This window comes from Acidimangrovimonas pyrenivorans, from assembly GCF_042643245.1.
Lineage (GTDB): Bacteria > Pseudomonadota > Alphaproteobacteria > Rhodobacterales > Rhodobacteraceae > Acidimangrovimonas > Acidimangrovimonas pyrenivorans.
Genome location: NZ_JBHRSK010000012.1, coordinates 1 through 55,643 on the forward strand (window position 1 = coordinate 1; position 55,643 = coordinate 55,643).

At 68.6% G+C, this 55,643-nt stretch carries 52 protein-coding genes (1 of these 52 running past the window's edge); 29 read left to right on the forward strand and 23 right to left on the reverse strand.

What is annotated here, in order from left to right:
• Positions 1-658 precede the first annotated feature (658 nt).
• Positions 659-1,891: a DEAD/DEAH box helicase gene (locus ACFOES_RS14745; protein WP_377834073.1), complete on the forward strand. Its 1,233-nt coding sequence runs from the start codon at positions 659-661 to the stop codon at positions 1,889-1,891.
• Positions 1,892-1,943: 52 nt separating this feature from the next.
• Here the strand turns inward: ACFOES_RS14745 and ACFOES_RS14750 are convergent, their stop codons facing one another.
• The 3 genes from ACFOES_RS14750 to ACFOES_RS14760 form a co-directional block, all read right to left on the reverse strand.
• On the reverse strand, positions 1,944-2,744 hold the full coding sequence (locus tag ACFOES_RS14750; protein ID WP_377834074.1) for an aldolase: 801 nt from the start codon (positions 2,742-2,744) through the stop codon (positions 1,944-1,946).
• 183 nt (positions 2,745-2,927) lie between these two features.
• Positions 2,928-3,446 carry a peptidoglycan-binding domain-containing protein gene (locus ACFOES_RS14755; RefSeq protein WP_377834075.1) on the reverse strand — a complete coding sequence of 173 codons (519 nt, stop codon included), beginning with the start codon at positions 3,444-3,446 and terminating at the stop codon, positions 2,928-2,930.
• 163 nt (positions 3,447-3,609) lie between these two features.
• Complete coding sequence (locus ACFOES_RS14760; protein WP_377834076.1) at positions 3,610-4,299, reverse strand: cyclic nucleotide-binding domain-containing protein; 690 nt, start codon at positions 4,297-4,299, stop codon at positions 3,610-3,612.
• 250 nt (positions 4,300-4,549) lie between these two features.
• Here ACFOES_RS14760 and ACFOES_RS14765 point away from each other — a divergent pair, with 250 nt between their 5' ends.
• From ACFOES_RS14765 to ACFOES_RS14800, 8 genes are all read left to right on the forward strand, one after another.
• Complete coding sequence (locus ACFOES_RS14765; protein ID WP_377834077.1) at positions 4,550-5,920, forward strand: MFS transporter; 1,371 nt, start codon at positions 4,550-4,552, stop codon at positions 5,918-5,920.
• 60 nt (positions 5,921-5,980) lie between these two features.
• Entirely contained in the window at positions 5,981-7,375 is a 1,395-nt protein-coding gene (locus tag ACFOES_RS14770; RefSeq protein WP_377834078.1) for a NarK family nitrate/nitrite MFS transporter, read from the forward strand.
• A gap of 57 nt (positions 7,376-7,432) precedes the next feature.
• Positions 7,433-11,161, forward strand: a complete 3,729-nt coding sequence (locus tag ACFOES_RS14775) for a nitrate reductase subunit alpha (protein WP_377834079.1) — start codon at positions 7,433-7,435, stop codon at positions 11,159-11,161.
• The gene (gene narH, locus ACFOES_RS14780; protein WP_377834080.1) at positions 11,158-12,681 is read left to right on the forward strand and encodes a nitrate reductase subunit beta; all 1,524 of its coding nucleotides are present in this window, start codon (positions 11,158-11,160) and stop codon (positions 12,679-12,681) included. The genes ACFOES_RS14775 and narH overlap by 4 nt, the downstream gene beginning before the upstream one ends.
• Positions 12,681-13,385, forward strand: a complete 705-nt coding sequence (narJ, locus tag ACFOES_RS14785; protein WP_377834081.1) for a nitrate reductase molybdenum cofactor assembly chaperone — start codon at positions 12,681-12,683, stop codon at positions 13,383-13,385. Before narH ends, narJ begins: the two co-directional genes overlap by 1 nt.
• Before the next feature lie 11 nt (positions 13,386-13,396).
• On the forward strand, positions 13,397-14,173 hold the full coding sequence (narI, locus tag ACFOES_RS14790; RefSeq protein WP_377834082.1) for a respiratory nitrate reductase subunit gamma: 777 nt from the start codon (positions 13,397-13,399) through the stop codon (positions 14,171-14,173).
• Positions 14,174-14,177: 4 nt separating this feature from the next.
• Complete coding sequence (locus ACFOES_RS14795; protein ID WP_377834083.1) at positions 14,178-14,975, forward strand: peptidylprolyl isomerase; 798 nt, start codon at positions 14,178-14,180, stop codon at positions 14,973-14,975.
• Between the two features lie 64 nt (positions 14,976-15,039).
• On the forward strand, positions 15,040-15,561 hold the full coding sequence (locus tag ACFOES_RS14800; RefSeq protein ID WP_377834084.1) for a DUF2478 domain-containing protein: 522 nt from the start codon (positions 15,040-15,042) through the stop codon (positions 15,559-15,561).
• 22 nt (positions 15,562-15,583) lie between these two features.
• Here the strand turns inward: ACFOES_RS14800 and ACFOES_RS14805 are convergent, their stop codons facing one another.
• Together ACFOES_RS14805 and ACFOES_RS14810 are read right to left on the reverse strand one after the other, a co-directional pair.
• Entirely contained in the window at positions 15,584-16,603 is a 1,020-nt protein-coding gene (locus ACFOES_RS14805) for an alpha/beta fold hydrolase (RefSeq protein ID WP_377834085.1), read from the reverse strand.
• A 184-nt stretch (positions 16,604-16,787) separates the two neighbouring features.
• Complete coding sequence (locus ACFOES_RS14810) at positions 16,788-17,405, reverse strand: cysteine hydrolase family protein (protein WP_377834086.1); 618 nt, start codon at positions 17,403-17,405, stop codon at positions 16,788-16,790.
• Between the two features lie 97 nt (positions 17,406-17,502).
• Between ACFOES_RS14810 and ACFOES_RS14815 the strand changes: the two genes are divergently transcribed.
• Complete coding sequence (locus ACFOES_RS14815; protein WP_377834087.1) at positions 17,503-18,375, forward strand: LysR family transcriptional regulator; 873 nt, start codon at positions 17,503-17,505, stop codon at positions 18,373-18,375.
• 123 nt (positions 18,376-18,498) lie between these two features.
• On the opposite strand, the gene gyrB is transcribed toward ACFOES_RS14815, so the two are convergent.
• The 8 genes from gyrB to ACFOES_RS14855 all read right to left on the reverse strand — a co-directional run bounded on the left by gyrB (position 18,499) and on the right by ACFOES_RS14855 (position 27,734).
• Positions 18,499-20,916 (reverse strand): DNA topoisomerase (ATP-hydrolyzing) subunit B, encoded by a 2,418-nt coding sequence (gene gyrB / locus ACFOES_RS14820; protein ID WP_377834088.1) that lies wholly within the window; start codon positions 20,914-20,916, stop codon positions 18,499-18,501.
• An 80-nt stretch (positions 20,917-20,996) separates the two neighbouring features.
• On the reverse strand, positions 20,997-21,614 hold the full coding sequence (locus ACFOES_RS14825; protein WP_377834089.1) for a LysE family translocator: 618 nt from the start codon (positions 21,612-21,614) through the stop codon (positions 20,997-20,999).
• Positions 21,611-22,045, reverse strand: coding sequence for a VOC family protein (locus tag ACFOES_RS14830; RefSeq protein WP_377834090.1), 435 nt, complete (start codon positions 22,043-22,045; stop codon positions 21,611-21,613). Before ACFOES_RS14830 ends, ACFOES_RS14825 begins: the two co-directional genes overlap by 4 nt.
• Positions 22,042-23,154 (reverse strand): DNA replication/repair protein RecF, encoded by a 1,113-nt coding sequence (gene recF / locus ACFOES_RS14835; protein WP_377834091.1) that lies wholly within the window; start codon positions 23,152-23,154, stop codon positions 22,042-22,044. Before recF ends, ACFOES_RS14830 begins: the two co-directional genes overlap by 4 nt.
• 70 nt (positions 23,155-23,224) lie before the next feature.
• Positions 23,225-24,343: a DNA polymerase III subunit beta gene (dnaN, locus tag ACFOES_RS14840; protein ID WP_377834092.1), complete on the reverse strand. Its 1,119-nt coding sequence runs from the start codon at positions 24,341-24,343 to the stop codon at positions 23,225-23,227.
• 112 nt (positions 24,344-24,455) lie between these two features.
• Positions 24,456-25,865, reverse strand: coding sequence for a chromosomal replication initiator protein DnaA (gene dnaA, locus ACFOES_RS14845; protein ID WP_377834093.1), 1,410 nt, complete (start codon positions 25,863-25,865; stop codon positions 24,456-24,458).
• Between the two features lie 640 nt (positions 25,866-26,505).
• Positions 26,506-26,772, reverse strand: coding sequence for a 30S ribosomal protein S20 (gene rpsT / locus ACFOES_RS14850; RefSeq protein WP_377834094.1), 267 nt, complete (start codon positions 26,770-26,772; stop codon positions 26,506-26,508).
• A 191-nt stretch (positions 26,773-26,963) separates the two neighbouring features.
• Positions 26,964-27,734 (reverse strand): sulfite exporter TauE/SafE family protein, encoded by a 771-nt coding sequence (locus tag ACFOES_RS14855; protein WP_377834095.1) that lies wholly within the window; start codon positions 27,732-27,734, stop codon positions 26,964-26,966.
• 169 nt (positions 27,735-27,903) lie between these two features.
• Between ACFOES_RS14855 and ACFOES_RS14860 the strand changes: the two genes are divergently transcribed.
• From ACFOES_RS14860 to ACFOES_RS14870, 3 genes are all read left to right on the forward strand, one after another.
• Positions 27,904-29,574 carry an acyl-CoA dehydrogenase family protein gene (locus tag ACFOES_RS14860; RefSeq protein WP_377834096.1) on the forward strand — a complete coding sequence of 557 codons (1,671 nt, stop codon included), beginning with the start codon at positions 27,904-27,906 and terminating at the stop codon, positions 29,572-29,574.
• 156 nt (positions 29,575-29,730) lie between these two features.
• Entirely contained in the window at positions 29,731-30,669 is a 939-nt protein-coding gene (locus ACFOES_RS14865; RefSeq protein ID WP_377834097.1) for a carbon-nitrogen hydrolase family protein, read from the forward strand.
• Positions 30,670-30,750: 81 nt separating this feature from the next.
• The gene (locus ACFOES_RS14870; protein ID WP_377834098.1) at positions 30,751-31,782 is read left to right on the forward strand and encodes an NAD-dependent epimerase/dehydratase family protein; all 1,032 of its coding nucleotides are present in this window, start codon (positions 30,751-30,753) and stop codon (positions 31,780-31,782) included.
• A 3-nt stretch (positions 31,783-31,785) separates the two neighbouring features.
• Here the strand turns inward: ACFOES_RS14870 and recO are convergent, their stop codons facing one another.
• Positions 31,786-32,508, reverse strand: coding sequence for a DNA repair protein RecO (gene recO / locus ACFOES_RS14875; RefSeq protein WP_377834099.1), 723 nt, complete (start codon positions 32,506-32,508; stop codon positions 31,786-31,788).
• A gap of 174 nt (positions 32,509-32,682) precedes the next feature.
• Between recO and ispH the strand changes: the two genes are divergently transcribed.
• The 5 genes from ispH (at position 32,683) to rnhA (ending at position 36,169) form a co-directional block, all read left to right on the forward strand.
• Positions 32,683-33,633 (forward strand): 4-hydroxy-3-methylbut-2-enyl diphosphate reductase, encoded by a 951-nt coding sequence (ispH, locus tag ACFOES_RS14880; protein WP_377834100.1) that lies wholly within the window; start codon positions 32,683-32,685, stop codon positions 33,631-33,633.
• Positions 33,630-34,700 (forward strand): AbrB family transcriptional regulator, encoded by a 1,071-nt coding sequence (locus ACFOES_RS14885; protein WP_377834101.1) that lies wholly within the window; start codon positions 33,630-33,632, stop codon positions 34,698-34,700. The genes ispH and ACFOES_RS14885 overlap by 4 nt, the downstream gene beginning before the upstream one ends.
• A 56-nt stretch (positions 34,701-34,756) precedes the next feature.
• Positions 34,757-35,197, forward strand: coding sequence for a LysE family translocator (locus tag ACFOES_RS14890; protein ID WP_377834102.1), 441 nt, complete (start codon positions 34,757-34,759; stop codon positions 35,195-35,197).
• Positions 35,194-35,646, forward strand: a complete 453-nt coding sequence (locus ACFOES_RS14895) for a DUF3429 domain-containing protein (RefSeq protein ID WP_377834103.1) — start codon at positions 35,194-35,196, stop codon at positions 35,644-35,646. Before ACFOES_RS14890 ends, ACFOES_RS14895 begins: the two co-directional genes overlap by 4 nt.
• A 73-nt stretch (positions 35,647-35,719) precedes the next feature.
• A complete protein-coding gene (gene rnhA / locus ACFOES_RS14900; RefSeq protein ID WP_377834104.1) occupies positions 35,720-36,169 on the forward strand; it encodes a ribonuclease HI in 450 nt (149 codons plus the stop codon).
• Between the two features lie 244 nt (positions 36,170-36,413).
• Here rnhA and ACFOES_RS14905 read toward each other — a convergent pair whose 3' ends face one another.
• Complete coding sequence (locus tag ACFOES_RS14905; protein ID WP_377834105.1) at positions 36,414-37,529, reverse strand: site-specific DNA-methyltransferase; 1,116 nt, start codon at positions 37,527-37,529, stop codon at positions 36,414-36,416.
• Positions 37,530-37,619: 90 nt separating this feature from the next.
• The gene (locus ACFOES_RS14910) at positions 37,620-38,255 is read right to left on the reverse strand and encodes a ribonuclease HII (protein ID WP_377834106.1); all 636 of its coding nucleotides are present in this window, start codon (positions 38,253-38,255) and stop codon (positions 37,620-37,622) included.
• A gap of 100 nt (positions 38,256-38,355) precedes the next feature.
• On the opposite strand from ACFOES_RS14910, the gene ACFOES_RS14915 reads away from it, so the two are divergent.
• The gene (locus ACFOES_RS14915) at positions 38,356-39,219 is read left to right on the forward strand and encodes an SDR family oxidoreductase (protein ID WP_377834107.1); all 864 of its coding nucleotides are present in this window, start codon (positions 38,356-38,358) and stop codon (positions 39,217-39,219) included.
• A gap of 9 nt (positions 39,220-39,228) precedes the next feature.
• Here ACFOES_RS14915 and ACFOES_RS14920 read toward each other — a convergent pair whose 3' ends face one another.
• On the reverse strand, positions 39,229-40,002 hold the full coding sequence (locus tag ACFOES_RS14920) for a potassium channel family protein (RefSeq protein ID WP_377834108.1): 774 nt from the start codon (positions 40,000-40,002) through the stop codon (positions 39,229-39,231).
• A gap of 127 nt (positions 40,003-40,129) precedes the next feature.
• Between ACFOES_RS14920 and ACFOES_RS14925 the strand changes: the two genes are divergently transcribed.
• Together ACFOES_RS14925 and ACFOES_RS14930 are read left to right on the forward strand one after the other, a co-directional pair.
• Positions 40,130-41,767 carry an MFS transporter gene (locus ACFOES_RS14925; RefSeq protein ID WP_377834109.1) on the forward strand — a complete coding sequence of 546 codons (1,638 nt, stop codon included), beginning with the start codon at positions 40,130-40,132 and terminating at the stop codon, positions 41,765-41,767.
• 121 nt (positions 41,768-41,888) lie between these two features.
• A complete protein-coding gene (locus ACFOES_RS14930) occupies positions 41,889-42,188 on the forward strand; it encodes a hypothetical protein (RefSeq protein ID WP_377834110.1) in 300 nt (99 codons plus the stop codon).
• Positions 42,189-42,320: 132 nt separating this feature from the next.
• On the opposite strand, the gene leuB is transcribed toward ACFOES_RS14930, so the two are convergent.
• Positions 42,321-43,430: a 3-isopropylmalate dehydrogenase gene (gene leuB, locus ACFOES_RS14935; RefSeq protein WP_377834111.1), complete on the reverse strand. Its 1,110-nt coding sequence runs from the start codon at positions 43,428-43,430 to the stop codon at positions 42,321-42,323.
• Between the two features lie 53 nt (positions 43,431-43,483).
• Positions 43,484-44,404, reverse strand: a complete 921-nt coding sequence (locus tag ACFOES_RS14940; protein WP_377834112.1) for a LysR family transcriptional regulator — start codon at positions 44,402-44,404, stop codon at positions 43,484-43,486.
• Positions 44,405-44,507: 103 nt separating this feature from the next.
• On the opposite strand from ACFOES_RS14940, the gene ACFOES_RS14945 reads away from it, so the two are divergent.
• Entirely contained in the window at positions 44,508-45,425 is a 918-nt protein-coding gene (locus ACFOES_RS14945) for an NAD-dependent epimerase/dehydratase family protein (protein ID WP_377834113.1), read from the forward strand.
• On the opposite strand, the gene ACFOES_RS14950 is transcribed toward ACFOES_RS14945, so the two are convergent.
• The 4 genes from ACFOES_RS14950 to leuC all read right to left on the reverse strand — a co-directional run bounded on the left by ACFOES_RS14950 (position 45,384) and on the right by leuC (position 49,570).
• On the reverse strand, positions 45,384-46,373 hold the full coding sequence (locus tag ACFOES_RS14950; protein WP_377834114.1) for an endonuclease/exonuclease/phosphatase family protein: 990 nt from the start codon (positions 46,371-46,373) through the stop codon (positions 45,384-45,386). The genes ACFOES_RS14945 and ACFOES_RS14950 overlap by 42 nt on opposite strands.
• 74 nt (positions 46,374-46,447) lie before the next feature.
• Complete coding sequence (locus ACFOES_RS14955) at positions 46,448-47,239, reverse strand: hypothetical protein (RefSeq protein ID WP_377834115.1); 792 nt, start codon at positions 47,237-47,239, stop codon at positions 46,448-46,450.
• 301 nt (positions 47,240-47,540) lie between these two features.
• Complete coding sequence (gene leuD, locus ACFOES_RS14960; protein ID WP_377834116.1) at positions 47,541-48,146, reverse strand: 3-isopropylmalate dehydratase small subunit; 606 nt, start codon at positions 48,144-48,146, stop codon at positions 47,541-47,543.
• A gap of 2 nt (positions 48,147-48,148) precedes the next feature.
• Complete coding sequence (gene leuC / locus ACFOES_RS14965; RefSeq protein ID WP_377834117.1) at positions 48,149-49,570, reverse strand: 3-isopropylmalate dehydratase large subunit; 1,422 nt, start codon at positions 49,568-49,570, stop codon at positions 48,149-48,151.
• A gap of 378 nt (positions 49,571-49,948) precedes the next feature.
• On the opposite strand from leuC, the gene ACFOES_RS14970 reads away from it, so the two are divergent.
• The 7 genes from ACFOES_RS14970 to ACFOES_RS15000 form a co-directional block, all read left to right on the forward strand.
• A complete protein-coding gene (locus ACFOES_RS14970; RefSeq protein ID WP_377834118.1) occupies positions 49,949-51,325 on the forward strand; it encodes a mechanosensitive ion channel family protein in 1,377 nt (458 codons plus the stop codon).
• The gene (locus tag ACFOES_RS14975) at positions 51,322-51,900 is read left to right on the forward strand and encodes a hypothetical protein (protein ID WP_377834119.1); all 579 of its coding nucleotides are present in this window, start codon (positions 51,322-51,324) and stop codon (positions 51,898-51,900) included. Before ACFOES_RS14970 ends, ACFOES_RS14975 begins: the two co-directional genes overlap by 4 nt.
• A 187-nt stretch (positions 51,901-52,087) precedes the next feature.
• Complete coding sequence (gene rsfS, locus ACFOES_RS14980; protein ID WP_377834120.1) at positions 52,088-52,453, forward strand: ribosome silencing factor; 366 nt, start codon at positions 52,088-52,090, stop codon at positions 52,451-52,453.
• Between the two features lie 51 nt (positions 52,454-52,504).
• Entirely contained in the window at positions 52,505-52,975 is a 471-nt protein-coding gene (rlmH, locus tag ACFOES_RS14985) for a 23S rRNA (pseudouridine(1915)-N(3))-methyltransferase RlmH (RefSeq protein ID WP_377834121.1), read from the forward strand.
• A 4-nt stretch (positions 52,976-52,979) separates the two neighbouring features.
• Positions 52,980-53,672 (forward strand): DUF2161 domain-containing phosphodiesterase, encoded by a 693-nt coding sequence (locus ACFOES_RS14990; protein ID WP_377834122.1) that lies wholly within the window; start codon positions 52,980-52,982, stop codon positions 53,670-53,672.
• A 259-nt stretch (positions 53,673-53,931) separates the two neighbouring features.
• Positions 53,932-55,452 (forward strand): 2,3-bisphosphoglycerate-independent phosphoglycerate mutase, encoded by a 1,521-nt coding sequence (gene gpmI / locus ACFOES_RS14995; RefSeq protein ID WP_377834123.1) that lies wholly within the window; start codon positions 53,932-53,934, stop codon positions 55,450-55,452.
• On the forward strand, positions 55,449-55,643 hold the start of the coding sequence (locus ACFOES_RS15000; RefSeq protein ID WP_377834124.1) for a murein hydrolase activator EnvC family protein. Its footprint extends 981 nt past the window's final position; only the first 195 of its 1,176 coding nucleotides appear in the window; its start codon is at positions 55,449-55,451; its stop codon lies beyond the right edge, outside the window. Before gpmI ends, ACFOES_RS15000 begins: the two co-directional genes overlap by 4 nt.

Below are 55,643 nucleotides of genomic sequence, written 5' to 3' on the forward strand. Positions count from 1 at the left end.
GCGCCCGCAGCAAGGCCCGGGGGTGCGCGACGCCGGTCACGGAACACTCGCAGGATGCGCGAGGGGCAGACGTGCGAACCCATGGTCTAGGCGGTTCACGGGATTTCCCCTGAGCAACATTCGGTGGTCCTTCCGTTTTCCGTTCAGGCGCGTCTTCGGCGCGCCGGGCGATAATGCGCGAAAACCTTTCCGGATTGAAAGGGTTTATATCCGGATGCGGGGTGGAGTCGCGGCGTGGCGGCTGCCGCGATGCCCGGGGGCACATCGCATTGCCTGCCGACCGGGCCCCGGGCGGGCAGACACCGGGCCGGGGCCCCTCGCCGTCAGGGCGCCGAAACGGCCGCGGTCGCAGGGCGCCGCCGTGGCTGCTGCCTCGGGCGCCCCTGCGCCAGGTGGTTGACTTTTCGCCTGCCGGGGCCCATGTCAGGCCCGAGATATCCTCTGCCGCGTGAGCAGCCCCGGGCATCGCCCCGATGACATGGACTATCTCGCTTGACAGGTTCCTCCCCACGCAAGGGGCCGCCGCGGCGACGGCCAGAGGGCAATCCGGCCCCCGGTCAGTGTGCCGCGCCCCCAGATCGCGACCGCCGGCTCGTTCGGAGCGGCGGCGCATAATTCGTGGCACCGGCCGACCGCCGTTGCCCTGTAGGACGACGATATGAGCTTCGAACAGATGGGGCTGCGCTCCAGCCTCCTGGCCAACTTGGCCAAAGCCGGGATCACCGATCCCACCCCGATCCAGAAAGACGCCATCCCCCATGCCATGGCCGGGCGCGACGTGATGGGCCTGGCCCAGACCGGCACCGGCAAGACGGCGGCCTTCGGCCTGCCGATCGCCGACGCCCTGCTGCGCATCGGCACCCCGGCCGAGCCGAAGACGGTGCGTGGCCTGATCCTGGCCCCGACGCGCGAGCTGGCCGGCCAGATCCGCGACAACCTCGCCACCTACCTGAAAGGCACGCATCTGCGCATCGGCCTCGTGGTCGGCGGTGCCGGCATCACCGGCCAGATCAACCGGCTGCAGCGCGGCACCGACCTGCTGATCGCGACGCCGGGCCGGCTGATCGACCTGCTCGACCGCCGCGCCGTGCGGCTCGACCAGACGCAATACCTGGTGCTGGACGAGGCCGACCAGATGCTCGACCTCGGCTTCATCCACGCCCTGCGCCGGATCGCCAAACTGCTGCCGAAGGAGCGCCAGACGCTGCTGTTCTCGGCGACGATGCCGAAGCAGATGGCCGAGCTGTCGACCGCCTACCTGACCGATCCGGTCCGGGTCGAGGTCTCGCCGCCCGGCAAGCCCGCCGACAAGATCGAGCAATCCGTGCATTTCGTCGAGCAGTCGGAGAAGGCGCGGCTGCTGAGTGGGCTGCTCGACGGTCACCGCAGCGAGCTGGCGCTGGTCTTCACCCGTACCAAGCACGGCGCCAACCGGCTGTGCAAGGCGCTGGAAAGCCAGGGCTTCGCCGCCGCCGCGATCCACGGCAACAAGTCGCAGGGCCAGCGGACGCGGGCGCTGCAGGCGTTCCGTGACGAGGAGCTGAAAATCCTCGTCGCCACCGATGTCGCCGCCCGCGGGCTGGACATTCCGCAGGTGCGCCACGTCTACAATTTCGATCTGCCCAACGTGCCGGACAACTACGTCCACCGCATCGGCCGCACCGCGCGGGCCGGGCGCGAGGGCTCGGCCGTGGCCTTCTGCGCGCCGCAGGAGCATGGCGAGCTGCTGGCGATCGAGAAGGTGATGGGGCGGCGGATTCCGGTGGCCGGCGGCACGCCGCCCAAGGGCGCTCCGGCACCCGAGGGCAAGGCGAAGGCCAAGCCGTCGGGCCAGCAGCGGTCGCGCCGGCGGAACCGGGGCCGGCGCCCGGCGAAGCGCCTCGCCGCGTAAGAGTTTCAGGGGCGGGGCGCCGGTCAGCCGGCGCCGCGCCTCGCCCGGAGGCTCAGAGCCGGTATTGCGGTTCCTCGGCATCCATCTGCCGGCGGATCGACTGCAGGTGCAGGCGGGCGGATTCGGCGTCGCCCTCGCGCATCTGCTCATAGGTCGCCTGGGCGATCTCGGGCGCGACCGGCAGAACCTTGCGCCCGGTCGCCATCGCCAGCACCTGCACCTCGGCCGCACGCTCGAGATAATAGAGGTCGTCCCAGGCCTCGGCGATGGTCGGGGCCAGCACCATGACGCCGTGATGCTTCATGAAGATGATGTCGGCATCGCCGACCGCCTCGGCGATGCGCGCGCCCTCGGCATGGTCGAGGGCGAGGCCGTTATAGGCGCTGTCGACCAGGGTGCGGCCGTAGAATTTCAGCGCCGTCTGCCCGGCCCAGACCAGCGGTTCGCCCTCGGTCATCGACAGCGCGGTGGCATAGGGCATGTGGGTGTGGAAGGCGACCTTGGCCCGCGGCACCCGCTTGTGGACCTCGGCATGGATGTAGAAGGCCGTCGCCTCGGGCGTGCCGTCGCCGTCGACGACATTGCCGTGAAAGTCGCAGATCAGCAGCTTGGAGGCCGTGATCTCGCGGAAGGCGTAGCCGTAGGGATTGACGATGAACAGATCGTCATGCCCGGGCACGACGGCCGAGAAGTGGTTGCAGATGCCCTCTTCGAAGCCGTTGCGGGCGGCCATGCGGAAGCAGGCGGCAAGGTCTTCCCGGGCGCTGCGGATCGCGTCGGTGGCAAGATCGGGGCGGTTGGGGCGCTCCGGCGCCGTCGCGGGCGTGGCGGCGTTCGGCAGGGCGTGGGCCATGGTCGTTCCTTCCGTTGGTCAAGCGGGCCCCGAGCTGCGCGGGCAGCGCCCGGGCCGCGGCGCGACCTTGCACGCCTTTCGGCCCGAACACAAACCTGCCCGCGATTCACCCCCGGCACAGCCTTTCGGCATCGCCCGCCCGGCCGACCATGGCCTCACGCCGCCCGCCCCCCGGCGCGGCGCTCAGTTGCGCCGCAGGATGCCCGAGAAGACCCGGTTCGAGCCTTCGACGGTGGTCAACCGGGCCACGTCGTCATGGCCGCGGGCATAGTCGAACACGGCCTGCCGGGTGCGCGGCCCCCAGACGCCGTCGAGCGTGCCGGCATAGTAGCCGCGCTGCATCAGCTCGTACTGGATCGACACCCGCAGCTGCCGGTCCTGGCTGTTGAAGGCGCGGTGGGTCGGCGAGATCGGCGTCGGCCGCGGCGCCGGGACATAGCGGACGTGGTGACGCTCGCGCCGCTCGTAGTAGTGGCGCTCGTAATGCGGCTGGCTGACCACGATCGGCTGCTGGACCTGGCGCCGCCGCTGGTCCTTGGCGATCTCGTGCACGACGACGCCGGTCGCGACGCCGATCAGGATGCCCTTGGCGATGTCGCCGTTCTGGGCCTGCGCCGGCTGCGCGGCAAGGCCGGCGGCCATCGACAGGGCGACGGTGGCGCCGATGAGCATTCGGGTCTGCGGGACAAGGCTGCGGATCATCTGGGAACTCCTTCGGAATCGATTGGGCGACTGCGGCGGGCAATCGCGACGCAACCGATCTGGGGCCGGGGCCGCCTGACAGGCAATATCAGGGCCGTGTTATCCGATAACAAGCGCCCTAGTCTGCGTGCAAAATTGCGTTATTCCAATTGCTTGGAAGATTTCACCCGGTGGGATCGTCGATCAGGTGGGACGGCTTGGCAAAGCGGTCCAGATCACCCGCTGACTCGATCGTCACCTGTGCGCCGTCGATCCTGACGCCATAGGGTTGCAGCGCCCGGATCGCCCGCGACAGGTTCTCGGGCGTCATGTTGAGATAGGAGGCCAGCCGCCGCTTCTCGATCCCCAGATCGAAGGTGGTCCGGCCATGGGCATGGCGCAGGATGTAATTCGCCAGCCGCTCGATCGAGCTGCGCAGCTTGAGCTCCTTGGCGTGGCGGACGACGCCGCGATAGCACTGCGCCAGCTCGGTCACCACGGCGCGGGCGAAGGCGTTGTCGTATTCGAACACCTTGCGCACGTCGCCCGAGGGCAGCAGCACGACGCGCGACCGTTCCAGCGTCCGGGCCGACATCAGGTAGGGCGCGTCCTTGATCGTCGCGGCGAGGATGAAGGTCGAGATCGGCCGCACCGTCGCCATCACCGTCTCGTTCCGGTTCCAGGAGGCGAACAGCTCGACGCTGCCCTCGATCACGATATGGAGGAAATCCGAGCGGTCGCCCTCGGTGATCAGCTCGATCTGCGGCGGGAAGGTCTGGACATAGGCGCCGCGGATCAGTGTCTCGAAATTGCCCTGCTCCATGTCGGCGAACAGCGGCAGTTGCCGAATCTCCGGGATGTCGTCGGCTCTCATCGTGGGCCTCCCCTCATCGCTTGACATTTATCAAGCGAGGGCGGGCGGATTGTCAATCGGGCCGGCGACTTTCTTCGATGCTGCGGCTGCAAAATGCTTCGCCCCAACCCGACATTTTTCTCTAAGCTACTTATTTCATTGCCATTTTAGATTTTCTTGATCTGGGTCAACTCTTCCTCAACCCGGCTCCCCCCAGTCTTGAGGCAACCAAACGGGAACGCACATAATCCTCAAGTCCGGAGGCACGGCAATGCACACCCTCGACGGCGTCACGCGATCAGACCAGGCAAGGGCGCTCGGCCTGAGCACTTTCGCCTTTACCGTCTGTTTCGCTGTCTGGACCATCTTCTCGATCATCGGCGTCAGGATCAAAGGCGAGCTTGGCCTCAACGATACCGAGTTCGGCCTGCTGGTCGCCACCCCGGTCCTGACCGGTTCGGTCAGCCGGATCTTCCTCGGTGTCTGGACCGAACAGTTCGGCGGCCGGGTCATCTTCCCGCTGCAGATGATGATCACCGCGATCTGCGTCTGGCTGCTGACCTCGGTCCATACCTACGAGATCTTCCTGATTGCCGCGCTCGGCCTCGGGCTGGCTGGCGGCTCGTTCATCGTCGGCATCGCCTATACCTCGCGCTGGTTCGACAAGGAGCACCAGGGCACCGCGCTGGGCATCTTCGGCGCCGGCAATGTCGGCGCCGCGGTGACCAACTTCGCCGCGCCCTTCCTTGTCGTCGCGCTGGGCTGGGAGGGCACCGCCAAGGTCTATGCCGTGGTGCTGGCGGCCACCGCGATCCTGTTCGCCGTCTTCGCCAAGACCGACCCCGAGCAGAGCGCCCGGCGGCAGAGCGGCAAGCGCGCCGTCTCGACGCTGGAACAGCTGGCGCCGCTGAAGAAGATGCAGGTCTGGCGCTTCGCGACCTATTACTTCTTCGTCTTCGGCGGCTTCGTCGCGCTGGCCTCGTTCCTGCCGCGCTACTATGTCGGCGCCTACGGGCTGCCGCTGACCACCGCCGGGGTCTTCGCCGGGCTCTACTCGCTGCCGGCCTCGGTGTTCCGGGCCCTGGGCGGCTGGATGTCGGACCGCTGGGGCGCCCGCGCCATCATGTACCTGACCTTCCTGGTCTCGCTGGCGGTGCTGTTCATCCTGAGCTACCCGCAGACCAGCTATACCGTCGCCGGCATCCACGCCCCGATCAGCTTCCAGTTCGGCCTCTCGGTCGGCGTCTTCGTCGCCCTGACGGTGCTGCTGGGCTTCATGATGAGCCTCGGCAAGGCGGCGGTCTACAAGCACATCCCGGTCTACTACCCGCACCATGTCGGCGCCGTCGGCGGCCTTGTGGGGATGATCGGTGGGCTGGGCGGCTTCGTGCTGCCGATCTGCTTCGGCATCCTGCTCGACACCACCGGCATCTGGACCGCGCCCTTCATGCTGATGTTCGCCATCGTCGCGCTCTCGACGGTGTGGATGCACGTCGCCATCCGCCGCATGGAGCGCCGCCGCCACCCCGCCCTGGCCGCGGAGAAGTTCCTCTCCGACGTGCCGGACGCGCCGCTGACCCGGCCGGAAGCCGGCGCCGCCCCGCGGCCCGAGGCCCCGCGCGGCGCCCACCTGGCCGAGTAATCCAACAGCGCCGGGCCGCGCAGGCCCGGCCCCCACAGCCACGCCACAGGAGACAGTCTCATGGCGACGACCAACACCAATATCGGGCAGCACGGCCATACCCTGACCGACTGGCGCCCCGAAGATGCGAAATTCTGGGCAAGCCGCGGCCATGCCATCGCCACCCGCAACCTCTGGATCTCGATCCCCGCCCTGCTTCTGGCCTTCAGCGTCTGGATGGTATGGTCGGTCGTGGTCGCCAAGATGCCCGCCATCGGCTTCAACTTCTCGGTCGGCGAACGCTTCTGGCTCGCCGCGCTGCCGGGCCTGTCGGGGGCGACGCTGCGGATCTTCTACAGCTTCATGATCCCGATCTTCGGCGGCCGGCTGTGGACGACGCTGTCGACCGCCTCGCTGCTGCTGCCCGCCGTCGGCATCGGCATGGCGGTGCAGAATCCCGACACCTCCTACCTGACCTTCCTGATCCTGGCGCTGCTCTGCGGCTTCGGCGGCGGCAACTTCGCCTCGTCGATGGCCAATATCGCCTTCTTCTACCCCAAGAAGACCAAGGGCAACGCGCTGGCGCTGAATGCCGGTCTGGGCAACCTCGGCGTCTCGGTGATGCAGTTCGTCGTCCCGGTGGTCATCACCATGGGCGTCTTCGGCGCGATCGGCGGCGACGCCCAGACGCTGAGCGACGGCAGCCAGCTCTGGGTCCAGAACGCCGGCTATATCTGGGTGCCCTTCATCGTGCTCAGCACGCTGGCGGCCTGGTTCGGCATGAACGATATCGCCGATGCCAAGGCCAGCCTGTCGGACCAGGCGATCATCCTCAAGCGCAAGCATAACTGGGTGATGTCGCTGCTCTACACCGGCACCTTCGGCAGCTTCATCGGCTATTCCGCCGGCTTCCCGCTGCTGATGAAGACCCAGTTCCCCGAGGTCGACGTCCTTGCCTATGCCTTCCTCGGCCCGCTGGTGGGCGCGCTGAGCCGGGCCGGCACCGGCTGGATCTCGGACAGGTTCGGCGGCGGCCGGGTCACTTTCTGGACCTTCCTCGGCATGATCGTCGCGGTGCTGGGCGTGCTGCAGTTCCTTCCCCTGGGCGACAGCCATGGCAGCTTCTGGGGCTTCTTCGCCTGCTTCATGGCGCTGTTCTTCCTGACCGGGGTCGGCAACGCCTCGACCTTCCAGATGATCCCCACGATCATGCGCCAGGAAGTGCCGCGGCTGATGCCGCAGCTGGACGAGGCCGCGACCCTGAAACAGTCCGAGCGCGAGAGCGCCGCGATCATCGCCTTCACCAGCGCCATCGCCGCCTACGGCGCCTTCTTCATCCCCAAGGCCTATGGCAGCTCGATCGCCCTGACCGGCGGACCCGCCGCCGCGCTGTGGTGCTTCGCGCTGTTCTACGCGCTCTGCGTCGGGGTGACCTGGGCCTTCTACACCCGCAAGGGCGCCAAAACCCCGTGCTGACGACATGACGGCGGCGCGTCCGCAGCGGCGCGCGCCCCACCCCCCGAGGAGACCGACATGAGCCACCTGCTCGACAGACTGAACTTCCTCCAGTCGAAGGAACTGGAACGCTTCTCTAACGGCCACGGACAGGTGACCCGCGAGAGCCGCGACTGGGAGGACACCTACAGAAACCGCTGGCGCCACGACAAGATCGTGCGCTCGACCCACGGGGTGAACTGCACCGGGTCGTGCAGCTGGAAGATCTACGTCAAGTCCGGGATCGTCACCTGGGAAACCCAGCAGACCGACTATCCCCGCACCCGGCCGGGCCTGCCCAACCACGAGCCGCGCGGCTGCGCCCGCGGCGCCTCCTACAGCTGGTATCTCTATTCCGCGGCGCGGATGAAGCACCCGATGGTGCGCGGCTCGCTGCTGCGGATGTGGCGCGAGAAGCGCAAGACGCTGGCGCCCGTTGAGGCCTGGAGCGCGATCCAGGCCGACCCGATCCTGCGCGCCGAATACACGCGCAACCGCGGCAAGGGCGGCTTCGTCCGCGCCAGCTGGGACGAGGCGACCGAGCTTGCCGCCGCCGCCAACGCCTACACGGCGAAGAAATACGGCCCCGACCGGGTCTTCGGCTTCTCGCCGATCCCGGCGATGTCGATGGTCTCCTACGCCGCCGGCGCCCGCTACCTGTCGCTGATGGGCGGCACCTGCCTGTCCTTCTACGACTGGTATTGCGACCTGCCGCCGGCCAGCCCCCAGACCTGGGGCGAGCAGACCGACGTGCCGGAATCGGCCGACTGGTACAATGCCGGTTTCCTGCTGATCTGGGGCTCGAACGTGCCGCAGACCCGGACGCCCGACGCCCATTTCTATACCGAGGCGCGCTATCGCGGCACCAAGTCCGCGGTCATCTGCCCCGACTATTCCGAGGCCTCCAAGTTCGGCGATATCTGGCTCAACCCGAAACAGGGCACCGACAGCGCACTGGCGATGGCGATGGGCCACGTGATCCTGCGCGAGTATCACCTCGACCGGCAGGCCGCCTATTTCGAGGATTACGCGCGGCGCTATTCCGACATGCCGATGCTGGTGCGGCTGGATGAAAGGGACGGCCGCTATCTGCCCGGCAAGATGCTGCGTGCCGCCGACCTGGCCAAGGGGCTGGGCGAGACCAACAACCCGGACTGGAAGACCGTGGCCTATGATGAAGCCGCTGGCGACATGGTCGTGCCCAACGGCTCGATCGGCTTCCGCTGGGGCGAAGAGGGCAAGTGGAACCTCGAGGAGCGCGCCGGCAGCGCCGGGACCAGGCTGCGGCTGAGCCAGATCCTCGAGGAGGATCACGACGATGTCGTCGGCGTCGACTTCCCCTATTTCGGCGGCGCGGCGACCGGGACCTTCGTCAAGTGCGAGCACCCCGAGGTGCTGACCCGCAATGTGCCTGTCCGCAGCGTCAGTCTGGCGGATGGTTCCGAGGCGCTGGTGGCGACGGTGTTCGACCTGCTTTGCGCCAATTACGGGCTCGACCGCGGCCTCGGCGGCGACTGGGTCAGCCACGACTTCAATGACGACCTGCCCTACACGCCGGCCTGGGCCGAGAAGATCACCGGGGTGAAGGCCGAGAAAATCATCGCCGTGGCGCGCGAATTCGCCACCAATGCCGAGAAGACCCAGGGCAAGTCGATGGTCATCCTCGGGGCCGGTCTGAACCACTGGTACCACATGGACATGAACTACCGCGGCATCATCAACATGCTGGTGATGTGCGGTTGCGTCGGCCAGTCCGGCGGCGGCTGGAGCCACTATGTCGGCCAGGAGAAGCTGCGCCCGCAGACCGGCTGGCTGCCCTTGGCCTTCGGTCTCGACTGGAACCGGCCCCCGCGGCAGATGAACGGCACCTCGGCCTTCTACGCCCATACCGACCAGTGGCGCTACGAGACGCTGGGGGCGGGCGAGATCCTGTCGCCGACCGCGCCCGAGGGCGACTGGGACGTCTCGCTGATCGACTACAACATCCGGGCCGAGCGGATGGGCTGGCTGCCTTCGGCGCCGCAGCTCAAGACCAACCCGCTCGAAGTGGCCAAGGCCGCCAAGGCCGCCGGGATGGAGCCGAAGGACTACGTTGCCGAGAAGCTCAAGTCGGGCGAATTGCAGATGTCCTGCGAGGACCCGGACGCGCCCGAGAACTGGATGCGCAACCTCTATGTCTGGCGTTCGAACCTGCTCGGCTCGTCGGGCAAGGGGCACGAGTATTTCATCAAGCACCTGCTCGGCACCGACAGCGGCGTGATCGGCAAGGACCTGGGCGAAGAGGGCCGGGCCAAGCCGAAAGAGGCCGTCTGGCACGACGAGGCGCCGCAGGGCAAGCTCGACCTGCTGGTCTGCATCGACTTCCGGATGTCGACCACGGCGGTCTACTCGGACGTCGTCCTGCCGACGGCAAGCTGGTACGAGAAGAACGACCTCAACACCAGCGACATGCACCCGTTCATCCACCCGCTGCAGGCGGCGGTCGATCCGGCCTACGAGTCGAAATCCGACTGGGAGATCTTCAAGGCGATCGCCAAGAAGCTGCAGCAGGTGTCCGAGGGTGTGCTGGGGGTCGAAACCGACATCGTCCAGGCGCCGATCCTGCATGACACGGCGGGCGAGCTGGCCCAGCCCGACGTGCTGGACTGGAAGAAGGGCGAATGCGACCTGATCCCGGGCAAGACAGCGCCGAACTACGTTGCCGTCGAGCGCGACTATACCGCGATCTACGACCGCTTCGTCGCCGTCGGGCCGCTGCTCGACAAGCTGGGCAACGGCGGCAAGGGGATCGGCTGGGACACCAAGGTCGAAGTCGAGGAGCTGCGCAGGCTCAACGGCGTCTGGCAGGACGGCCCGGCCAAGGGCTGCGCCAAGATCGAGACCGACATCGACGCGACCGAGGTGATCCTGATGCTGGCGCCCGAGACCAACGGCGAGGTGGCGGTCAAGGCCTGGGGGGCGCTCGAAAAGCCCACCGGCCGCGGCCACAAGCACCTGGCCGAGGGGCAGGAGCACACCAAGATCCGCTTCCGCGACATCGCCGCCCAGCCGCGCAAGATCATCTCGTCGCCGACCTGGTCGGGGATCGAGAGCGAGGAGGTCTGCTACAATGCCGGCTACACCAACGTCCACGAGTTGATCCCGTGGCGTACCCTGTCGGGCCGTCAGCAGCTCTACCAGGATCACCTGTGGATGCGGGCCTTCGGCGAGGGCTTCGTCTCGTACCGGCCGCCGGTCGACCTCAAGACGGTGACACAGGAGGTGCTGGCCGGCGACGACAAGCATGTCGTGCTGAACTTCATCACCCCGCACCAGAAATGGGGCATCCACTCGACCTATTCCGACAACCTGCTGATGCTGACGCTGAACCGCGGCGGGCCGGTGGTCTGGATCTCGGAGGTCGACGCCAGGAAGGCCGGGATCGAGGATAACGACTGGATCGAGGCCTACAACGCCAACGGCGCCCTCACCGCCCGGGCGGTCGTCTCGCAGCGCATGAAGGAAGGCACGGTCTTCATGTATCACGCGCAGGAGAAGATCATCAACACGCCCGGCTCGCAGAAGACCGGCCTGCGCGGCGGCATCCACAACTCGGTGACCCGCGCGACGCTGAAGCCGACCCACATGATCGGCGGCTACGCCCAGCTGTCCTGGGGTTTCAACTACTACGGCACCGTCGGCGCCAACCGCGACGAATTCGTCGTCGTCCGCAAGATGAACAAGATCGACTGGCTCGACCAGCCGGCCAAACAGGAGGCCGCAGAATGAGAGTGCGCGCGCAAATCGGCATGGTGCTGAACCTCGACAAGTGCATCGGGTGCCACACCTGCTCCGTGACCTGCAAGAACGTCTGGACCAGCCGCGACGGCGTCGAATACGCGTGGTTCAACAATGTCGAGACCAAGCCGGGCACCGGCTATCCGACCGACTGGGAAAACCAGAAACGCTGGAACGGCGGCTGGCGGCGGACCCGCGGCGGCAAGCTGATCCCGCGCCAGGGCTCGAAATGGCGGATCGCGGCGAACATCTTCGCCAATCCCGACCTGCCCGAGATCGACGACTATTACGAGCCGTTCGATTTCGACTATGCCCACCTCGCCAACGCACCGCAGACCGACGCCTTCCCGACCGCCCGGCCGCGCTCGAAGATCACCGGCGAGCGGATCGAGAAGATCGAGAAGGGCCCGAACTGGGAGGAAATCCTGGGCGGCGAATTCGCGAAACGGTCGCAGGACTACAATTTCGAGGGCGTCCAGAAGGAGATCTACGGCGAATACGAGAACACCTTCATGATGTATCTCCCGAGGCTGTGCGAGCATTGCCTCAACCCGGCCTGCGCCGCCTCCTGCCCCTCGGGCGCGATCTACAAGCGCGAGGAGGACGGTGTCGTCCTGATCGACCAGGAGAAATGCCGGGGCTGGCGGATGTGCGTCTCGGGCTGCCCCTACAAGAAGGTCTATTACAACTGGTCGACCGGCAAATCCGAGAAATGCACCCTGTGCTATCCGCGGCTCGAATCCGGCCAGCCGACCGTTTGTTCGGAAACCTGCGTCGGCCGCATCCGCTATCTCGGCGTCATCCTCTACGACGCCGACAAGATCGAGGCGGCCGCCAACGCGCCGACCGAACAGCAGCTCTATGACGCCCAGCTCGATGTCTTCCTCGACCCGCACGATCCGGTGGTGATCGAGACCGCGCGGGCCGACGGCGTGCCCGAGGAGTGGATCGAGTCGGCGCAGAACAGCCCGATCTGGAAGATGGCGATGGAGTGGAAGGTCGCCTTCCCGCTGCACCCGGAATACCGGACGCTGCCGATGGTCTGGTACATCCCGCCGCTCAGCCCGATCCAGAACGCGGCCGAGGCCGGGGCCATCGGCATGGACGGCGCGATGCCGGACGTGCGCAACCTGCGCATCCCGCTGCGCTACCTCGCCAACATGCTGACGGCGGGTGACGAGGCGCCGATCGCCAATGCGCTGGAACGGATGCTGGCGATGCGGGCCTACATGCGGGCCAAGACGGTGGACGGCGTCATCGACGAGGGCATCGCCGCGCGTGTCGGCCTCTCGGGCCGGGTGATCGAGGAGATGTACAGGATCATGGCGCTGGCCGATTACGAGGACCGCTTCGTGATCCCGACGACCCACCGAGAGCAGGTCGAGGACGCCTATGACATCCGCACCGGCGAGGGCTTTACCGATTGCAACAGCTGCTCCACCGGGATGTCGAAGGGCTCGCTCTTCGGCGGCCAGAAGCGGCCACTGAAGATGCCGCAGGAGGTACAGTGATGGACAAGACCCTGAAAACCCTGTCGCTGCTGCTCAGCTACCCGACCGAGGAGTTGCAGCAGGCGCTGCCCGAACTCTGCACCGTGCTGACCCGCGATGGCCGGCTGACCGACATCCTGCGGCGCCATCTCAGGCCGTTGCTGCACGAGCTCGAGGTGGGCGACATCTACGCGCTGCAGGCGCGTTACGTCGACCTGTTCGACCGCAGCCGCAGCCTGTCGCTCAACCTGTTCGAGCATGTCCACGGCGAGAGCCGCGACCGCGGCGGCGCCATGGTCAGCCTGCTGGAAACCTACCGCGCCGGCGGCTTCGAGCCGGCGACGACCGAGCTGCCCGACCACCTGCCGGTGCTGCTGGAATACCTGTCGCTGCGGCCGGAAGAAGAGGTGACCGAGATCCTGGCCGATGCCGCCCATATCCTCGCCGCGCTCGAGGCCCGGCTGGTGATGCGCGAAAGCGCCTATTCGGCGGTCTTCAGCCTTGTTCTCCACCTTGTCGGGGCGCGGGCCGATGCCGGCGCGGTCGCCCATCTGCTCGAGCGGCCCGAGGACGACCCGGACGATCTCGAACAGCTCGACGCGCTCTGGGAGGAGACCGAGGTCACCTTCGGTCCCGACCCCAATGCCGGCTGCCCGCAGGTGCGCGACATGCTCGCGCGGATGGACACGCCCCAAACGCGCCCCGCCCGGACCGCGGCGGAATGACGGAGGCTCAGATGAACAACTTCTTCTTCGGCATCTACCCCTACATCGCGCTCAGCGTGATGATCTTCGGCTCGATCGCCCGTTACGAGCGCGACCCCTTCACCTGGAAAAGTTCGTCGAGCCAGCTGCTGCGCCGCAAGCAGCTGGTGCTGGGGTCGATCCTGTTCCATGTCGGCGTGCTGACCATCCTGGTCGGCCATGTCGCCGGGTTGCTGACGCCGGTCTGGATCATCGACGCGCTCGGCATCGGCCATGCCTTCAAGCAGGTCGTCGCGATGACGGTCGGCGGCATCGCCGGGGTGATGGCGCTCATTGGCGGCGGCATGCTGTTCCACCGCCGCTGGACCGACCCGCGCATCCGCAAGACCTCCTCGGTCGCCGATATCGGCATCCTCGGGCTGCTGTTGCTGCAGCTGCTGCTCGGCGTCAGCACAATCTTCGCCTCGGCCCGGCATCTCGACGGCCACGAGATGCTGAAATTCATGCATTGGGCCCAGGGCATTCTGACCTTCCGCCCGGACGCGGCGGCGCAGATCGCCGACGTGGCACTGATCTTCAAGCTGCATATCGTCTGCGGGCTGACGATCTTCCTGCTGTTCCCCTTCACCCGGCTGGTCCACATGCTCTCGGTTCCGGTCCGCTATTTCTGGCGCCCCGGTTACCAGATCGTGCGCTCGCGCCGGACCACGCCGCTGCCGTCGCATAGCGATGCCGAGATCGCGCGGGCGAAGGTGGCCTCGGCCAAGGCGGCCCCGGCCGGGCCGCGCGCGCCCTCGTTGGCGGAGTAGGGCCATGAACAAGCCCCTGTTTCCCGAAGTGGTCGTGAACGGCCAGAAAATCCCCCCGGCGGCGATCGCCGCCGAGGCCCAGCACCACGACGCCCCGGCCGACAAGCCCGGTCATGCCTGGCGCAAGGCGGCGCATGCCCTGGCGGTGCGGGCGCTGCTGCTGCAGGAGGCCGAGCGGCGCGGCATCGAGGCCGATCCCGAGGAGATCGCTCCCGGGCAATGCGAGACCGAAGAGGAGGCCCGGCTGCGGGCATTGCTGGATGAGGCGATCGAGGTGGCGGCGCCGGACGAGGCCGCGATCCGCGCCGAATGGGCGCGCGATCCCGACCGGTTCCGCGCCCCGCCGCTATGGGAGGCCGCGCATATCCTGATCGCCTGCGACCCGCGCGACAAGGATCAGCGCGCAGCGGCCGAGGCGCGGGCCCGGGCTCTGACAAAGGAAGTCCTCGCGGCGCCGAAGGGCTTTGCCCGGCTGGCCGAGGAGAACAGCGATTGTTCCTCGCGCGGCGAGGGCGGGCTGCTGGGCCAGCTCGGCCCCGGCGACACGGTGCCGGAATTCGAGGCCGCGCTGCGCAGCCTGACCGAGGGCGAGATCACGGCGGCGCCGGTGCTCAGCCGCTTCGGCTGGCATATCATCCGCCTCGACGCGGCGGCCGAGGGCGCGCCCTTGCCCTACGAGACCGTCCGCCCCCGGATCGCCGAAGCGCTGGAGAAGGCGGCCTGGACGGCGGGCCTGCGCGATTTCGTCGCCACGCTCGCCGCCGCGGCCGAGATCTCCGGCGCCGATCTCGCGATCCATTGAGGCGGGCCGATGCCGATCAGCGCGGCCGCGCCGTCCTGCCCTGTAGCCAAGAAGGAGCCCCCTCATGTATTCGATCGCGACGGTGCGCAGCCCCGGACGGGGCGATACCGACCTGCTGCTGGCCCGCTTTGCCGAGCATGCCACGGGCCGCGGCCTGCGGGTCTGCGGCACGGTCCAGATCAATAGCGAACGCGTGCCTGCGCATGCCTGCGACATGGACATCAAGGTGCTGCCCGACGGGCCGGTGCTGCGCATCTCGCAGGCGCTGGGGGCCGGGTCGCGCGGCTGCCGGCTCGATCCGGCGGCGCTGGAACAGGCCGTCGCCGGCGTCGAACGCGCCCTGCAGGGCGGCGCCGACCTGCTGATCGTCAACAAGTTCGGCAAGATGGAGGCGGAGGGCCGCGGGCTGCGCGGGGTGATCGCCGAGGCGGTGGCGCGGTCGATCCCGGTGCTGGTCGGGGTGAACGGGCTGAATGCGGATGCGCTGGAGGATTTCGCCGCCGGCATGCGCCAGCCGCTCGCCCCGGACATCGCCGCGCTCAGCGCCTGGCTCGACGCCGTTCAGGCCGGCCGGGCGGTCGCCTGACAGGCCGCGTGCCGCGGGGCTGTCAGCCGACGAGCAGCTCCGCCACCGCCCGGCGCAGGACCGCCTCGTCCTCGGGATTGAAGACCGGGTTGCCGGCGCGATGGCCCCAGATCGACTCGATCGGGCGGAGCTCGGCGTTCGGCATCATCGCGGTCTCGATCTCGCTGTCCTCGGGCGTGAAGTAGAGATCGGTGCGCGACGGCATGACGATGCTGCGCGCCGTGATCGCGCCGAGCGCCGCGGCCAGATCGCCGTTGTAGAGCGCGTTGTCCGAGATGTCCGAGGCCATCCAGGTCTCGAGCCCGGCCAGCAGGTCATGGGCGTCGCGGCGCAGGAAGTTCGCCTCCCACGAGCGCACCAGGAAATCCTCGAGCGAGCTGAAGCCGGCCTGTTCGTAGAGCTTCTCGCGATAGAAGGCCTGCGACATCGCCCAGCCGGCATAGACGCGGCCCATCGCCCGCAGCCCGCGCACGGGGTGGGCGGCGAAATGGTCGCCGCGCCAGTTCGGATCGCCGGTCAACGCCGCGCGGACGCCTTCGAGGAAGACCTTGTTGTGGATCGAGGTCCGGGCCGAGCCGCAGACGGCGCAGATACGCTCGACCCGGTCGGGAAAGATCGCGCCCCAGTGCAACGCCTGTTGCGCGCCCATCGACCAGCCATAGACCATCGCCAGCCGCTCGATGCCGAACTCCGCCTCGAGCATCCGGCGCTGGGCGTGGACGTTGTCCCAGTGGGTGAAGGTCGGGCAACGGTCCGGGCCGAACGGGGCGTCGAGGTTCGAGGGCGAGGACGACAGGCCGTTGCCGAACATGTTCGGGATGACGATGAACCACTCCCTCGGGTCCAGCACCCGGCCCGGCCCGATCAGCCACTCGGTGTCGTGATGCTGGGCGCCGTAGGAAGTCGGGTAGAGGATGACATTGGACTTGTCCCCGGCCAGCCGGCCATAGGTCTTGTAGGTGATCTGCGCGCGCGGCAGGGTGATCCCCCGCTGAAGCGTCAGGTTTTCGATCTCGAAGATCCGATGATCCGCCGATGCCATGCGCGCCTCCCGATTCCGGGCCCGCAAGCTGCGGGGCCCTGCCTGCAATTCCTACCCTAGCGAAACCGGTGGTGGAAAAAAGGCATTTCCGGCCGTGCAGGGGGGGGGCCGCTCCCCTGCGAAGGGCAGAGAGACCGAGGCGGATCGGCCCCCCGCGATCATCCCGGCAGGCATGGCGGCGGTTTCAGGCGTTGAGGGGAAACAGGGATGCGGCATCCGGCACGATGCGCGCGAAGCGGTCGGCCAGCGCCGCCAGGGCTGCTGCCTGGACCTGGGCGGCCGGCACGATCCCCGCGCCAGCGGCGGCCGGCAGATCGCGCGTGGCGGTGGCATCGGCGACGATGGTGCAGGCAAGGCCGAGGTCGAGCGCCGCCCGGGCCGTCGAACTGACGCACATATGGGTCATGAAGCCGGCGAGGATCAGGTTCCTGGTGCCGAGCGCGGCCAGCCGCGCCTGCAGGTCGGTGCCGGCGAAGGCGTTCGGCAGGGCCTTGACCACGACCGCCTCGTCCGCGGCGGGCTCGAGCCCGGCGATCGGCAGCACGAAGCCCCGGTCCGGGTCGAAGACGGCGCCGCCCGGCCGGCCGTGATGCAGAACATGGATCACGGGCACCGCGGCGGCCCGCGCGGCGTCAAGCAGATCGCCGGCGCCGGCCACCGCGACGTCGATACCGGCCAGCGGCAGGCTGCCGCTGTCATATTCGCGCTGGGCGTCGATCAGGACGACGGCGGCATTGGCGAGATCGGTCGTGGCAGGCGGGGCGCCGGCAAGCTGCAGCAGGGTCTTGGGATCGTTGGTCATCGGGCGGTCCTCTAGGGGTGAGCCACCCGGATAAGCGGTTTCGGCCTGAACGGAAACTTGCTAATTATGTGCAGCGGCTGATCGAAAATTGACAGGCATGCTCGACTGGCAGGACATTCGTTTCTTCGTCACCCTCACCCATGAGGGGACGCTCTCGGCGACGGCCCGGGCGCTGGGCGTGACCCATGCGACGGTGGCGCGGCGCATCGACCAGCTCGAGCGGTCGGTCGGCCAGCGGCTTTTCGAGCGGCATCCCGGCGGTTATGGGCTCACCGCGGCGGGGCGCACCGTCCTCGACGCGGCGGAACGCATGGCCGAGGCGGCGGGGCAGATCAGCGCGGATCTGCTGCATGGCGGCCAGCGCCCCGTGGTGGTGCGGGTGACGGCGACGCGGAGCATCGCCGACCTGCTGATCGCGCCCCGGCTCGGCGATTTCCTGGCCGGCCATCCCGATATCGACATCGAGCTGATCGCCGAGAGCCGCAACCTCAGCCTCGCCCGGCGCGAGACCGACCTCGCCCTGCGCCTCGGTCGCCCGGCCGAGGGCGAGCTTCTCGCGCGCCGGCTGGCCGACCTGCCCTATGCCTTCTATGCCACCGCCGCCTACCGGGACGCGATGCCGAAGGACCGGACCCCGGCGCTTTTCGGCTTCGACGACAGCAGCGCGGATCTCGAAGAGGCGGCCTGGGCGCGGCAGACGCTTGGTGCGCGCCGGCGGTTGCAGTCGAACAGCCTTCTGGCGCAGGCGGCGGCGGCGCGCTCGGGGCAGGGGGTGGTTCTTCTGCCCCGGATGATCGGCGGCCTCTGGCCGGATCTGGTCGAGGTCGCGCTGGGCCCGAAACCGCCGGTGCGGGAGCTGTGGCTGGTGATGCGGCGGGACCTGAAACGCCATCCGCGCGTGCGGGCCGTCGCCGACCACCTGATCGGCCTCTTCTCCGGGCCCGACTGCGCCCGGCACATCAACGCGTGAGCGGAAGTCGGGGCATTCGAGCCTTCAGGCCCATGAGGTCGTGTGAAAAAGGCACCGCCCATGGAGCGCGCGCCGCGCAATCTCATGCGCGCCGCGCCCGGCCATGCGCTGCCCTACAGCGCCCTAGAAGTCCAGGTTCTCGACGCTCAGCGCGTTCTTCTGGATGAATTCGCGCCGCGGTTCGACGACGTCGCCCATCAGCTTGGTGAAGATGTCGTCGGCCTCGGCCAGGTCGTCGATCTTGACCTGCAGCAGCGTCCGCGCCTCGGGGTCGAGCGTGGTTTCCCACAGCTGGTCGGGGTTCATCTCGCCCAGCCCCTTGTAGCGTTGCAGGCTGAGGCCCTTCTCGCCTTCGGCCAGCACCGCGTCGAGCAGGTCGATCGGGCCGTGGATCAGCAGGTCGCGGTCGCGGCGCACCAGGTGGGCCGGATCGGAATAGGCGTCGCGCGTCGTCTTCGAGATCTCGGCCAGCCGCCGCGCCTCGCCCGAGCGCAGCACGGCGCCGTCGAGGGTGCGGATCTCCTCGACCCCGCGCAGCACGCGGGCGAGGCGGATGCCGTGATCCTGGGTGATGCGGCCGGTCCAGCCGCGCTCGTATTCCACCGCCACCATGTCGAGCCGCGCCGCCACCCGGTCGGCGACCGCCTGCAGGTCGGCATCGGCCTGGCCTGGGTCGAAGGCGCCGGCCAGCGCCGCCTGTTCGAGGATGTTGCGCGGGTAATGGGTCGGGAAGGCCTCGAGAATGCGGCGGAACTGGCGCGCGCCCTCGATGATGCGAGCGAGGTCGGCGCCGGCGATCTCCTCGCCGGAATGCAGCCGCAGCACCGCGCCCTCGATGCCCATGTCGATCAGGTAATCCTCGAGCGCCGGCTTGTCCTTGAGATAGACCTCGGACTTGCCGCGCGAGACTTTGAACAGCGGCGGCTGGGCGATGTAGAGATAGCCGCCCTCGATCAGCTCGGGCATCTGCCGGAAGAAGAAGGTCAGGAGCAGCGTCCGGATATGCGCGCCGTCGACATCGGCGTCGGTCATGATGATGATCTTGTGGTAGCGCAGCTTGTCGATGTTGAACTCGTCGCGGCCGATGCCGGTGCCCAGCGCCATCACCAGGTTGCCGATCTCCTGGCTCGACAGCATGCGGTCGAAGCGGGCCCGCTCGACGTTCAGGATCTTGCCGCGCAGGGGCAGGATGGCCTGGGTCTGGCGGTCGCGTCCGGTCTGGGCCGAGCCGCCGGCGCTGTCACCCTCGACCAGGAACAGTTCGCGCTTGGCCGGGTCGCGCTCGGAGCATTCCTTGAGCTTGCCGGACAGGAAGCTGACCTCGTTGGTCGATTTCTTCCGCGTCATCTCGCGCGCCTTGCGGGCGGCCTCGCGCGCCAGCGCCGCCTCGACGATCTTGCCGACGATCTGGCGCGCCTCCTGCGGATGCTCGTCGAACCACTCGCCCAGCTTCTCGTTCATCAGGTTCTCGACCGCGGGCCGGACCTCGGACGAGACCAGCTTGTCCTTGGTCTGCGAGCTGAACTTGGGATCGGGCACCTTGACCGAAAGCACGCAGGTCAGCCCCTCGCGCGCGTCGTCGCCCGAGAAGGTCACCTTTTCCTTCTTCAGGATGCCCGAGGAATTGGCGTAGAGGTTGATGGTCCGGGTCAGCGCGCCGCGGAAGCCGGCCAGGTGGGTGCCGCCGTCGCGCTGCGGGATGTTGTTGGTGAAGGGCAGCACCATCTCGTTGTAGCTGTCGTTCCACCACATCGCGACTTCGACGGTGATGCCCTCGCGCTCGCCCTTGACGTAGATCGGATCCTCGACCATCGCCTGCTTGTGGCGGTCGATGTAGCGCACGAATTCGCGTACGCCGCCCTCGTAATGCAGCTCGGATCGCAGCGGTTCGGCTGGGCGTTCGTCTTCCAGGATGATGCGGACGCCGGAATTGAGGAAGGCCAGCTCGCGCAGGCGGTTCTCCAGCGTCTTGAAGCTGTAGTCGAGGTTCGAGAACGTGTCGGTCGAGGCCAGGAAGCGCACCTCGGTGCCCTTGCGGCCATTGGCGTCGCCGACCACCCGCAGATGCTCGACCGTGTCGCCATGTTCGAACTTGGCGTAGTGCTCTTTCCCGTTGCGCCAGATCCGCAGCTCGAGCCAGTCCGACAGCGCGTTGACCACCGAGACGCCGACGCCGTGCAACCCGCCCGAGACCTTGTAGGAGTTCTGGTCGAACTTGCCGCCGGCATGGAGCTGGGTCATGATCACCTCGGCCGCCGACACCCCTTCCTCGGGGTGGATATCGACCGGGATCCCGCGGCCGTTGTCGCTGACCGAGACCGAATTGTCGGCGTGAATCTTCACCGTCACCGCGTCGGCATGGCCGGCCAGGGCCTCGTCGATGCCGTTATCGACGACCTCGTAGACCATGTGGTGCAGGCCCGAGCCGTCGTCGGTATCGCCGATATACATCCCGGGGCGTTTGCGGACCGCTTCCAACCCCTTGAGAACCTTGATGGATTCAGCGCCGTATTCTTCGGCGTTCGATGCAGCTTCGGCCATTCGGACCTTCCTTGAATTCCTGCCCGACTTATAGGCGTTCCGGCAGGGATTGTCACGCGCGTGACACAAGATTTAGGGGGTCAGGTCAGGGCGATCAGCAAGCCGACAAGGATCAGCAATCCGCCCGCCGCGCGGTTGACCCGCGCCATGCCCTTCGGCCCGGTCAGCCGGTGGCGCGCGCGGTCCACAGCCCAGGCGAAACACAGGTTGCCGATCAGCGGCACCGCCACCGACAGGGCGCAGATCGCGGCGATGTCCGGCCCGCCGACATGGCGCAGGTCGAAGAAGCCGGGCAGCACGCCCATGTAGAACAGCACCGCCTTGGGGTTGCTCAGGATCACCGTGATGCCGGCGAGGAAGCCGGCGGCGCGGCCGGGGCGGGTCAGGCGGCTGTCGCGTTCGACGGGCTTGTCGGCCTGCCAGATCAGCCGCGCCCCCAGCAACAGGAAGATCGCCACCGCGACCCAGCGCAGCACGTCCATGACGCCGCCATAGGCCGCCGTCACCCAGCTCAGCCCGAAGATCGCCGCCAGCGGCCAGAGCGCGTCGCCGACCGCCACGCCGACGGCCAGCGGCCAGGCGGCGAACCCGCCCGACAGTGCCCGTGCGGTCAGGGCCAGCCAGACCGGGCCGGGGGTGAGGAAGAGGACGAACAGCGCCCCGGCATAGAGGCCGAGCGCGACGGGGGACAGGCTCACGGCGCCTCCGGCAGGGTCAGCGACCCGTCCTCGGCCAGCGGCCAGAACGGGTTCATGGCGATTTCCCAGACATGGCCGTCGGGATCGGCGCAATAGCCGGAATAGCCGCCCCAGAACACCTTTTCGGGCCGCTTGAGCTCGGTCGCCCCCGCCGCGAGCGCGGCCGCGAAAGCGGCATCGACCTCGGCCTCGGTGGCAAAGTTCTGCGCCAGCGTCACCGCGCCGGTGCCCAGTTCCTCCGGCGCCCGGTGCTGGTCGGCGGCCAGGTCGTTCCAGCCGAACAGGCCCAGCACAAGCCCGTGCATCTGGTAGAAGGTCACGCCCGCCTGGCTCTGCGGATGGGGCTGCCAGCCCAGCGCGGCGTAGAATTCGCGCGCCCGCGCCATGTCGGCCACGCCCAGGGTGATCAGGGTCACGCGTTGCGGGGTCATGCCAGCCTCCCTTCGGTGATTTCCGAATTGCCGCCCGTTTCGTGCACCTCGAAGGCCTGGGCCCTGTCGCCCAGCGCCTCGAACAGTTCCGCCCCGGTGCCGGTCATGAAGGCCTGGGCGCCGAGGGCGCAGATTTCGTCATAGAGGGCCGCGCGGCGGCCGGCGTCAAGATGGGCCGCGACCTCGTCGAGCAGCAGGATCGGCGGCGCGCCGAAATCCTCGGCCAGGGCGCGGGCATTGGCGAGGATCAGCGAGATCAGCAGCGCCTTCTGTTCGCCGGTCGAGCATTGATCGGCCGCCACCCCCTTGGCGGCATAGGTGGCGCCCATGTCGATCCGGTGTGGCCCGACCAGGGTCCGCCCCGCCGCCATGTCGCGCCGGCGCCCGGCAGCGAAGGCTTCGGTCAACTCCCCGGCACTCTCGGGCAAATCGCCCTCGGGATGGCTCAGGGTCAAGGTCGCCGCGGGAAAAGCCGTTTCCGCCCCCTCCTGCGCCGCCGCCAGCCGCGCCAGCGCCGCCGCCCGGTTGGCGATGATCGCCGCACCGGCCTCGGCCATCTGGCCTTCCAGTGCCCCGTACCAGGCCCCGTCGCGCGCCTCTTCCTTCAGCAGCCGGTTGCGCTCGCGCATCGCCTTCTCATAGGCCAGCGCGGCCTCGGCATGACCCGGCTCGAAACTCAGCACCATGCGGTCGAGGAAGCGCCGCCGGCCCTCGGCGCCCTCCAGCCACAGCCGGTCCATCGCCGGCACCAGCCACAGCACCCGGGCGATCCGCCCCAGCGCCGCCTGGCTCGCCGCCTTGTCGTCGATCCGGACCTGGCGCGACTGGCCCGGCTCGGCCCAGGTCTCGACCTCGTGCACCTGCCACAGGCTGCGGATCGTGGCCGCGATCTTCCAGCCCAGGGCCTCGGGCCGCCGTGCCATCTCCTCGGCCGCCGCCCGCCGCAGCCCGCGCCCGGGCGACAGCAGCGACACCGCCTCAAGGATATTGGTCTTGCCGGCCCCGTTCGGCCCGTGGATCGCCACCGGCCGGCCGTCCAGCACCAGCCGTCCCGCCCGATGCGAGCGGAAATGCGACAGGGTCAGCTCGGAAAGGGCCAGCACCGACATGTCTGCCCTTCTTCTTTGCGAAAATACTCCACGGGGGTCCGGGGGTGTGAAACCCCCGGCGCCGCTGTCGTCACACGCGCATCGGCATCACGACATAGACCGCCGAGGTGTCGTTGCCCTCGCGCATCAGCGTCGGGTCGCCCGAGCCGTTGAACAGGAACACCGCGTTCTCGCGATCGACCTGGCTGGCGATCTCGAGCAGGTACTTGGCGTTGAAGCCGATCTCGAGCCGCTCGTCGCCATAGGCCACGGCCAGTTCCTCTTCGGCCGCACCGCTGTCGGGGGCGTTGACCGAGAGCACCAGCCGGTCCTCGTCCAGCGACAGCTTGACGGCGCGGCTGCGCTCGGACGACACCGTCGCGACGCGGTCGACCGCCTTGGCGAACTCGGCCGCGTCGACCTCCATCTGGCGGGTGTTCCCGACCGGGATCACGCGTGTGTAGTCGGGGAAGGTGCCGTCGATCACCTTCGAGGTCAGGGTGATCTGCGGCGTGGCAAAACGCACCTTGGTCTCGCTCACCGAGACCGCGATCTGGGTATCGTCGTCGTCGAGCAGCTTGCGCAGCTCGCCCACCGTCTTGCGCGGCACGATGACGCCGGGCATGTCGGCGGCGCCCTCGGGCAGCTCGGCGTCGATCCGGGCCAGGCGGTGGCCGTCGGTGGCGACGCAGCGCAGCACCGGGCCGTCCTCGCCCTGGGCGACATGCATGTAGACGCCGTTGAGGTAATAGCGCGTCTCTTCGGTCGAGATGGCGAATTTCGATTTGTCGAACAGCCGCCGCAGCACCGGGGCCGGGGCCGAGAAGTTCGATGAATATTCCGACGACGCCATCACCGGGAAATCTTCCTTGGGCAGCGTCGCCAGGTTGAAGTTCGACCGCCCGGCGGTGACGGTCAGCCGGCCCGAGGCGGCATCGTCGGTCAGCTGCACCAGCGCGCCGTCGGGCAGCTTGCGCACGATCTCGTGCAGCATCACCGCCGAGACGGTGGTGGCGCCGGCGCGTTCGACCTGCGCCGGGGCCTTGTCGACCACCTCGATATCCAGGTCGGTGGCGCGGAAACTGACGGCATCGCCCTCGGCCTCGATCAGCACGTTGGCAAGGATCGGGATGGTGTTGCGCCGCTCGACGACCGATTGCGCCTGGGCCACCGCCTTGAGAAGCGCGCCGCGCTCGATGCTGATCTTCATACCCTCATACCCCTTCGTGTCGCAGAGGTGATCTGCGGCTCAGGTTTGCTTGTTTTCCGGACTTTCGGTCGGAAAGCCGGGAGCGTCAAGGGCGCCCCCGGGCTTTGGCGCCTCACGCTTCGAGAAGGCGGCGCAGAAGCTGCAGATCCTCGGCCAGCTGCGAGTCGGTCGACATCAGCTCCTCGATCTTGCGCACGCCGTGCATGATCGTGGTGTGATCGCGCCCGCCGAAGCGGCGGCCGATCTCGGGCAGGCTGCGCGGGGTCAGCTTCTTGGCCAGGTACATCGCGATCTGCCGCGGCCGGGCGAAGTTGCGCGCCCGCTTCGGGCCGATCATGTCGGACAGCCGGATGTTGTAATGCTCGGCCACCTTGCGCTGGATCTCCTCGATGGTGATCTTGCGATCCGAGGCGCGCAGGATGTCGGCCAGGCAGTCCTGGGCCAGGTCCAGCGTGATCTCGCGCCCGACCAGCGAGGCGAAGGCGAATAGCCGGGTCAGCGCCCCTTCCAGCACGCGGACATTGGTGGTGATGCGATGGGCAAGGAATTCGAGCACGCCCGGCGCCAGGGTCAGGCCCTTGTACTGGTTGTGGTAGAACTCGGCCTTGTTCTGCAGGATGCCGAGACGCAGCTCGTAATCGGTCGGGTGCAGGTCGACGATCAGCCCGCATTGCAGCCGGCTCTTGATCCGTTCCTCAAGGTCCTTGATCTCGCCCGGGGCGCGATCGGCCGAGATCACGATCTGCTTGTTCTGGTCGACCAGCGCGTTGAAGGTGTGGAAGAACTCTTCCTGGGTGCTGTCCTTGCCGGCGATGAACTGGACGTCGTCGACCATCAGCACGTCGACCGAGCGGAACATCTCCTTGAAGTCCATGATCTGCTTTTCGCGCAGCGCCTGGATGAAGCGGTACATGAACTGCTCGGCCGAGAGGTAGAGCACGCGCAGCTCGGGCCGGCGGCTTTGCAGCTCATGGGCGATGGCATGCATCAGGTGCGTCTTGCCGAGCCCGACGCCGCCATAGAGGAACAGCGGGTTGAAGCTGACCGGCCCGCCCTCGGCCACCCGGCGGGCGGCGGCATGGGCCAGTTCGTTCGGCTTGCCGACGACGAAGGTGTCGAAGGTGAAGCGGCTGTCGAGCGGGGCGCTGCGCAGTTCCGAGTCGTCCGCGGCGGGGTGCGCCGGCCGGGCGGCCCGGGGCGTCTCTGCGGCGGCTGCGGCGGCCGAGGCCGGCTGCCCCTCGGGCGCGGTGGCGGCGGCATTGGCCTGCACCGCCGGCCGCGCCGCTTCGACGGTGAATTCCAGCCGGTCGACCGATGCGCCGGCCGAGATCAGCTGCTGCCGGATCTGATCGGAGAAATTGCGCTCGACCCAGTTGCCGAAGAAGTTCGTCGGCACGGTGAACCGTGCCACGCCGTCGCGCAGTTCCGCGAAGCGCAGCGGCTCGATCCAGGTTACGAAGTTGTTTTTGCCCAGTCTCTTGAGAAGTTCGCCACGTACATGCCCCCAGGTTTCATTCGTCATCTTCCGACCCGCTGTCCACGCGTTTTTATTGAGGCGACTGCACCACACATCACACAAACACAGATACGCGTACCCGGCTTGCAGCCCCCGGTTATTGTGCGACCCGAATCTGCCATGAGGAACGAACCAACCGGCGGCCTGCGCCGACGCGGCGCAACCCGTCTGCCCGCCGGCTGAAGCCCAATACCGGGATCTCCCGATATGGCAGCCCGGCGGGGGCGCGTTGTTCATTTGGACATGAGAAACAGCCTGTGGACCGCGTTTTCGCGGCAGCCGCTTCGCTGGCACCGATAGCGTGACAGGCAAAAGCCTACCACCCCCGAAATCCGTAGATCCCGTGGCGTCCCGACCCGTAGCTGCCTGGCAGTGGCGTCTACTGGCGGGGCTCCCTGACCTTCCATGTCCCCCCAAGGCGATGTGAATCGCTCCTAGACGCTAGCCCGGTGTCGCGCGGCGGCGCAACAGAACTATGGTCTTGACTCAGGCTTGGTGAAAGCGAATCCCGGCGGCTGTGCAAAAAGGGCACGGTGGCCGAATTCGGGATATTCCCAAAGTGGGACTCGGCCCAGAAATGCGAAAAGGCGCACCAGAGGTGCGCCCTTCGGCAGTCTGTCAAAGCCGGGCGAGCCGGCCGGTCGGGTCAGGCCGAGAGGGCCTTCACGCGCGACGACAGGCGCGACATCTTGCGGGCTGCGGTGTTCTTGTGCAGCACACCCTTGGTCACGCCGCGGGCGATTTCCGGCTGGGCGCTGCGCAGGGCTTCCGACGCGGCGGCCTGGTCGCCCGAGCTGATCGCCTCTTCCACCTTGCGCAGGAAGGTGCGGATCCGCGAGCGGCGCGCCTTGTTCACGGCATAGCGCGCTTCATTCTGGCGGGCGCGCTTCTTGGACTGGGGCGTATTGGCCATCTGTACGAGTTCCGGTTTTTCGGTTCGGGTAAATCTGAAGACGCGCTTCTATGGCCGACTCGGCGGCAAGTCAACTGTCTGGGCCAATGTTTTTTGGCCTTTGGCGCCGGGCAGGCAGGAAGGCCGGGGGCGCTGCCCCCGGGCCCCCGGGATATTTGGATGAAGATGAAAAGGCAAAGCGGGCCTGGAGCCTAGCCCATCAACCCGCGGCGGATCAGGTTGGCGCCGGTGATCGCCAGCAGCAGCAGGGTCCACCAGCGGAAGCGCACCGGGTCGAGCCGGTCCTGCAGCCTGAAGCCGACCCACATGCCGATCCAGGCGGGAATCACCAGCAGTGCCGACAGCGGGGCGGTCGAGGCATTGAGCACGCCCGAGCGCAGGTGGGCCACCGTCAGCATCACCGCGCCGAGCAGGAAGACCACGCCCTGGACCCGCACCTGCTCGCGCTTCTCGGTGCCGGTCGACAGCAGGTAGACCAAGAGCGGCGGCCCCCAGACGCCCGAGATGCCGCCGTAGAGGCCGGCGACGATGCCGAGGACGATCTCGACCCGCTTGCGGTGGTGGATGGCGATCACCAGCGGCCGGCCCGAGAGCTGGTAGAGCGCGAAGCCGACGATCGGCACGCCGAGCAGGACATACATCAGCCAGCTCGGGATCAGCAGCACGAACTGGGCCGAGATGACGATGAAGACGATGATGGTGACGATCATGCGCCGGTATTTCACCACCGACTCCCAGGCCGCCGACGGGCCCTGGCGGAAGGCCTGGGCGAGGTTGGTGGTCAGGGTCGGCAGCAGCAGCGCGGCCAGCGCCTCGTGCCCCGGCAGGAAGGAGGACAGCGCCGAGATCATGATCATCGGCATGGCGAATCCGACCGCGCCCTTGACGAAGCCCGCCACCAGCGTCACCGCGATGGCCAGCGCCAGCGCCCAGGGCTCGAGCCCGCCTGCAAATATGTCCATCATCCCGTCCCCGTCGCGTCCCGCCCGCTATAGCGTGGTTCGCAAGGGGCTGCAGCGGCAAAATCCGATGCGACACATTCGTTCACCATGATGGGCGACGGCGAATTTTTGTTGCGCTGCGGCTGCAAAGGCCCTATCTCCCTCGCAAGTGCAGAAACGGAGATCAGCCATGCCCCATGACGGACAGACCGCGACCCCGGCCAGCCCGGTGATGCCCGATCTGCTGGCGCTTGCCGCGGCGGCGCTGCCCGAGGTCGAGGCGCTTCTGGACGAGGCCAAGGCGGCGGTGCGGGCAAGGGTGACGGTCGACGGCCGGGTCTCTGGCGCGGCGCTGGAGCGCGAGCAGTTCGCCGCCCATGCCCTGGCCTGGCTGGCAACCTATGTCGAGAGTCTGCGCCAGATGCGGGCCTGGGCCGGGCGGCTGGAAGAGGCCGGCAGCTTCGGCGAGATGGAGCAGCTTCTGCTGCAGATCGGTTACGGCGAATACCTGTCGCAGATCCGCGGCGGCATGCCGATGAGCCAAGGCGAGATTGCCCGGCTCGACGCGATCGGCGTCGCGGTGCCGGCGGCGGGCGAGGCGGCGGCGCGGCTGATGGCCGAGGGCAACAGCCCGGCGGCCCGCGCCCGCCTGGTGGTGCTGATGCGCGAGAATCATGGCCGCGCGACCTTCGGCGCCTCGGGCCTGGACGAAGAGCTCGAGATGATCCGCGAGCAGTTCCGCCGCTTCGCCGACGAGCGGGTGGTGCCGAACGCCCACGCGTGGCACCTGAAGGACGACTTCATCCCGATGGAGATCATCGAGGAGCTGGCGGAGCTCGGCGTCTTCGGCCTGACTATCCCTGAGGAGTTCGGCGGCTTCGGCCTGTCGAAGGCCTCGATGGTGGTGGTCAGCGAGGAACTCAGCCGCGGCTATATCGGCGTCGGCAGCCTGGGCACCCGGTCCGAGATCGCGGCCGAGCTGATCCTCTGCGGCGGCACCGAGGATCAGAAGGCCGAATGGCTGCCGAAGATTGCCAGCGCCGAGATCCTGCCCACCGCCGTCTTCACCGAGCCCAATACCGGTTCGGATCTCGGCTCCCTGCGCACCCGCGCGGTGAAGGAGGGCGACGATTACCTGATCACCGGCAACAAGACCTGGATCACCCATGCCGCCCGCGCCCATGTCATGACCCTGCTGGCCCGGACCGATCCGGACACCACCGATTACAAGGGCCTGAGCATGTTCCTGGCCGAGAAGATGCCGGGCGACGATGCCGATCCCTTCCCGACGCCGGGCATGACCGGCGGCGAGATCGAGGTGCTGGGCTATCGCGGCATGAAGGAATACGAGCTGGGCTTCGACGGCTTCAGGGTGAAGGGCGCGAACCTTCTCGGCGGCGTCGAGGGCCAGGGCTTCAAGCAGCTGATGCAGACCTTCGAATCGGCCCGCATCCAGACCGCCGCCCGCGCCATCGGCGTGGCCCAGAACGCGCTGGAAGTGGGGATGCAATATGCCGAGGAGCGCAAGCAGTTCGGCAAGTCGCTGATCGAGTTCCCGCGCGTCGGCGGCAAGCTGGCGATGATGGCGGTCGAGATCATGATCGCCCGTCAGCTGACCTACTTCGCCGCCTGGGAGAAGGACCACGACCAGCGTTGCGACCTCGAGGCCGGGATGGCCAAGCTGCTCGGCGCCCGGGTCGCCTGGGCGGCGGCGGACAACGCGCTGCAGATCCATGGCGGCAACGGCTTCGCGCTGGAATACCAGATCAGCCGCATTCTCTGCGACGCCCGCATCCTCAACATCTTCGAGGGCGCGGCCGAGATCCAGGCGCAGGTGATCGCGCGGCGGCTGCTGGGCTGAGGGCGCCGGCGGCGTTGGGATATTCACGGTTGCGTGATAGACTGGCGTTGCCGCCGCTGAACCAGTGATCGCCGCGGAGAGGGGTCCGCAGTCCGAAAGGCACGCCACGGGCGGCAAACTGACGTGTCGGCACTTCCGCATCGGAAGGAGACGACCATGGCCGCCAAAGCTGCCGTCATCCAGCGCCCGCCGGCGCTGCTGAATCGCGAGGCGACGATCGAGGGCGCGCTGGCCTCGATCGACGAGGCCGCCGCCGAGGGGGCCGAACTGCTGGTCTTTCCCGAGGCCTTCATCCCCGGCTATCCGACCTGGGCCTGGCGCCTGCGTCCCGGCGGCGACGGCGCGCTGGCGGGGGAAATCCACGCCCGGTTCCGCGCCAATGCCGTCGATCTGGGCCAGGATCACCTGCTGCCGATCCAGGAGGCGGCGCAGCGCCACCGGATCACCATCGCGATGGGGATCAACGAGCTTGACGGCGCCTATTCCGGCACCACGATCTTCAACACGCTGGTCATCATCGGTCCCGACGGCAGCCTCCTCAACCGCCACCGCAAGCTGATGCCGACCAATCCCGAACGCATGGTCTGGGGCTTCGGCGACGCGTCCGGCCTGCGCGTCGTCGATACCCCGGTCGGCCGGATCGGCGGGCTGATCTGCTGGGAGAACTACCTGCCGCTGGCCCGCTACGCGCTCTATGCCCAGAAGATGGACATCCTCGTCGCGCCGACCTGGGACACGGGCGAAAGCTGGACCGCCACCATGCGCCACATCGCCAAGGAGGGCGGCTGCTGGGTGATCGGCACCGCGACGGCGATGACCGGCGCCGACGTGCCGGCCGACTTCCCCGAGCGCGACACGCTGTTCACGCCCGAGGAATGGATCAATGTCGGCGACGCGGTGGTGGCCAAGCCGATGGGCGCGCTCGCGGCCGGGCCGCAGGCGAAGAGCCAGGACATCCTCTATGCCGAGATCGACGCCGAGGCGGCACGGCGTGCGCGCCGTTCGCTCGACGTCGCCGGGCATTACTCGCGGCCCGACCTGTTTTCGCTGGGTGTCGATCGCCGGCCGCTGCCGCCGGTGACCTTCACCGACTGATATCCGCCGATGCGCCGACCCACCCCTTGATCCTGAGAGTCAGCGTCTTAGGGTTCGCCCGACTCGGATCGGGGGACCGTCATGACCGATCAAGGACGTATCGTTCTGACCGGCGCATCGGGCTATATCGCCAAGCATGTGCTGCTGAAGCTGCTGGCGGCGGGGTATCGCGTCACCGCCACCCTGCGCAGCCCCGCGCGCGCCGACGAGGTGCGGGCGGCGGTGGCGCCTCATCTGGCGGACGCGGCGGCGCAGGAGCGGCTCGACTTCGCCACGCTCGACCTGACCCGCGACGACGGCTGGGCCGCGACGATGGCGGGGGCCGAGGCGCTGGTCCATACCGCCTCGCCCTTTCCGCTCGGCCAGCCCCGGGACGAGGACGCGCTGATCCGGCCGGCGGTCGACGGCACGCGGCGGGCGCTGGCGGCGGCGCATGCGGCCGGGATCGGGCGCGTCGTGCTGACCTCGTCCTCGGCGGCGATCATGGCCGGCAAGTCGGATGTCGGCCGGCCCTGGACCGAGGAGGACTGGTCCGATCTCGACCACCCCTCGGCCACCGCCTACGTCAAGTCCAAGACCCTGGCCGAGCGCGCCGCTTGGGATTTCGTCAAGAAAGAGGCGCCGGGAATCGGCCTGACCGTGATCAACCCGGTCGTCGTCATCGGCGCCCCGCTCGACGCCCGCTTCGGCAGTTCGGTCGGCATCGTCCAGCGGCTGCTGGCGGGCAAGGACCCGATGGTGCCGCGCATGGGCTTCCCGCTGGTCGACGTCCGCGACGTGGCCGAGATGCACCTGCGCGCGGTCGCCCGGCCCGAGACGGCCGGTCGGCGCTTCATCGCCTCCGATCGCTCGATGTGGTTTGCCGAGATCTCCAGCCTGCTGCGGCAGGAATTCCCCGGCCGCCGGATCCCGCGCCGGGTGGCACCGGACTGGCTGATGAAGCTGTTGGGCAAGTTCGACCCGGCGATCCGCTCGATCCTGCCCAGCCTCGGCCATGTCGACTGGGTGTCGAATGCACGCGCGCGCGAGGTGATGGGGATGCGGTTCCGCAATACCGCCGACAGCCTGCGCGAGACCGGCCATTTCCTGATCGACAGCGGCGCGGTGAAATAGGCCCTATTGCGCCCGCATCAGCGCCGCGACCAGCCGGTTCCGGGCCTCGGGCAGTGGCCGGTTGCCCAGCGCCGGGGCGAGGTGATGGCCGAGGAAATGGCCCGTCAGCCGCAGCCCCTCGGCAATCTCGGCGGCGCTGGCCGGACCCTGGCCCAGCAGGCAGAGCGGCAGCGGCAGCAGTTTCGGCGCCCAGTCGCCGGCGCCTTCGCGGCTGACCGCGCGGCCGCTGCGCGGGCTGACATAGGCCAGGTCGTCGCGGCTGCCGGTGACGGCGCAGGAGCTCAGGTCGAGGCCGAAGCCCATCTCTTCCAGCAGCAGCATCTCCCAGCGCAGGTAGGCCAGCGGCCAGCCCTCCTCTGCCAGCGCATCGAACATCGCCACCGAGGCGGCGTAGAGCGCCGGATGCGGCTCGCGCTCGGGCAGGGCGAAGCCGAGCAGGGCGCAGAGCGCGTTGAGCCCCGCGAGCGCCAGCCGGTCGCTTAGCAGCCCGGCCGCCCGGCCGCGCAACGGCTCGACGGTGAAGGCGCCGAGGTGATCCTCGAGTCGGGCCCGCCAGCTCAGGTCGAGCTGGGCGCCGGGTTGCAGCACCGGCGCCAGCTTGCGCGACGCGCCGCCGCGCACGACGCCGGCATGGCGGCCGTGGCCGGGGGTGAACACCTCGATGATCGCGGCGCTTTCCCCGTGCCGGCGCACCGACAGGAGCACGCCTTCGTCGCGCCAGTCCATGCGCCCAGTATTCACCGCGCGGCGGCGGCGGCAAGGGCCGGGCCGGGGTGCTGCCCCGGAGCTGGGGATATTTCTGCCCGGAAGAAGCGGCAGGCCGGTGCCGGACGGGGCTGGACCTCGGCGCGTGTCCGGCCTACCTCTGGGCCAACCCGGCCCGAGCCTCGAAGCTGACAGATGAGCAAACCCGCCCTTACCCTCTACCTCGCCGCCCCGCGCGGCTTCTGCGCCGGTGTCGACCGGGCGATCAAGATCGTCGAGATGGCGCTGCAGAAATGGGGCGCGCCGGTCTATGTCCGCCACGAGATCGTCCATAACAAGTTCGTCGTCGACGGGCTGCGCGACAAGGGCGCGGTCTTCGTCGAGGAGCTGTCGGACTGCCCGCCGGACCGGCCGGTGATCTTCTCGGCCCACGGCGTGCCGAAATCGGTGCCGGCCGAGGCCGAGGCGCGGCACATGCTCTATGTCGACGCCACCTGCCCGCTGGTCTCGAAGGTGCATATCGAGGCCGAGCGGCATTTCCAGAACGGGCTGCAGATGGTGATGATCGGCCATGCCGGCCATCCCGAGACGATCGGCACGATGGGGCAATTGCCGCCGGGCGAGGTGCTGCTGGTCGAGACGCCGGACGATGTGTCCGGGCTGAAGGTGCGCGACCCGGAGAAGCTGGCCTTCATCACCCAGACGACGCTGTCGGTAGATGACACGACGGATATCGTCGCGGCGCTGAAGGCGCGGTTCCCGGGCATCGTCGGGCCGCACAAGGAAGATATCTGCTACGCCACCACCAACCGCCAGGCGGCAGTGAAGGCGATCGCGCCGAAGATCGAGGCGCTGTTGGTGATCGGGGCGCCGAACTCGTCGAACTCGCGCCGGCTGGTCGAGGTCGGCCGCGCCGCCGGCTGCGCCTATGCCCAGCTGACCCAGCGGGCAGAGGATATCGACTGGCGCGCGCTCGAGGGTATCCGCTCGGTCGGCATCACCGCCGGGGCGAGCGCGCCGGAGGTGCTGGTGGACGAGGTCATCGCCGCCTTCCGCGACCGTTTCGAGGTGACGGTGGAGCCGGTCGAGACCGCGCGCGAGGCGGTCGAGTTCAAGGTGCCGCGCGTGCTGCGCGAGACGGCGTGAGCCCGGCGCCGGCGCGCCTGTCCCGGCTGCCGCGCCCGGTGCGCTGGTTCCTGCTTATCCTTCTTTCGACACTGCTGATCGCGCCGATGGCGGCGATCCAGCTGCCGGCCTCCTTCATGCTGGGCGCGATGATCGCGGCGATTGCGCTGCAGGTCTCCGGGGCCGAGCTGAAACTGGCGCGCGGGCTGCTGTTGCCGGCCGAGGGCCTGCTGGGCGTGCTGCTGGCCGCAGCGATCACCCCGGCGGCGCTGGCGACCTTCACCAGCGACGCGCCGCTGTTCCTGGCCATCGGCCTTGCCATCCTGGCGCTGAGCACGGTGGTCAGCTGGGGATTGCTGCGCAGCGGCCGCCTGCCCGGATCGACGGCCGTCTGGGGCCTGTCGCCGGGGGCGGCCACGGTGATGATGCTGATGTCCGAGGCCTTCGGCGCCGATCAGCGCCTCGTCGCCTTCATGCAATACCTGCGGGTGCTGATCGTCGCCATCGTCGCGCCGCTGATCGCCCATTTCTGGGGCGCGCCCGGCGGCGCCGGGCCGACGGCGGCGGCGGCGGCCGGGGCCGGGCTCGACTGGTTCGCCTTCGGCCAGTCGCTGGCGATCACCGCGCTCGGCATCGCGCTGGCACTGGCGACGCGGATGCCGGGAGGCACCATCCTGCTGCCCTTCGCGCTGGGCGGGGTGCTGCATGCCGCCGGGCTGGTCTCGATCCAGTTGCCCGACATGCTGATGTCGGTCTGCTACGTGCTGCTGGGCTGGAGCGTCGGCCAGAGCTTCACCATGCAGGCACTGCGCCATGCCGTCTCGGTGCTGCCGCAGGTGCTGGGATCGATCCTGCTGATGATCGCGCTGTGCATCGGGCTGGGGGCGCTGGTGTCCTGGGGGCTGGGGATCGATGCGCTCAGCGCCTATCTGGCGACCAGCCCCGGCGGGCTGAGCTCGGTGGCGATCATCGCCGCGACCAGCCGGGTCGACCTTGCCTTCGTGATCGCGATGCAGACGCTGCGCTTCGTGCTGGTGCTGCTGCTCGGCCCGCCGCTGGCGCGGCTGCTGGCCGCCCGCGCGGCCTAGCTTGACGCGGCGGGGCGGCGGCGGGCAGACTGCCGCGTCTTGCCACGGAGGGTCCCATGTCGCCGGAATTCCTGTTCACCGCCTTCATCGTCTGCGCCATGCCGGGGATCGGCGTCATCTACACCCTGTCGACGACGCTGGGCGCCGGGCTGCGTGCCGGGCTGCTGGCGGTGCTCGGCTGCACCCTGACCACGGCGATCCACCTGCTTTTCACGCTGGGCGGGCTGGCGGCGGTGCTGCACACCTCGGCGCTGTTCTTCCTTGCCTTCCTGCCCCAGTTCATTCCCGCCGGAGCGCCCGACGCGACGCTGCGGCTGACCGAACTGGGCCTTGGCTTTGTCGCCATGACCTTCGCGGTCTTCGTCGGCTACGCGGTGCTGGCCGGCAGCCTGCGCCGGGCGGTGCTGGCGCGGCCGCGCGTCATGGCCTGGATACGCCGTGCCTTCGCCGCCAGCTTCGCCGGGCTCGGGCTGCGGCTGGCGCTGGAACGGGCATGAGCCGCAGCCCCCGGGCCGCGCTGACCCTCGGCACCGCCGCGCTTACCCCCTTCGTCTGGGGCGTGGTGACGATGTGGTCGCAGCCGCTGGCGCTGGCGACGGCGCGGCATGTCGGGCCGCGTTTCATCGGGCCCTATATCCAGCTTGCCTACGGCACCGTGGTGCTGGCCTTCCTGTCCGGCATCCTGTGGGGATTCGCCAGCCGCGCCCGGGCCGGTGTCGCCGCGACGGGCTACCTGCTCAGCGTCCTGCCAGCGGCCTGGGCCTTCCTCTTCGTCGGCGGCGGGCCGGTCTCGGCCGCGATCTACCTCGGCGCCGGCTTCGTCGGCGTCACCGCGATCGACTGGCTGTTCTGGCAGCAGGGGCTGGCGCCGGGCTGGTGGATGCGGGCGCGGCTGGGCTTCACCGTCGTCGTGCTGCTGAGCCTCGCTCCCATCGTGCTGACCTGAGCCGTCCCCGCCGCCGTTGACGCCCCGGCCGGGCTTCCGTAAGACCCGGGCGACCTGCCGAACGGAGCCTGCCATGCCTGACCTGATCGCCTATACCGACGGTGCCTGCAGCGGCAATCCCGGCCCCGGCGGCTGGGGCGTCTTGCTGCACGCCCGCGACGGCGACACCGTGGTCAAGGAACGTGCCCTGTCGGGTGGCGAGGCCCAGACCACCAACAACCGCATGGAGCTGATGGCGGCGATCACCGCGCTCGAGACGCTGGGCCGGCCCTCCGAGATCACCATCGTCACCGACAGCGCCTATGTGAAGAACGGCATCAGCGAATGGCTGCGGGGCTGGAAGCGGAAGGGCTGGAAGACCTCGACCGGCAAGCCGGTGAAGAACGAGGACCTGTGGCGCCGGCTCGACGCCGCCCAGGCCCGGCACAAGGTGCATTGGGAATGGGTCAAGGGCCATGCCGGCCACCCCGAGAACGAGCGCGCCGACGAACTGGCCCGCGCGGGGATGGCCCCCTACAAATAGGCGATCCGGCGGAGCGCGCTGCGCGCGCAAGCCTGTTTGCGAGGAAAGGGGGGCGCTGCCCCCCGTCGCCCAGGGGCGACTCCCCCCGGAGTATTTTCGCAAAGGTGAAATGCAGGGGCGTTTGCGGTGTCATCTTTGCCTGCATCCTCCCGCCGGAGACAAAAGACCCCGCCATGCGGAGATGGCGGGGCAGTCGTGCCGCGGGCGGACCACGGCACAGGCGGTAACTGTCGGTCGCGCGGGATCAGTGCGGGCGCTGGTCGCCCATCTCGGCCCGGATCTGCTGGCGCAGCACGTCGATCGGGATGATCTTGCCCTCGCGCTTGAAGTGCCAATAGGTCCAGCCGTTGCAGCTGGGCGCGCCTTCGAGCTGGGCGCCGACCTGGTGGATCGAGCCCTTGACGTCGTTGCCGATCAGCGTGCCGTCGGCGCGCACCTTGGCCTTGTGGCGGTTGCCGATGGAGTAGAGCTCCTCGCCCGGGCGCAGCATGCCGCGTTCGACCAGCTGGCCGAAGGGCACCCGCGGCTCGGCGCGTTTCGAGGTCGAGACGGTCAGCGCCTCGCGGTCGAACTTGCGCACCTTGGCCAGCCGCGCCTCGGCCACCTTGCGGTAGCTTTCCTCGCGCTCGATGCCGATATAGTCGCGGCCCAGCATCTTGGCGACGGCGCCGGTGGTGCCGGTGCCGAAGAACGGGTCGAGCACGACGTCGCCGGGATTGGTCGTCGCCACCAGCACCCGGTGCAAGAGCGCCTCGGGCTTCTGGGTCGGGTGGGCCTTGTCGCCCTTGTCGTCCTTGAGCCGCTCGTGCCCGGTGCAGATCGGGATCACCCAGTCCGAGCGCATCTGCACCCCTTCGTTCAGCGCCTTCAGCGCCTCGTAGTTGAAGGTGTACTTGCTGGCCTCTTCCTTGCTGGCCCAGATCAGCGTCTCATGGGCGTTGGTCAGCCGCTTGCCGCGGAAGTTCGGCATCGGGTTCGACTTGCGCCAGACGACGTCGTTGAGCAGCCAGAAGCCCTGGTTCTGCAGTTCGGCGCCGAGGCGGAAGATGTTGTGGTAGGAGCCGATCACCCAGATCGCGCCATTGGGCTTGAGCAGCCGGCGCGCGGCGGCGAGCCAGTCGCGGGTGAAGCGGTCGTAGATCTTGAAGCTGTCGAACCGGTCCCAGTCGTCGTCGACCGCATCGACCTTGGAATTGTCCGGCCGGTGCAGGTCGCCCTTGAGCTGCAGGTTGTAGGGCGGGTCGGCGAAGATCAGGTCTATCGAGCCCGCTGGCAGGCTGTTCATTCTCTCGATGCAGTCACCAGACAATATCTGGTTGAGAGGGAGCGTTTCCGCCCCCTTGGCCTTGGGTTTCGTCATGTCTGCCTCACAGGTCCGCGCGTTTTCGCGCTGTCGTTTCTGTGGACAAAAATGAGCTATCGGCGATTCGCCGTCAATTTGTTTTTTGAATCAAGGGGTTACATTATTGCCTTGATACAAGATATTGTGGATAGGTGCGAAGGAACGTCTATGGTGGGGAGTCACCCCGATATCTTGGAGCGCCTGCAGATGGGCCTTGGTCGGGTAGCCGGCATTGCGTTCCCAGCCGTAGCCGGGGTGCTGTTGCGCCAAATCCACCATGATCCGGTCGCGCACCACCTTGGCGACGATCGAGGCGGCGGAGATCGACAGCGAGCGGGCATCGCCCTTGACCACGGCCTCGGCCGACAGGGCGATCCCGCGCGGGATCAGGTTGCCGTCGATCAGCAGGTGGTGAGGCGGCGTGGCGAGGCCGGCGACGGCGCGCTCCATCGCCAGGTGGCTGGCGCGCAGGATGTTGATCTCGTCGATCTCCGCCACCGTGGCATGGGCGACGGAGACTTCGGCCATCTCGAGGATCGCGTCGTAGAGCGCGTCGCGGCGGCGGGCGCTGAGCTTCTTCGAATCGTTCAGGCCGTCGGGGATGCGGGCCGGGTCGAGGATCACGGCGGCGGCCGTCACCGGGCCGGCGAGCGGGCCGCGGCCGACCTCGTCGACGCCGGCGATACGGGCGAAGCCGCGGGCGCGGGCGGCGGTTTCGAAGCTGAAATCGGGGGCATTGCTCATGACGGACTGAAAGCCGATTTCGCCGCGCCGGGCAATGGCAAAGCGGTCAGCGGGCGATCCGCCCTTGCGCAGCCCCCGGCCCGGCCCAGATAGTCGGGCCATGGACAAGGTTCTGCTTTCCCTCGGCCACGGCTATTCCGCCCGCGCCCTCGCCCGGCGGCTGATGCCGCAGGGCTGGCACGTGATCGGCACCACGCGTTCGGCCGAGAAGGCCGCTGAATTGACAGCGGAGGGCGTCGAGGCGCTGGTCTGGCCGGGCAATGCGCTCGCCCCGGTCCTAGCGCGGGCGACGCATCTGCTCAGCTCCATCGCGCCCGATGAACAGGGCGACCCGGTGCTGCGGCTGGCGCGCGATCAGATCGCCGCGGCCGGGCATCTGCGTTGGGTCGGTTACCTGTCGACCACCGGGGTTTACGGCGATCATCACGGCGGCTGGGTCGACGAGGCGACGCCACTGACCCCGGCGACGGCGCGCGGCAAGGCCCGGGGGACGGCCGAGGCGGAATGGCAGGCGCTGGCGCAGGAGGCCGGGCTGCCGCTGCACATCTTCCGGCTGGCCGGCATCTACGGCCCCGGGCGCGGGCCCTTCGCCAAGGTTCGGGCCGGCACCGCGCGGCGGATCGTCAAGCCCGGCCAGGTGTTCAGCCGCATCCATGTCGCGGATATCGCGCAGGTGCTGGAAGCCTCGATGGCGCATCTGAATCCCGGCGCGATCTACAACCTGTGCGACGACGACCCGGCGCCGCCGGAAGAGATCATCGCCCACGCCGCCGAGCTGCTCGGCCTGCCGCTGCCGCCCGAGGAGGATTTCGCAACCGCCGAGATGTCCCCGATGGCGCGCAGCTTCTATGCCGAGTCGAAGCGGGTGCGGAACGACCGGATCAAGGATGAGCTCGGCATCCGGCTGCTCTACCCGAGCTATCGCGAGGGGCTGGCGGCGCTGCTGGCCGAGGAGACGGCCTGATCCGGGGCCTCAGTAATAGCCCTCGGTCTCGATATTCAGCGTCGCGCCGCAATGCTTGCAATGGACCGCGTCCGGGTCATGCAGCTTGAGGCCGCAATCGGGGCAGGGGTAGCGCACCTTGGCCGGGCGGAACAGCACCTGGGCGAGGCGCAGGAACAGGGTGACGCCGAAGATCATCACCGCGACCGAGATCATCCGGCCGCTGGTTCCGGTCAGGGTGATGTCGCCAAAGCCGGTCGTCGTCAGCGCGGTGACGGTGAAGTAGAGCGCGTCGGCGTAGTTGTCGATCTGCGGGTTGGTGCTGTACTGGCTGGCATAGACCAGCCCGGTCATGACGAACATGAAGACCAGCAGGTTGATCGCGGCGACGAGGATATCCTCGTGCATCCGGAAGAAGCGGAAATCGGCGCGCAGCCGGGCCAGCATCTGGTAGGTGTGCAGCAGCCGCAGCGTCCGGACGATGCGCAGGAAGCCCAGCCCCTCGCCTGCCAAGAGTGCGAGGAACGAGACGATCGAGGCGAGGTCGGCCAGAGTCACCGGGTGGATCAGGAAGCGCAGCCGCTGGGTCGAGATCGCGACGCGGGCGATGAAGTCGATCAGGATGGCGACACCGAAAACCGCGTCGATGGTCTCGACCACCACGCCGTGCTGGCTGAACGAGGTGGCGATGACGAACAGGATCGTGCCCAGATCGAAGATCAACAGCCCGTAGCGGAACCGCTGCGCGCGCCGGCTGTTGCCTTCGTAAAGCAGGCGCAGCCTGTCCAGCCTTGTCTTCGCCATGTCCGTTCCTTTCTGCCCGCCCCACTCTGCCGCTGGCCGGGACCGGCTGGCAAGACGGCAATGTCGCGCGCTTGCCCCCGCCGGCGCCGCGGCGTATCCCGAAAGTGGGCAGCGCGAGGGAACGGGAGTGGCAGAGCGGACATCACCTTTGGGCGTGTTTCGCAACCCGACCTTCCGGGCGCTGTGGTCGGCCGCGCTGGTCTCGAACCTGGGCACGCTGATCCAGGCGGTGGGCGCGAGCTGGACGATGACCTCGCTGACCACCTCGCACGCGCTGGTGGCCTTGGTGCAGGCCTCAACCACCCTGCCGATCACCCTGTTCGCGATCGTGTCGGGGGCGCTGGCCGACAGTTTCGACCGCCGCCGGATCATGCTGATCGCGCAGAGCTTCATGCTGGTCGTCTCGGTCGGGCTGGCGGTGACGGCCTATCTGGGGCTGCTGACGCCCTGGCTGCTCTTGTCCTTCACCTTCCTGATCGGCTGCGGCACGGCATTGCACAACCCGTCCTGGCAGGCCTCGATGGGCGACATCATCGGCAAGGAGGACCTGCCCTCGGCCGTCGTCGTCAACTCGATGGGGTTCAACCTGATGCGCAGCGTCGGGCCGGCGATCGGCGGTGCCATCGTCGCGGCGGCCGGGGCGGCGGCGGCCTTCGCGGCCAATGCGGCCTCCTATTTCCTGCTGATCGCGACGCTGAGCCGCTGGCACCCCGAACGGGCGCGCAGCACCCTGCCGCGCGAGGATTTCACCCGGGCGATGCGGGCCGGGCTGCGCTATGTCTCGATGTCGCCGCACCTGGTCCGGATCATGGGCCGCGGCTTCCTGTTCGGCATCGCCGCAGTGGCGGTGCTGGCGCTGCTGCCGCTGGTGGCGCGCGGCCAGCTGGGCAGCGGTGCGCTGGGCTACGGCGTGATGCTGGGCTTCTTCGGCGTCGGCGCCATCGGCGGGGCGCTGTCGAACAGCCGGTTGCGGGCGCGGTTCTCCAACGAGGTCGTGGTGCGCGGCGCCTTCGCCGGTTTCGCCGTGGCCGCCTTCGTCCTCGGCATCAGCCCGATCTACGCGCTCAGCTGCGCCATCCTGCTGGTCGCCGGCGCTTCCTGGGTCCTCGCCCTGTCGCTGTTCAACGTCTCGGTCCAGCTGACCACCCCGCGCTGGGTCGTCGGCCGGGCGCTGTCGGTCTACCAGGTGGCGACCTTCGGCGGCATGGCTTCGGGCAGCTGGCTCTGGGGCTCGGTGGCGCAGGTCCACGGCTCGGGCACGGCGCTGATGATCGCGTCGGGAGTGCTGGTGCTGGGCGGGCTGGTCGGGCTGCGCTACCGGCTGCCGCAGCTGGGCGAGCTCAACCTCGATCCGCTCGACAGGTTCCGCGAGCCGCCCTTGCGGCTGGACATCCAGCCGCGCTCGGGCCCGATCATGGTGATGGTGGATTACGAGATCGCGCAGCAGGACCTGCCGGCCTTCCTGGCGGCGATGAGCGACCGGCGCCGGATCCGCAAGCGCGACGGCGCCCAGCAATGGGCGCTGCTGCGCGACCTGGAAAATCCGGACCTGTGGACCGAGAGCTACCACGTCCCGACCTGGACCGATTACGTCCGCCACAACCAGCGCCGGACCCAGGCCGATGCCGAGGTCTACGAGCGGTTGCTGGCGCTGCACAAGGGCCCGGGCAAGCCGCGCGTCCACCGGATGATCGAACGCCAGACCGTGCCGGCGGAGGAACGGCTGCGGCTGAAGGATCCGACCGGGGCGGTGCTGGGGCCGTAGCGGCGCCGGCGCGTCTGCTCCTAAGGTCGATCCCATTCGCGCGCGCCGGCACCGATGGCGGCGCGTCGCATGGGCGAGGTATCCTTGTCCGTGCAGGAAGCCGGGCACATGGAGGATCGTCTTGCCGGGAATTCACTTCCAAAACGAAACCGCGCGTTTTCTGACCCTCGCGGCATTGGCGATCCTGGGGTTCCCGTTGCTTCTTTGGCTGATCGGGCACTTCGGGGGCTGCGTCGCCAGTTCGACGGCCTCCTATTGTGAGCGCATACCGGATTTCTTCGGCAGCCTGATCTTCGCGTTCTATGTCTTCCTCGCATTCGGCGGATGGGCGATCTCGGTCCTGCTTCTCGTCGCTGCCGTCGCGATGCTGATCCTGGCGGTCCGGCTGGAGGTCTCCGCGCGCCGGGACAGGCGGCGTTAGCCGGCCGCGCGGCGCGACCGGCGCCCGCCGCGGCTCCGGGCGCGTTGCGGAGTGACGCAACTGCGCCGGCAAAGAAGAAGGGCCGCCGCCCGCCGAGGACGCCGGCCCTTCATCTGCCTGCCGGCTGTCGCCTTACAGGCTGGCGTCCAGCGCGGCGAGGATGGCGTCGCCCATGCCCGAGGTGCTGACCGGCACGCCGCCTTCCGGGCCCATCAGGTCGGCGGTGCGGACGCCGTCGGCCAGCACCTTCTCGACCGTGGCTTCTAGCCGGGCGGCCTCGTCGCCGCGGTCGAAGCTGTAGCGCAGCGCCATGGCGAAGCTCAGGATGCAGGCGATCGGGTTGGCCTTGCCCTGGCCGGCGATGTCGGGGGCCGAGCCGTGGACGGGCTCGTAGAGCGCCTTCGGCCGGCCGTTGGCCATCGGCGCCCCGAGCGAGGCCGAGGGCAGCATGCCGAGCGAGCCGGTCAGCATCGCCGCGCAATCCGACAGGATGTCGCCGAACAGGTTGTCGGTGACGATGACGTCGAACTGCTTGGGATTGCGGACCAGCTGCATGGCGCCGTTGTCGGCATACATGTGGCTCAGTTCGACCTCCGGGTACTCGTTGTCGTGCACCCATTGGACTTCCTCGCGCCACAGCACGCCGGATTCCATCACGTTGGCCTTCTCCATCGAGCAGACCTTGTTGTTGCGACGCTTGGCCAGTTCGAAGGCCGAGCGGGCGACGCGGCGGATCTCGTCGGTGGTGTAGCGCTGGGTGTTGACGCCGACGCGGCCGCCCTCGTTATCCGGGTAGATGCCGCGCGGCTCGCCGAAATAGATGCCCGAGGTCAGCTCGCGCACGATCATGATGTCGAGCCCGGCGACGACGTCCTTCTTCAGCGACGAGAAATCCGCCAGCGCGTCGAAGCATTGCGCCGGGCGCAGGTTGGCGTAGAGGTCCATCTCCTTGCGCAGGCGCAAGAGGCCGCGCTCGGGCTTCACGCTGAAATCCAGCACGTCGTATTTCGGCCCGCCGACGGCGCCCAGCAGCACCGCGTCGACTTCCTGCGCCTTGGCCATCGTGTCGTCGTGCAGCGGGGTGCCGTATTTGTCATAGGCCGCGCCGCCCACCAGATCCTCGCTGACGTCGAAATTCAGGCCGCGCTTGGCGCCGAACCAGTCGATGACGCGGCGCACCTCGGTCATGACCTCGGGGCCGATGCCGTCGCCGGGAAGGATGAGAAGGGAAGGATTGGCCATGGGATACGCTCCGTGAAATGTCCCGTCTCGCCTAGCCTTTTGCCCCTTGGCGGTCAAGCTTTCGCCCCTGTTTCGGAAGGCTCCGAGACCGCGGCACGCAGCCCCTCGGCCAGCAGGTCCCAGACCCGGCGCAGCCGCGGCGTCTGGCGCAGCGCCTCGGCCGCCGTCAGCCACATCGGCAGCGACGGGATCGGCAGCTCGGGCATCAGCCGGACGACGCCGGGGGTGCTGCGGCCGATATGGTGCTGGCCGCCGCCGATGCCGCAGCCCGCCGCCACCAGCTGCCAATAGGTCGCCTGATCGTCGCAACGGGTGCGGAAGAAGCCGCGATCGACCTGCCAGCCCATCCGCCGCAGCGCCCGCAGCATCAGCTCCGAGCGGTCGAAGCCGACCCAGTCATGCTGTTGCAGTTCTTCCACGGTGGTCGGCGTGCCGCGCCGGTCGAGGTAGCTTTGCGCCGCGTAGAGGCCGATGCCGATCTCGCCGACATGGCGGGTGATGACGTCGAGCTGTTCCGGCCGGTACATCCGCACCGCGATATCGGCCTCGCGGAACAGCAGGTTCTCGGTCGTGTCCGAAGGGTGGAGTTCGAGCTCGATCTCGGGCTCGGCGGCGCGGATCCGGGCCAGGATCGGCGGCAGCAGGTAATGGGCGACGACGGTGCTGGCGGTGATCCGCACGGTGCCGCGCAGCCCGGTCTCCTGCCCCGCCGCCGCCAGCTGCAGCCGCGCCGCCGCCTCGCGCATCGCCCGCGCCGGCGCGATCAGCGCCGCGCCGGCCTCGGTCAGTTCCAGTCCGCGGGCGTGGCGGCGGAAGATGCTCAGCCCCAGCGCCTGCTCCGCCGCCTGCACCTGGCGGCCCAGCGTTGGCTGGCTCAGCCCCAGAACGCGGGCCGCGCCCGAGAGCGAACCCGCCTCGGCTACCGCCAGAAGCACCTGCACCAGGGACCAGTCGAGCCTGTCAGAGATATTCATACCTGAATGAGTAACATGCAATTTCTCTCAATTTCAATTCCATTCAGAATGGCTACCTTCACGTCATCGGCAAACGACACCGCCCAAGCGAAAGGGACACGCCATGACCAAGACCGTTCTCATCCTCGGCGCCTCCGGCGGCTTCGGCCGCAACGCCGCCCGTGAATTCGAAACCGCCGGCTGGCAGGTGCGGCGCTTCGACCGCAAGACCGGGGACATGATCCGCGACGCGCAGGGCGCCGACGTGATCGTCAACGCGATGAACCCGCCGGCCTATCACGACTGGAAGCGGATCATCCCGGCCATCACCCGCGAGGTGCTGGCCGCCGCCCGGACCAGCGGCGCGACGGTGATCGTGCCCGGCAACGTCTATGTCTACGGCGACCAGCCCGGGCCGTGGAGCGCCGCGACGCCGCATCGCCCGGTCGCCCGCAAGGGGGCGATCCGGGCCGGGATGGAGGCGGACTACCGCAAGGCCGCCGCCGAAGGCGTGCAGACGATCATCCTGCGCGGCGGCGATTTCATCGACCCGGAAAACCCGCAGACCGTGCTCAACATGCTGGTGCTGAAGGGGCTGGCGAAGGGCAAGGTCTCGGCCATGGCCGCGCCTGCCGCCCGCCGCGCCTATGCCTACCTGCCCGACATGGCCCGCGCCGCCGTCGCGCTGGCCGAGAAGCGGGGCAGCCTCGCGGCGTTCGAGGACGTGCCCTTCCCGGGCCTGACCTTCAGCATGGACGAGATGAAGGCGCGGCTCGAGGCGCAGATGGGGCGCAAGCTGAAGATGACGCGCTTCCCGTGGGGAGCGATGCGGCTGGCCGGTCCGTTCTGGGAACTGGCGCGCGAACTGAGCGAGATGCGCTATCTCTACGAGACGCCGCATGAACTCTCGGGCGAGAAATTCGCCCGGCTGCTACCCGAGTTCCGGATCACCCCGTTCGAGACGGTGATGGCGCGGCAGGTGGCGGCGCTGGCTCCGGCCTCAGGGCAGGGCAAGCTCCACCCAGACCAGTCGGTGGCGTGAGGCGGCCTCTGCCGTCTTCGCCCCCGGCTTGCCCGGCGCGGGCCAGAGGACGCCCGCGCCGGTCACCTTCAACCCGGCCGCCGGCAGCACGTAATCGACCCGCAGCGGGCCCGGCCCCTTCTTGCCGGACCAGTCTGCGGTGGTCAGCGCCGGATCGCCCTTGTGGTCCGGCGCGGCCGCCGCCCTGGCGCCGGCGCTGCGCGGCCGCGGGTCCTGCAAGCGCGGACCGGTCAGCAGCGCCCGGATCGCCGCGTGCCGGCCCTCGCCGTCGACCGGGTCGAGATTGGCGTCGCCGAGCAGCACGAACGGCCCTTTCGGCGCGGCAAGGGGCAGGGCGCCGTCCAGCAGCTCCTGCCAGAAGGCGATCTCGTCATGGTTGCGGCGGCCGTTGCGATCCTCCGGGCCGTCGAAGACCGGCGGCGTCGCGGCGAAGGCGAGGAGGTGCAGCGGCGACCCGTCTGGCCGGCGCAGCACCACGTCCCAGGCGCCGACGGAGGCGAGGCGCTGGACCTTCCGCGCCGCCGGGCTCAACTGGGCGCCGGCCATCTGGTTGCCGGGCAGGTCGCGCCAGAGAAAGCGGCTGAAATCCCGCGTCGCGCCGCTGTCGATCGGCAGCCGCGACAGCAGTGCCATGCCGCCCTGGCCGGCGAAATGGCCGTAGCCCTGGGCGTCGCGCGGCCCGCCGATCTTGCCATTGCCGTCAAGGTCGACGCCGCTTTGCACCCCGCTGTTGGGCGGCAGGGCGAACAGGTGGGGGTAGGGCGCCCCGGCCTTGGCCAGCCGCTCGCGCAGCGCGGTCAGGGCGGCCAGGCCGCGGTCGTAATCGAAGCCGGTCAGCAGCAGCACGTCCGGCCGGGCCGTGGCGATCGCCGCGACGGCGGCCGCGACCTGCTTGTCCGTGCCGCTGGCGATGTCGCGCAGCAGCAGCCCCGGGCCGCGCCGCGCCATCTCGATATCATAGGTGGCGATGCGCAGGGTTTCGGCCCCGGCAAGGGCCGGCAGCAGCAGCGCGAAAAGGAGGATCAGGCCGGCAGGAAGGAGCCGTTGTGCTCGGCCTCGCTCAGGCGGCGCCGTTCGCGGATCATGTCGGCGATCCGCCCCAGCGCGATGCCGCGCATGAACAGGCTTGCGGGAAGGAAGGCCCATGCCGTCATCGTCCAGATCAGGGTCTGCGGCGATTCCAGCGTGATCTGCCCGAAGGTGCTCGACGCCGCTTTCACCACCGCCGGCATCAAGAATGGCAGCAGAAACCCTAACGCGATGTTAATGCGGGCATCGCGTTCCAGCCGGTGAACGACATCGCCGCCGGCGGTCGGATCGAAGGTGGGCAGGTTGACCCAGACGTTGAACGAGCCGTGGCGAGTGGGCCAGCCGAAGACCTTCTGCAGCACGACGAAGAGCGACAGCGCCAGCAGCGAGATCAGGTAGGCCATGCCGGCCGCGGTGCGCACCAGCGCGATATGCTGCGGCGTGCTGTCGCCGGGCAGCATCAGGGTCACCAGCCGCACCGGGCTGTAGGGAAAGTCGATCGCCCGCCCGATCAGCTCGCCCACCGCCGAGACGAAGAGCGACAGCGGCGTCGGCACGATCTGGCCGCGGCAGATCACCGTCAGCAGGAAGACGGTCAGGAACAGCGAGAGGAAGCGGATGCGGTTGAACGGCGGGGCGTAGCGGAACTCGACCAGGCCGGGATAGGCCGAGGCATATTCGACGAAGGTCAGGCCACCGGCGAAAAGCGCGACCAGCGCCACGACCTGGGTCACGTCCGAGCCGGCGCCGGGCAGAAGCAGCGACGGGGTCGCCAGCAAGATCATGACAAGAATTGCGCGTACCACCGCGCCGGTCGCCCGGTTCACCACTGCCCTAACACCTTCCAATCGGACGGGCGCGATTCGGTGCCGCTCCCTTGTTCCAACCTGGTTCCGCCATTTGTGGCGGGCTGCCTCAACTTTGACAAAGTTTTGCCTTTTTTGATCGCGCCCATCAATGCCTTGTCTGAAAACAGCAAATCCTTCCGGCGATTTGTGGGAGAAACTGTCGCCACATTGCATCAATAATGCAGCAAAAATGGGGCCGCCCTTTCGGACGGCCCCATATGTTGTGGTCAGGTAGGGGTCAGACCCAAGGATGCAGGGTCTTGTTCCTGGCTTCGAAGGTGTCGATCGCCGTCACTTTTTCCATCGTCAGCCCGATGTCGTCGAGGCCGTTGAGCAGGCAATGCTTCTTGAACGGGTCGATCTCGAAGGGAAATTCCTGCCCGTCCGAACTGGTCACGGTCTGATTCTCCAGATCGACGGTGATCCGGGCGTTCGAGCCCTTGCGGGCGTCGTCCATCAGCACGTCGACCTGGTCCTGCGGCAGGGCGATCGGCAGGATGCCGTTCTTGAAGCAGTTGCTATAGAAGATGTCGGCGAAGCTGGTCGAGATGACGCAGCGGATGCCGAAGTCGAGCAACGCCCAGGGCGCATGTTCGCGCGACGAGCCGCAGCCGAAATTGTCGCCGGCGACGATGATCTCGGCATGACGGTAGGCCGGCTGGTTGAGCACGAAATCGGGCTTCTCCATGCCGTTCTCGTCATAGCGCATCTCGTCGAACAGGTTCTTGCCGAGGCCCGAGCGCTTGATCGTCTTGAGGAACTGCTTGGGGATGATCATGTCGGTGTCGATATTGACCAGCGGCATCGGCGCCGCGACCCCGGTGAGTGTGGTGAACTTGTCCATGCTCAGACTTCCTCGCTCATCATCAATTCGCGCACGTCGGTCAGGTGGCCGGTGACCGCCGCCGCCGCCGCCATCGCCGGCGACAGCAGGTGGGTGCGGCCGCCGCGGCCCTGACGGCCCTCGAAGTTCCGGTTCGAGGTCGCGGCGCAGCGTTCGCCCGGGGCCAGCTGGTCGGGGTTCATCGCCAGGCACATCGAGCAGCCGGCCAGGCGCCATTCGAAGCCGGCGTCGAGGAAGATCTGGGCCAGGCCCTCTTCCTCGGCCTGGGCGCGGACGAGGCCCGAGCCCGGCACGACCATGGCGCGGATGCCATCCTTGACCTTGCGGCCCTTCAGCACCGCCGCCGCGGCGCGCAGGTCCTCGATCCGGCCGTTGGTGCAGGAGCCGATGAAGACCGTGTCGATGGCGATGTCGGTCAGCTTCATGCCCGGTTCGAGGCCCATGTAGTCCAGCGCCCGGCGCGCGGCCTCGACCTTGCCGCCCGAGAAGCTTTCCGGGTCCGGCACCTCGCCGGTGATCGGCAGCACGTCCTCGGGGCTGGTGCCCCAGGTGACGACCGGGGCGATCTCGTCGGCGTTCAGGGTGACGACCTTGTCGAAATGGGCGCCCTCGTCGCTGAACAGCGTCTTCCAATAGGTCAGCGCCGCCTCCCAGGCCGCGCCTTTCGGCGCGTGGGGCCGGCCCTTGACGTATTCGAAGGTCTTCTCGTCCGGCGCGATCAGGCCGGCGCGGGCGCCGCCCTCGATCGCCATGTTGCAGACGGTCATGCGGCCTTCCATGGAAAGCTCGCGGATCGCCTCGCCGCAATACTCGATGACATGGCCGGTGCCGCCGGCGGTGCCGGTCTTGCCGATCACGCTGAGGGTGATGTCCTTGGCGGTGACACCGGGATGCAGCTTGCCGGTGATCTCGACCTTCATGTTCTTCGATTTCTTCTGGATCAGCGTCTGGGTGGCCAGAACGTGTTCCACTTCCGACGTGCCGATGCCGTGGGCGAGCGAGCCGAAGGCGCCGTGGGTGGCGGTATGGCTGTCGCCGCAGACCACGGTCATGCCGGGCAGGGTCCAGCCCTGTTCCGGGCCGATGATGTGGACGATGCCCTGGCGGATGTCGTCGACCGGATAGTAGTTGACGCCGAAGTCGCGGGCGTTCCTGTCCAGCGCCTCGACCTGGATCCGGCTTTCCTCGTTCTCGATCCCTTTCTCGCGGTCGGGGGTCGTCGGCACGTTGTGATCCGGCACGGCGATGGTCTTCTCGGGCGCGCGGACGGTGCGATGGGCCATGCGCAGGCCCTCAAAGGCCTGCGGGCTGGTCACTTCGTGCACCAGGTGGCGGTCGATATAGAGCAGGCAGGTGCCGTCGGCGTCCTGCTGGACGACATGGTCGTCCCAGATCTTGTCATAGAGGGTTCTCGGAGCGGTCATGGCTCTCTCTCATTCGGCAGTAGGAATATTCGGGGCGTGACGGAGCGGCGCGGCGCCGAGGGCGCGGCGGGCTGCGGTCGCGTCAAAGTCGCGCGAGGATCGACAGGGTGGCGCCGTAGAAGCGGCCGGGAAGCCGCGCACGGTCATGGATGTCGAAAATGCGTTTCATGGCGGCTGTTCTACGCGCTTCGGGGAATGCAGGCAATATGGGGTGTCAGGGCCGGTGCGGCAAGGACGGCCCCGGGCCGGCGGCGGAGATGTCGCGCCGCGGTTTCGAGCGGCGGTCGGTGCCGACGCGATCTTTCCTAACCCCTTGGGCCAAGGCACCATTCATGCCACACTGGGCCGACCCCCGCAGGCAAAGGGACCCCGCGCCGCATGGAGCAATTCACCCCGCTGATCGACAGCGCCCAGGGACTGATTTCCGATATCGAGACCTTCCTGGGCACCTTGCTGCTGCCGTCACGGCTGATGCAGGTGGGGATTCTGATCGGGCTGTTCGGGCTGGCGCATCTGCTGCGGGCGCTGCTGACGCCGCCGCTCAACGACTGGATGCGCAGCCGCGAAGGCTGGCCGAAATGGCGGCTGCGTATCCTGTTGCTGATCCGCCAGCGGCTGCGCGGCATCTTCTTCGTGCTGCTGGCCTGGGCCGCCGCCGGGATCATCGCCCAGATCTCCCCCTTTCCGTCGCGCCGCTACCTGATCATCGTCGGCGCCACCATCGCGACGGCGCTTCTGGTGGTCAGCTTCGCAGCGCGGGTCATCCGCAACCGGCTGTTGCGGCGGCTGGTCAGCTGGGGCGCCTGGATCTACGTCACCCTGCATTTCCTCGGCCTGCTCGCCCCCTTCGCCGAGTTCCTCGACAATTTCGCCATCGACCTGGGCGGTTTCCACCTTTCGGCGCTGGCGGTGCTCAAGGCGCTGGTGGTGACCGGCATCCTGTTCTCCGGGGCGCGGATGATCGCGCAGACCACGGCGGCACGGATCACCGGCAACGAGGATATCTCGCCCTCGATGCGGGTGCTGGCGGTGAAGATGATGCAGGTCGGCCTCTACGGCGCGGCCTTCTTCATCGGCCTCAAGGCGGTGGGCTTCGACCTCACCGGCCTCGCCGTGCTGTCGGGCGCGATCGGCGTCGGCCTCGGCTTCGGGCTGCAGAAGGTGGTCTCGAACCTGGTTTCGGGTGTCATCATCCTGCTCGACAAGTCGGTCAAGCCGGGCGACGTGATCAGCCTCGGCGACACCTTCGGCTGGATCAATTCGCTCGGCGCCCGCTATGTCTCGGTCGTCACCCGCGACGGCAAGGAATACCTGATCCCGAACGAGGACCTGATCACCGGACAGGTGGTCAACTGGTCGCATTCGAACGATTTCGTCCGGCTCGACATCTTCTTCGGCACCTCCTACCACGACGACCCGCACAAGGTGCGCGCCATCGCCACCGCCGCCTGCCAGAGCGTCGACCGGGTGCTGGTCTCGCGCCCGCCGGTCTGCCATATCGTCGGCTTCGGCGACAGCTCGGTCGACTACATCCTGCGCTTCTGGATCCGCGATCCGACCGGCGGCCTGACAAATGTGCGCGGCGCCGTCTACCTTGCGCTTTGGGACGCGTTCAAGGAAAACGGCATCTCGGTGCCCTTCCCGCAACGCGAGGTGCGCCTGCTCGACGGCAGCCGGGTCGACCTGGGCCGCGCCCGGGGGCAGGACACGGCGCCGCCGCAAGAAACGACCACGCCCGAGGAGCCGCCCGCGTGACCCAAGACCGACCGACCGGCCTGCGCCGCGCCTCCCGCCCTCTTGCCGCGCTGGTCTCCGCCGCGCTGCTGCTCGCCGCCCCGCCGGCAACCGCCCGGCCGCTGTTTCCCGAGCCGCCGCGCCCCTTCGCGGCCGATCCGGCGGCGATCACGGTTTCGGTCCTGCTGCCCGACGGTATCGGGCTGATCCCGGGCTCGGCGGCGCTGGTGCTGACCGCCAGCGGCGGACCGGGCGCCGCCGCCCGGCAGGCGCGCGACAGGCTGGAACAGGCGGGGGCGCCGGAGCCCGTGCAGGGCGGCATGCGGTTCCGGCTGCGCCTGGCGACGCCGCAGGCGGCCGAGCTGACCCAGCTGCAGGCGACGGTGCGCGGCTGGCGGGCCCGGGGACTGCAGCCGCAAAGCGCCATCGAGGTCACCTTCATCCCCTGCCGGGCCCGCGCCGAAGCGACCGGGGCGCCCTTCGCCCTCTCGGTGCGCTTCGCCCCCTCTGTCCCGGCGCTGGCCCTCACCGCCCCCGGCGCGACGCTGCAAAGCGCGCTGGGCCGGGCGCCGGCAGAGCTGCCCGCCTGCCCCTGAGCGGCCGGAAGGCGCCGCCGCGCCGCGATATCGCGCCGTTCTGCGGGGCCGGTCATTGAGATTTCACAGCCGCGATGCTACATTTCCATCACCCAGCGCCGGGGTTCAGTCGGCGCTTCATCAGGAGGACAATGTCCTGTCTCATGCGACGCAGGCAGCCGGCAGCACGGCTGCATCGGGGGCTCCGATGACGACGGCGCCCGCTCATGATCTTTCCAGCGAGGAACTGCTGGAACGCATCCTGACCTCACTCGACGACGACAAGGCCGAAGACGTGATCCCGATCGACCTGCGCGGCCGTTCGGACATGGCCGATTACATGGTCGTCTGCTCGGGCCGCTCCTCGCGCCAGGTCTCGGCGATCGCCGAAAAACTGGTCGATCGGCTCAAGCAGCAGACCGGGCGGACCAGCAAGGTCGAGGGCAAGGAAACCGGCGATTGGGTGCTGATCGACACCGGCGACGTCATCGTCCATGTCTTCCGCCCGGAAGTGCGCGAGTTCTACCAGGTCGAGAAGATGTGGCAGCCGGCGGGCAAGACCGCCAAGGCCTGACGGCCGGGTTCTGACCGGGCCCCGTTCCGGGCCTCAAGACAAGGGGGCCGGATGCGGGTCCATCTGAACGTGGTCGGCCGCCTGCGGGCGGGGCCGGAACTCACGCTGATCGACGACTACCTCCAGCGTTTCGACCGCACCGGCCGCGCGCTGGGCCTCGGCCCGGCGCAGCTGCACGAGGTCGAGGACCGCAAGGGCGGCGGCATGACGGCCGAGGCCGCGCTGCTCGAGCGCAGCCTGCCCGCCGGGGCGCTGCTCTGCACCCTCGACGAGCGCGGCAAGACGCTCACCTCGCCCGATTTCGCCGAGCTGCTGGCACGCTGGCGCGACAATGGCCGCCAGGACGTCGCCTTCGTCATCGGCGGTGCCGACGGTATCGATCCGGGCCTGCGGGCCAAGGCCGATTTCAGCCTCTCCTTCGGCAAGATGGTCTGGCCCCACATGCTGGTGCGGGTGATGCTGGCCGAACAGCTCTACCGCGCCGCCTCGATCCTCGCCGGCGCGCCCTATCACCGGGCCTGAACAGATGCGCGAGGCCGATCTCTACGCCCCGGTGAAGGCCTTTCTCGAATCCCAGGGCTACGCGGTGAAGGCCGAGATCGGCGCCTGCGACCTGATGGCGATCCGGGGCGAGGAACCGCCGCTGATCGTCGAGCTCAAGCTCAGTTTCTCCTTGGAACTGGTGATGCAGGGCGTCGCGAGGCAGGCACTGTTCGATCACGTCTACCTCGCCGTGCCGGTCTCGTCGCAGCGCGGCTGGACCCGGCGCTACAAGGATGTCCTGCGGCTGTGCCGCCGGCTCGGCCTCGGCCTGCTGGTGGTGCGCCCCGACGCGGAGGCCGCGGTCGAGGCCCATCTCGACCCCGGCCCCTACCGCCCGCGCAAGCGCGCCGACCGGGCTGGCCGCCTGCTGCGCGAATTCCAGCGCCGGGTCGGCGATCCCAATACCGGCGGCGCGACCCGGGTCAAGCAGGTGACCGCCTACCGCCAGGACGCCCTGCGCTGCGCGCGCCACCTGCAGCAGACCGGCCCGCAACGCGCTGCCCAGGTCGCCCGCGCCACCGGCGTCACCCGCGCCGCGCCGCTGATGCGCGCCGACCATTACGGCTGGTTCGAGCGGGTGGCGCACGGCACCTACGCCCTCACCCCGGCCGGCGCCGCGGGCCTGGACCAGTTCGCCGCGGCGCTGGTCGAACTCGACCAGACCACCGAAGACTGATGCCCCTCCACCCTCCCTCGCCGTTCGGGCATCGGCCGGACAGTGCCCGAACCGCCTTCCTGCTTTCATCTTGGCCCAAATACCTCGGGGGAGTCGCCCCTGGGCGACGGGGGCAGCGCCCCCACACCGCACGCAGTGCCAGAAGGCGTGCGGCGCAGCCGCGCATCTGGATCACCTCCGGGTCAGGCGCCGGCGGCAGAGGTTGCCGGCCGTGGCGCCGCAGCGTAGAACCGGGCCAGATCAGCAAGGGGATTTCCAGATGAGCGTTCCGAAGCCCGTGGTCCTGTGCATCCTCGACGGCTGGGGGATCAGCCCGGATACCAAGGCCAATGCCCCCTATCTGGCCAAGACCCCGAATTTCGACCGGATCATGGCCGACTGCCCGAACGCCACCCTGGTGACCCATGGCCGCGATGTCGGCCTGCCCGCCGGCCAGATGGGCAACTCCGAGGTCGGCCACATGAATATCGGCGCCGGCCGGGTGGTGGCGATGGATCTGGGCCAGATCGACCTCGCCATCGAAGACGGCTCGTTCTTCCAGAACGCGGCGATTCTCGACTTCATCGCCAAGGTCAAGGCGACGGGCGGCACCGCGCATCTGATGGGCGTGATCTCGGATGGCGGGGTGCATGGCCATATCAACCACGTGCTGGCGGCGGCGAAGATGATCGCCGGGGCCGGGGTGCCGGTGGCGATCCACGCCATCACCGACGGCCGCGACGTGCCGCCGAAATCGGCCGACAAATTCATCGCCGAGCTGGTCGAAAAGCTGCCCGAGGGCGCCCATGTCGCCAGCGTTATCGGCCGCTACTACGCGATGGACCGGGACAATCGCTGGGAACGGGTCTCGCTCGCCTATCACGCCATGGTCCACGGGCTGGGCGAGGAATGCGACAGTGCCGGGGCCGCCGTGGCCGCCGCCTATGACCGCGGCGAGACCGACGAGTTCATCGAGCCCTCGGTGATCGCCGATCCGCCGGGGATCCAGGATGGCGACGGTTTCTTCTGCCTCAACTTCCGCGCCGACCGGGCGCGCGAGATCCTGCGCGCGATCGGCGAGCCGGGCTTTGCCGAGTTCGACACCGGTACGCGGCCGAAACTGTCGGCGCTCTTGGGCATGGTCGACTACTCCAGGCAGCACGACGCGTACATGACCACCGCCTATCCCAAGCAGGTGGTCAAGAACACGCTGGCGGAATGGGTCGCGGCACACGGGCTGCGCCAGTTCCACACCGCCGAGACCGAGAAATACCCCCATGTCACCTTCTTCCTCAACGGCGGCAAGGAAGCGCCGGAACAGGGCGAGGACCGCTACATGGCGCCCAGCCCCAAGGTGGCGACCTACGACCTGCAGCCCGAGATGTCGGCGGCCGAGGTGGCCGATCACCTCGTGCCGGCGATCCATGACCGCTACGACCTGATCGTGGTGAACTTTGCCAATCCCGACATGGTCGGCCATACCGGCGACCTGGACGCGGCGATCGCGGCCTGCGAGGCGGTCGATGCCGCGCTGGGCCGGGTGCTGAAGGCGCTGGAACAGGAAGGCGGGGCGATGATCGTCACCGCCGACCACGGCAATTGCGAGACCATGATCGACCCCGAGACCGGCGGCCCGCACACGGCCCACACCACCAACCCGGTGCCGGTGATCCTTGTCGGCGGGCCGAAGGGGGCGCGGCTGCACAAGGGCCGGCTGGCCGACCTGGCGCCGACGCTGTTGCAACTGATGCAGCTGGAGAAGCCCCCGGAAATGACCGGCGAAAGCCTGATCGACGCATGAGGCCGCGCCGCCGCGCCCTGCTCGCGCCGCTGCTGGCGCTGTCCGTCCTCCTCGGCCCGGTGCCGCTGCGGGCGGCGACCGATGCGCCCGCGGCGGTGGAACCGGGCGATGCGGGGAAGCAGGCCGCGGCGGCGGCGGCCGGGCTGCGCGAGGCGATCACCGCGCTCGACGCGGCGCGCGGCGCCAAGGAC

What these genes read in the sequence shown, in the direction of transcription:
- rlmH (WP_377834121.1), top strand. Translation starts at nt 52,505, where the DNA reads ATGCGGGTCCATCTGAACGTGGTCGGCCGCCTGCGGGCGGGGCCGGAA.
- ACFOES_RS14905 (WP_377834105.1), bottom strand. Translation starts at nt 37,529, where the DNA reads ATGACGAAACCCAAGGCCAAGGGGGCGGAAACGCTCCCTCTCAACCAG.
- ACFOES_RS14810 (WP_377834086.1), bottom strand. Translation starts at nt 17,405, where the DNA reads ATGACCAACGATCCCAAGACCCTGCTGCAGCTTGCCGGCGCCCCGCCT.
- ACFOES_RS14855 (WP_377834095.1), bottom strand. Translation starts at nt 27,734, where the DNA reads ATGGACATATTTGCAGGCGGGCTCGAGCCCTGGGCGCTGGCGCTGGCC.
- narJ (WP_377834081.1), top strand. Translation starts at nt 12,681, where the DNA reads ATGGACAAGACCCTGAAAACCCTGTCGCTGCTGCTCAGCTACCCGACC.
- rpsT (WP_377834094.1), bottom strand. Translation starts at nt 26,772, where the DNA reads ATGGCCAATACGCCCCAGTCCAAGAAGCGCGCCCGCCAGAATGAAGCG.
- narI (WP_377834082.1), top strand. Translation starts at nt 13,397, where the DNA reads ATGAACAACTTCTTCTTCGGCATCTACCCCTACATCGCGCTCAGCGTG.
- ACFOES_RS14765 (WP_377834077.1), top strand. Translation starts at nt 4,550, where the DNA reads ATGCACACCCTCGACGGCGTCACGCGATCAGACCAGGCAAGGGCGCTC.
- ACFOES_RS14805 (WP_377834085.1), bottom strand. Translation starts at nt 16,603, where the DNA reads ATGGCATCGGCGGATCATCGGATCTTCGAGATCGAAAACCTGACGCTT.
- ACFOES_RS14940 (WP_377834112.1), bottom strand. Translation starts at nt 44,404, where the DNA reads ATGAATATCTCTGACAGGCTCGACTGGTCCCTGGTGCAGGTGCTTCTG.
- dnaA (WP_377834093.1), bottom strand. Translation starts at nt 25,865, where the DNA reads ATGACGAATGAAACCTGGGGGCATGTACGTGGCGAACTTCTCAAGAGA.
- ACFOES_RS14865 (WP_377834097.1), top strand. Translation starts at nt 29,731, where the DNA reads ATGGCCGCCAAAGCTGCCGTCATCCAGCGCCCGCCGGCGCTGCTGAAT.
- ACFOES_RS14815 (WP_377834087.1), top strand. Translation starts at nt 17,503, where the DNA reads ATGCTCGACTGGCAGGACATTCGTTTCTTCGTCACCCTCACCCATGAG.
- ACFOES_RS14830 (WP_377834090.1), bottom strand. Translation starts at nt 22,045, where the DNA reads ATGACCCCGCAACGCGTGACCCTGATCACCCTGGGCGTGGCCGACATG.
- ACFOES_RS14770 (WP_377834078.1), top strand. Translation starts at nt 5,981, where the DNA reads ATGGCGACGACCAACACCAATATCGGGCAGCACGGCCATACCCTGACC.
- dnaN (WP_377834092.1), bottom strand. Translation starts at nt 24,343, where the DNA reads ATGAAGATCAGCATCGAGCGCGGCGCGCTTCTCAAGGCGGTGGCCCAG.
- rnhA (WP_377834104.1), top strand. Translation starts at nt 35,720, where the DNA reads ATGCCTGACCTGATCGCCTATACCGACGGTGCCTGCAGCGGCAATCCC.
- recO (WP_377834099.1), bottom strand. Translation starts at nt 32,508, where the DNA reads ATGGACTGGCGCGACGAAGGCGTGCTCCTGTCGGTGCGCCGGCACGGG.
- ACFOES_RS14745 (WP_377834073.1), top strand. Translation starts at nt 659, where the DNA reads ATGAGCTTCGAACAGATGGGGCTGCGCTCCAGCCTCCTGGCCAACTTG.
- ACFOES_RS14800 (WP_377834084.1), top strand. Translation starts at nt 15,040, where the DNA reads ATGTATTCGATCGCGACGGTGCGCAGCCCCGGACGGGGCGATACCGAC.
- ACFOES_RS14950 (WP_377834114.1), bottom strand. Translation starts at nt 46,373, where the DNA reads ATGGCGCGGCGCGGCCCGGGGCTGCTGCTGCGCGACATCGCCAGCGGC.
- ACFOES_RS14920 (WP_377834108.1), bottom strand. Translation starts at nt 40,002, where the DNA reads ATGGCGAAGACAAGGCTGGACAGGCTGCGCCTGCTTTACGAAGGCAAC.
- gpmI (WP_377834123.1), top strand. Translation starts at nt 53,932, where the DNA reads ATGAGCGTTCCGAAGCCCGTGGTCCTGTGCATCCTCGACGGCTGGGGG.
- ACFOES_RS14860 (WP_377834096.1), top strand. Translation starts at nt 27,904, where the DNA reads ATGCCCCATGACGGACAGACCGCGACCCCGGCCAGCCCGGTGATGCCC.
- ACFOES_RS14760 (WP_377834076.1), bottom strand. Translation starts at nt 4,299, where the DNA reads ATGAGAGCCGACGACATCCCGGAGATTCGGCAACTGCCGCTGTTCGCC.
- ACFOES_RS14755 (WP_377834075.1), bottom strand. Translation starts at nt 3,446, where the DNA reads ATGATCCGCAGCCTTGTCCCGCAGACCCGAATGCTCATCGGCGCCACC.
- narH (WP_377834080.1), top strand. Translation starts at nt 11,158, where the DNA reads ATGAGAGTGCGCGCGCAAATCGGCATGGTGCTGAACCTCGACAAGTGC.
- ispH (WP_377834100.1), top strand. Translation starts at nt 32,683, where the DNA reads ATGAGCAAACCCGCCCTTACCCTCTACCTCGCCGCCCCGCGCGGCTTC.
- ACFOES_RS14990 (WP_377834122.1), top strand. Translation starts at nt 52,980, where the DNA reads ATGCGCGAGGCCGATCTCTACGCCCCGGTGAAGGCCTTTCTCGAATCC.
- ACFOES_RS14895 (WP_377834103.1), top strand. Translation starts at nt 35,194, where the DNA reads ATGAGCCGCAGCCCCCGGGCCGCGCTGACCCTCGGCACCGCCGCGCTT.
- leuC (WP_377834117.1), bottom strand. Translation starts at nt 49,570, where the DNA reads ATGACCGCTCCGAGAACCCTCTATGACAAGATCTGGGACGACCATGTC.
- rsfS (WP_377834120.1), top strand. Translation starts at nt 52,088, where the DNA reads ATGACGACGGCGCCCGCTCATGATCTTTCCAGCGAGGAACTGCTGGAA.
- leuB (WP_377834111.1), bottom strand. Translation starts at nt 43,430, where the DNA reads ATGGCCAATCCTTCCCTTCTCATCCTTCCCGGCGACGGCATCGGCCCC.
- ACFOES_RS14890 (WP_377834102.1), top strand. Translation starts at nt 34,757, where the DNA reads ATGTCGCCGGAATTCCTGTTCACCGCCTTCATCGTCTGCGCCATGCCG.
- leuD (WP_377834116.1), bottom strand. Translation starts at nt 48,146, where the DNA reads ATGGACAAGTTCACCACACTCACCGGGGTCGCGGCGCCGATGCCGCTG.
- ACFOES_RS14775 (WP_377834079.1), top strand. Translation starts at nt 7,433, where the DNA reads ATGAGCCACCTGCTCGACAGACTGAACTTCCTCCAGTCGAAGGAACTG.
- ACFOES_RS14970 (WP_377834118.1), top strand. Translation starts at nt 49,949, where the DNA reads ATGGAGCAATTCACCCCGCTGATCGACAGCGCCCAGGGACTGATTTCC.
- ACFOES_RS14955 (WP_377834115.1), bottom strand. Translation starts at nt 47,239, where the DNA reads ATGATCTTGCTGGCGACCCCGTCGCTGCTTCTGCCCGGCGCCGGCTCG.
- ACFOES_RS14870 (WP_377834098.1), top strand. Translation starts at nt 30,751, where the DNA reads ATGACCGATCAAGGACGTATCGTTCTGACCGGCGCATCGGGCTATATC.
- ACFOES_RS14910 (WP_377834106.1), bottom strand. Translation starts at nt 38,255, where the DNA reads ATGAGCAATGCCCCCGATTTCAGCTTCGAAACCGCCGCCCGCGCCCGC.
- gyrB (WP_377834088.1), bottom strand. Translation starts at nt 20,916, where the DNA reads ATGGCCGAAGCTGCATCGAACGCCGAAGAATACGGCGCTGAATCCATC.
- ACFOES_RS14945 (WP_377834113.1), top strand. Translation starts at nt 44,508, where the DNA reads ATGACCAAGACCGTTCTCATCCTCGGCGCCTCCGGCGGCTTCGGCCGC.
- ACFOES_RS14795 (WP_377834083.1), top strand. Translation starts at nt 14,178, where the DNA reads ATGAACAAGCCCCTGTTTCCCGAAGTGGTCGTGAACGGCCAGAAAATC.
- ACFOES_RS14915 (WP_377834107.1), top strand. Translation starts at nt 38,356, where the DNA reads ATGGACAAGGTTCTGCTTTCCCTCGGCCACGGCTATTCCGCCCGCGCC.
- ACFOES_RS14750 (WP_377834074.1), bottom strand. Translation starts at nt 2,744, where the DNA reads ATGGCCCACGCCCTGCCGAACGCCGCCACGCCCGCGACGGCGCCGGAG.
- recF (WP_377834091.1), bottom strand. Translation starts at nt 23,154, where the DNA reads ATGTCGGTGCTGGCCCTTTCCGAGCTGACCCTGTCGCATTTCCGCTCG.